The organism is Roseimaritima sediminicola (assembly GCF_009618275.1).
Classification (GTDB): domain Bacteria; phylum Planctomycetota; class Planctomycetia; order Pirellulales; family Pirellulaceae; genus Roseimaritima; species Roseimaritima sediminicola.
The window spans coordinates 1-57,671 of sequence record NZ_WIAD01000026.1 but is presented as its reverse complement, the minus strand read 5'-3'; the positions used below and the strand labels follow the sequence as shown (position 1 = coordinate 57,671).

Here is a 57,671-nt window from a genome sequence, read left to right as displayed (position 1 = left end):
ACTCTCCCAGAGGGAGAGTAAAGCCGAATTATATGTTGCGACGTGCTTAAAAACCCATACCAACCAAACTCTGGCGAGTTCAGCTACGGCAAATGCGGCCACTTTCACAGGCTGGAAGCCTATGCCGCTTTACACCAGGTCCTGTTTGCGTTTTTTGCGGCGGCGGCGAGCGCAAGTCTGGCACACGCCCTTGATGATCAAGCGGTGGCTGCTGACCCGGAAGCCCTGGGCGGCGGCCACCTCGTCGCGCAGCCGCATCAGGTCTTCGCTCTGAAACTCGAACAGTTTCTGGCACTTGGTGCAGTACAGATGGTCGTGCTGGGGATAGCCGTAATCGTGCTCGTAGACCGTGCGGCCGTCGAGCTGAAAACTTTTCAGCAGTCCCGCATCGACGAATTCTTTCAGGGTCCGGTAGACCGTCGGACGGCTGACGTAGTTGTCCTCGCCCTTTCGCGGCAGTTGGTCCATCAGCCCATCGACATCGAAGTGTTGATGGCGGCTGAAGACCTGGTCGACCAGAAAACGACGCTGTTCGGTATTGCGCAGCCGTCGGCTGCGCAGAAACTCGTCGAAACGCTCCTGCGGTGAAAGAGCAACATCGACAGGTTCGAGAGCTTTGTCGAGCATCGTTCGGACAACTGGCAGAGATAGGGAGCGGGGGTGCGTTCCCTATACCATAGTGGCATTATCCGTTTTAGGGAAACCGACCCAGCGGGCGGCCGGGTCTAGGCCAGCCGATCCAGCAGGCGGCTCATCGCGGCGTCCAGTTTCTCGGGCGTTTCGTACGTTCCGTCGGCGATCGCCCGGCGGATCTCCGCGACGCGTTCCAGGCGGATCTCGCCGCCGCCGGCCACCGCTTCGGGCGGGGCGCTGCCGCGGGTTTGCTGGGCGGCCGAGCTCAGATCCAATTGATCCACCGGCGCTGCGGAGCGCTTGGTTTCGGCCGCGTTTGCTTGACCTGGGCTGATCCGGCTGGTGCCTTGAGCCGCTTGGTTGGCGGAGACGCGAATGGGGCCGATAATTTGCATCTTTGGATTGCTCCCTAGGGGATAATGTGGCCCGGTCGCTGCCAACCACCAAACCGGGGGCCGGGCGTGCGAACTGGGCGGCGCAAGGGGAAGGTCACGACAACTCGCCGGGCGAGCTGCCTGGTAATGTGACGGTTTCCGCAGGTCCGGGGCGCCGCAATCCTTGTCCCTTGTGGGATGCAATCCGTAGCAGAAGAGAGACTTCGCTGCGCAATCAAGGCGAAAACCATTACCAGATATCGGCTGGGCCACCTGGCAACCTTAAGCAACTCTCCTGCGACCGGGCAATTTCTTGCGGCAATCCGGACGCCCCGGAAACTATCAAACGGAGCTCTCGCCATGCAAGATCGAAAGCCATGAATCTTTCTAATTCGGCTCAAGATCGCCAAAACGTTTACCGAGACGCTCGCCGGGCCGCCGGCTGGGGGCTGGGCGCAAACTGCCTGCTAGCGGCCCTGAAGCTGGCCGGCGGGGCCCTGACCGGTTCGGCCGCTCTGCTGGCCGATGCGGTCAATTCCCTGGGCGATGTGGCCAGTGCCGGCGCCGTGCGCGGAGCCCTGCACGTGGCCCAGCAGGACGAGGACGAGGAGCATCCCTACGGGCACAGCAAAGCCGAATCGATCGCGGGACTGAGCGTCGCGCTGTTGGTCGCGTTCTCGGCCCTGATGCTGGCCGCCGAAACGATCCGCAGCTGGGGTTCGGCCGCTCACCCGCCGCCGGCCTGGGCCGCCTCGGTGGCCGGACTGTCGGCGCTCATCAAAGAGGGACTGTACCACTACACCTGCCACATCGCTCGGCGGCTGGACGCGGCCTCGCTGCGCGCGATCGCCTGGGACCATCGCAGCGACGCCCTGGCTTCGGCCGCCATCGCGGCCGCCCTCTTCATCGCGCCCTACAGCGGCCCCCTGGCGCCCTTGGTCGACCCGATCGCCGCCTTGGTCGTCTGCGTTTTCTTGATCGCCATCGGCGTGCAGTTGTTCGCTCGCACCGCCGCGGAACTGATGGATCAACAGGCCAGCCCGGCGCTGACGGCCAGCGTCCGCCAGGCGGGCGAGGGCATCGAAGGCGTCTGCGACGTGGAAAAATTGAGGGTACGAAAAAGCGGCCTGGAGTTCTTCGTCGAGATCCACGTGCAGGTCGATGGCCAGATGACCGTCAGCCGCGGTCACCGCATCGGCCACAGCGTCAAAGACGCCATCCTCGCCAAACACCCCCGGATCCGAGATGTCCACGTCCACATCGAACCCCACGACGAGTAACTGACATCGGCTTCGGTGCCACAGCCCCGGCAGGGGCTATGCCGCCCTTCGGGCTGCAACAAAAGCCGATGCCACTGGCTCTCGTACTTAGTTGCGCAGCAGCGGTACTCGTACTCAGCGCAGCGGTACTCGTAATCGGATCGCTGGAGGTTGAAAGAGACGACGGGGTACGGTGTCGGTTTCGAGTACGAGTACGAGCAGGAGTACGAGCACGAGCAGTAAGTCTTCACAGGCTGGAAGCCTATGCCACTAGCTTAGCCCGCAGGGCGGCACAGCCCTTGCCGGCGGTGTCAACCGCCGGGTCAGCACCCCCCAAACAAACAAAAGCCCCGGAGGGGCGACACGGACAGCTGTGATCGCCGCGCCACCCCTCTGGGGTTTCCATTTGTTCGGCCTTTCCATCCCGGGGACTCACGTCCCCGGCAGGGGCTGTGCCGCCCTTCGGGCTGAAACAAAAGCCTATGCCACTGGCTCTCGTACTTAGTTGCGCAGCAGCGGTACTCGTAATCGGATCGCTAGGGGTTGAAAGAGACGACGGGGTACGGTGTCGGTCTCGAGTACGAGTACGGGCAGTAAGTCTTCACAGGCTGGAAGCCTATGCCACTGGCTTAGCCCGCAGGGCGGCACAGCCCTTGCCGGCGGTGTCAACCGCCGGGTCAGCACCCCCAAACAAACAAAAGCCCCGGAGGGGCGACACGGACAGCTGTGATCGCCGCGCCACCCCTCTGGGGTTTCCATTTGTTCGGCCTTTCCATCCCGGGGACTCACAGCCCCGGCAGGGGCTATGCCGCCCTTCGGGCTGAAACAAAAGCCGATGCCACGGTTCACAGGCTGGAAGCCTATGCCACTGGCCTGCCGACTACTTGGCGTTGGCCATGGCGGCTAGCTGAACCGTGGCTCGGGTCTGTTCTTTTTCCAAGAACGCTCGGCCGTATTTGACGTTCACGTGATCCCAGGGCAGCTTGTCCATCAACCCATAGGGCTCGTGTACCTGCTGCTGGGCGTCCAGTCCCGCGTCCTCGATCGCTTGCCACCAGCGCTCGGGGTCGAGGTGCTCGGTCCAGCCGTCCATCCGTGCGCCGCGTTCCCACGCCAGGCGAATCGCCTTGCCGGTACGCCGGTCACCGCGGCTGAGCACGCCTTCGAGCAAACTGGTTTCGATGTCGTGGCACTTGATGTTGATGCTGCGAATCCGCCGGCGGCTCCACAGGTATTTGTGCGCCCATTTGAAGTACTCGCGACGCTGCATGCCGTTCCACTGGTAGGGCGTGTGGGCTTTGGGAACAAAGTTCGACACGCTGGCGGTCACGCGGGCATAGCGGCCGCGGACCTCTTTGCCCACCGTGGCGATCCGCTCGGCCAGGTCGACGATGCCGTCCAGGTCCACCGGCCGTTCGCCCGGCAGGCCGCACATGAAGTACAGTTTGACCGCGTCGAAGCCGTTCTCAAACGCCGCTCGGCAGCCTTCGATCAAATCGTCGTTCTTGATGCGTTTGCGGATCTGTTCCCGCATGTCGTCCCGAGCCACCTCCGGTGCCAAGGTCAACGAACTGCGGCGGCCCGTGCCGATCAACTGGGGCAGCGAACGCAGTTGCTCGTTGACGCGCAAACTGGGCACGCTGATGTTCACGCCCAGTGGCTGGAAAACTTCGTGCAGCCGCCGCACCAAGGGTTCGAAGTGCGGGTAATCGCTGCTGGACAGACTGAGCACACTGATTTCGTTGAAGCCCGTGTTCTCGTAGCTCTCGATCGCGCCCTGCACAATGGTTTCGACCTCGCGAATCCGCAGCGGGCGTTTGATCACCGTGCTCTGACAGAACCGGCACTGATGCGGACAGCCACGCATGATCTCGATGGCGATCCGGTCGTGCACGCATTCGATGTAGGGCACGATGGGTTTGACCGGCAGGGGCAAACCGTCCAGGTCGCGAATCACGCTGGGCGCGATCGTCTCGGGCACGTCGCTGCGGGTGCGATGCAGGGCGACCTGCCGGCCTTCTCGATACTCCGGCGAATAAAACCGCGGCACATAGGCGTATTCCAGTCGGCGGCTGAGCTCTGCGAGGGCCTCTTCGCGTTGCCGCCGACCGGCCTGGCCGCTTAAAAATTCGCCCCGCTCATCGCGAGCCTCCTGCTTCAGCCGCAACCACAGGTCGCACACCTCGGGCAGGGCCGGTTCGCCGTCACCGGTGACCATGACGTCGAAATAATCGGCCATCGGTTCGGGGTTCTGACAGCAGGGCCCGCCGGCCACGACCAGCGGATCGGCCATCGTTCGCTGCTCGGCCTCCAGCGGAATCCCGCCCAGGTCCAGCATCGTCAGCACGTTGGGCGAGCTGATCTCGTACTGCAGCGACAACCCCAGCACGTCGAACTCCGACAGGGCCGTAAAGGTTTCCAGACTGTACAGCGGCACGTCGTGCTTGCGCAGCAGGGCCTCCATATCGGGCCAGGGCGAAAACACCCGTTCGGCCAGCCAGTCCTCGCGACGGTTCATCTGCGAGTACAGTACCTGCAGGCCGTGGTGGCTCATCCCGATCGTGTAGGCATCGGGAAATCCCAGGCACAGTTTGCCGGCGACCGTACGATGATCTTTGACGACGATGTTGCGTTCCCCGCCGACGTACTGGGCCGGCGTTTGCACGTTGGGCCAGACATGGGTTTCGAGAAAACGTTTGCGAGCGTGTTGAATCATCGGTTCACAAAACGGGGTTGAAAGAAGGAAATCGAGGCTTCGCGGCGCGGTCGCCGCCCCACTGGTCTCGTAGCGCCGGTCGGTTAATCTTAACTTTCGCGGATCATAACCAGATTATGCAAGGGAACTAGATTGTGAGCGAGTTCGAAACGGTCGGCAAAGTCAGTGATTTCGAAGAAAATGTCGGCCAGGCCTTCCCCGTAAACGGGCGGATGGTCGCGGTTTTCAAACGCGACGGGGAATTCTTTGCCATCGACGACATGTGCCCTCACATGGGCGCGTCGCTGGCCGAAGGGCACCTGGACGACCACACGGTGACCTGTCCCTGGCACGCTTGGCGATTCTGCATCAAGGACGGCACCTGGGAAGATAACCCCCGCGTCAAGGTCGAGGCCTTTGAGGTGCGAGTCGAGGGCGAGGACGTACAGGTGCGGGTCAATGACTGACCTGGTGATCGCGTTGGCCGTGATGGGGTTGCTATCGGCGGCGCTGGGGCTGGCCTGCGGCTGGACCCGCCTGCCCGAGGGCCAAGGCCGGACCATCTGCCTGACGCTGGCTCTGGTCGGCGGTTTTGCCTTCCTGTGGTACGCCGCGGGTCGGCTGTACTGGGTGCACCTGGTCGATTCCTCGGCCGTGATCGTGTGGTCCAACTGGACGCCGCTGTTCTTTGCCATGGCCGCCGGCCTGGCCTTTCGATTGCCCAAAACCCCGCTCTGGCGTCGCGTTCTGGCTTCGGGACTGTTGGCCGCGGTCGCCGTCCCAGCCTTGCTTTGGCCGCTGCTCGGACCGCTGCTGCGTCCGCCCGCCGTCGGTGACGACCTGGTGTATGGCGGCGTCGTGATGCAGAGTTCGTGGGCGACGTGCAGCCCCGCCGCGGCCGCCACGCTGTTCACCCAAGCCGGCACGCCCACGACCGAAAGCGAAATGATCGGCCCCTGCCTGACCGACGAAGCGGGCACGCCGACGCTGGGGCTGTATCGGGGAATCAAATTAAAAGCCAACGCTACCGGCCGCGACGTCCAACTGCTTTCCGGTGGGATCGACGAGTTGTTGGTCCGAGAGGACTGGCCCGTCCTGCTGTTGGTCCGTCTGCCGGAAACCGGGGTGGACGACCCGCGATACGAGCGACAGTGGGGCTGGATCCCGGGAATGGGCCATTCGGTGGTCGCCGCCGGCGTCACGGCCGACGGACAGATTGAAATCCTGGATCCATCGATCGGCCGCGAGTGGTGGCAGCGGCAGGATCTGGAAGTGCTGTGGCACGGCGACGGCATCCAACTGGACCGCTAGGCAACGCAAACCGCCATCGCGAGGCGGCGTCCTGAGACAAACGGTCCTGAGGCAAGCGGTGGCAGTGCCCCACGGCCAATCCGGCCAGGAAGAACAGGTACATGTGCACCATGGGGATGATCGATACGTCCTGGAACGTGCCGTTGACCAAATAGCCGCAGAGGGCGACCAACAGCAACAGGCCCAGATTACGGTGCACCGACGATTGCTCGGGATCCAGAGGCCGCCCATCGCCCGGGCCCGCACGGCTGGCCAATCGCCAACCGCAGGCCATCCAGTACATCCACAGCACCACCAGCGGTACCACGCCGATCAATCCGGCGTCCACCAGGATCGACAGCAGGACGTTGTGCTGCATGTAGTCCCGCGCGGGTTGCAGGCTGGCGCCGTAGCGGGGCAGGTTGTGATAGGGCTGGGAATGCGCAAAGTAGCGCCCGTATCCCACCCCAGCCAACGGTCGATCCTGAAACATCTCCCAGGCCACGATCGCCAACAGCGGCCGCAGCTGCAAAGATTTTTCGGCTTCGGCCGCCGACAAGTGTTTGTCGCGCTTGAACCGCAGCAATTGATCTTTCAGTCCCAAAGCCGCACCCGCGGTGATCAATAACACGCCGACCAGGCCGGCGACGCGGACCCACCGCGGCACATGCCAGTACGCCAGCACGGCCAGAGCCACCAAACCGCCCAGCCACACGCCGCGGGTCAGCGTCGCGACCATCCCGGCGGTGATCACCACCGCGGCCACCGCATTCAACAGCTTTCCCACTCGGCCGGCTTCGCGCCACAACAGCACCGCCGCGCCCAAGCCGATCGTCATCACGATGCCATTGCCCGCCGGATTCAGCAGCGGTCCGCGAGCGCGTCCGTAGAACTCCCAGATCTGTGGGTCGACGATGTACCGGGGAAACACCAAACCGTGCCAGCCCCGCATCTCGCACCACCCCACCAGCGATAGATAAACGGACAACGCCACCAGCCCACCGAAGACACGTCGCAGCTCGCCCGACTGCAGCGTGACGGCGCGACCGATCCAGTACATCCCCACGGGCAACGCAAAGTAGAACAGCCAACGCGCAACCGGACTGGACTGGTCGGGCAGGGGACCGCCGCGTTGAGTGCTGATCGCCAACCAGGCGGCCAGAAACAACAGGACCCAGTCGCCGCGCGTGAGTCCCTGAAAACGAAACCACCCCAGCCGCCAATGCACCACGGCCATACCGATGACCAGAGCCCACAACACGCGGTCCGCGCTGATCTGAAAAGGCCCGTCGATGGCGAAGAACGCGGGCCCGAAAACGGTCCCCACAATTAATGTTGCTAGAGCCGCCAAGGCGAGACTGCCAACGCGAATCAGGTGGATCACCCACACCACGGAGGCCAGTGCGAACAGGATCGAAAGCAGGTCCATGGCGTTATCGACCTCCTGCCAAAGCCGGAGAACTCGGCGGCACGCGGCCCGGAATCCGTCCGCCGGTCAGCACGGCCACCAGCGTGGGCGTCCAGCGACTGGCCGCTTCCGCCGCCGCGAAACTGAGCAGAATCGCCAGCGGGGCGACCAACCAAAACCGCCAAGCGACCGGCACGACCATCCCGCCGGCTCGCTCGAGCGCTTCACGAAGAGGGAACTCGTGGATCAAGTAAACGAAAAAACTGTCACTCGACAGACGCATCCACCATCCCTGCGGCGCCGCGTGCCGGGCCGCACAACCGCCGGTCGCCAGCACCGCCACGCACCCGATGGCGATGCCCACCTTCTGCAGAATCAATCCGGTCGCCGTATAGTCCTGGACGTACCACAGGTCGAACTCCGGAGCGATCACCATCCGCGCTGCCAACACGCCCATCCATAACCCAACCAGACCGCCGGCAAGCGGGGCCGAGCAACGCGTTAATCGCTCCAAACGCCCCAGCACCGCAGGCTGTCGGGCGAGGCAGGCCCCCAGACAGAAGAACAGCAGGGTTTCGTTGTTGACCAGGTACCAGCCGGCAATGATCGGCGCGGGCTGGGTCTCGGTCATCCACAACAGCGACAGCCCTCCGAGAAAGACCGCGGGCCAACGCGCGACAAAAAAACCCAGCAACGGGGCGATCGAAACCAGCACCATCAGGTCCCGCAGGAACCAAAGCTGCTCGGCCATCGGGTGCAGCAGCAGCCGAGTTGCCAGCTGCGCCGCATCGGCTTCGACCGGCGTGGCCGTCGCATAGCGCAGAGCCAGCCAGCTGAAGACCGCCAGGGTCGACATCAGCAAATAAGGCACGGCCACCGTGCGAACGCGTTTGCTCAGCTTTTGTAGATAGTCCCGCAGCGATCCCGAAAAGGAAACGAAATAAAAACACCCGGCCGCCAAGGCGAACAGGGGCACGGCCACGCGGGCCACGCCATTGACCAACCATTCCTGCCCCCAGCCCTGCAGGCCCCCACCTTGCAGATCATGCCCCAGGGTATCGGCGGAGCGGTAATGGATCAGCACGACCAGAACGGTCGCCATCAGAGCGGCGAGTCGAAAGGTCTTCTGAAGCTGGTCGGAAAGCGGCATCGGGCGAACAGCTGCGTATTTGCGCGGGTCATGACGGTGGTTCGCGAAGCCGCGCCGCACGTTTACCCGCGCCGCACGGTTTTTCCTTCGCACCGCAACTCTAGGTCACCCGTGGCGGCAAGCAAATCGAACGATTCGTCCGGGGCCCCAGCGCAGCGGCGGCCCGGGCTCAGCGCGGCGGCGGCTCGTCCAGCACGTTCGCTTCGTGCTGCAGCCGCTCGAGCAACCCGAGCAGCTGCTGTTCGAGCTCCGTCACGATCGGATCGACCTGGCCGCGTGGCGCCCGTTCGGCGGGGACTTCGATTGGCTCCTCGGCTTCGAGGATCGCTTTCAGGGGATAGGAAGAATCGGGGCGGCCCAAAAAATCTTCCTGCATCCGCTGGATCGTCTCCAGCACCCGCGTGTCGGTCACCGGCGGCACGCTCAGATAGCCCTCCGGATAGGAATCCAGTTTTTGCGCCAGGTCCACCTTCTTCAGCAACCTTCGTAGACGCTCCTTGGCGGGTTCGTCCGCGCTTTCCATCAACAGGGGCAGCAAGCGACTGCGCAGGGTTCGCACGCGGTTCAGCACCGGCGCCCCGGGTTTGGCGGCCCCACGCTCGCGTTCGATCGGCTCCAGCAAGGCTTCGATCAACCCTTCGCGTCGCTCGTGCAAACTGCCGCTTTGTACCTGTCCGATGTGGGCGATCTCCTGCAAGGACAGCAGGGCTTCGGCAACGCGCCGCACGCGCGGCAACAACCGCGACGTATCGACGTCTTCCCAGCCCAGCCGCGTCTCCAGTTTTCTGAGGGCCCGGTCGGCCCACTGATCGATATCGCCCTGGAAGACGTACTTGATACCCACCGGATGAATGACGACTTTGCCGCCGTCGGCTTTCTGCCGCCGCCGGGCTGCGGTGCGAGCGATAAAGGAAACGCCGTCGAGCAACGTTTGCAGGCGGTCGTTGGTGCGGTTGGTGGTGCCTTCGGGAAACAGGATCAAGGGCCGCCGGGCCTTGGCCAGAATATCCATTGCCGCTTCCAGGGACTGCCGATCCTGACCTTCGCGAAACAGACTGAACGCGCCCATCTTCTGGATGGCAAAACTTTCAAACCGATTCTTGTTGAACAGATGCCAGCTGGCCATCGCATACACGTGCTGGTTCAGCTCGCGGGCGGGCCATCCCATGACCAACGGATCGGCATAGCGGCAGTGGTTCGGCGCCAACAGGATGCCATGACCCTGCCGCAGGGATTCCCCCACGCGATCCCAGTGCCGGCATTCGTAATCGATGATCCCTTCTTTGCGACGCAGGTACAGATCGACCAACCGCAGTCTTTGGATCCAGGTCGGCCAACCATTGCCGTGGTGGGGCGGAACAAACCGATACGGTTTCTCAACGATGACGCTCATGAAGGTTTCGGCTGGCAGGCAAGCAAGTGGATCAAGAGGTCAGTTTAGCCAGAGCAAAACCAACCGCCAGCGCGACCAGCAACATCACGGCGAAGACGGCAATCAACAGCCACGGGATCTGCTTCTTGGACTGCAATGCCGGGTGCACCGGCTGGGGCGAAGCGCTGCGGGCGGCCTTGGAACCAGGAATCTTGCTGGGCGAGACGATTTCTTTGGCCGGCGGCAGTTTCACGCCTCGGGGCTGGCTGCTGCGCAGCGGCCGCGGCTCGTAGCCCGATTCCCGTTCCAGATCGATCGTGCTGCCGCTGGAATCCTGCGGTCGGCTTTTCCGCGGCGTCACGGCCACCAAGCGGCCGCTGTCCGAAGGCGACAGCTCCGACAGCGACGTTCCGCTGCCGGTCATCGTATCGCCACCGGTATTGCTGACCGTATCGTGCTTGGAATGCTCGTCCTCGTCGCCGACGCGGGAATCCACCGTGATCGAACCGCTGTCGCTGCCCAATAGCAGCGCCGAGGGCGGTCCGGTTGCGTCGCTGACCAAACGCTTGCTGCTGGCCGGGACGTTGGACGTGGCCAACCACCGCTCGAACGCTTCGGCCACATCGGCGCCCGACTGATATCGATAACGCGGATCCTTCTGGATCATCTTGACCACCATGCCCTCCAGCTCGCCGGGACAGTCGGTGCGGATCTGGCGGATCGACTTGGGCATCTCGGTCTGGTGCTTGGCGATCCGCTGGGCCAGCGAACCTTCGGGGAAGGGCGGTTGGCCGGTCAACATGAAATACAGCGTACAGCCCAGTCCATAGATGTCCGCCCGGTGATCCACATCGTGACTGTTCAAGGCCTGCTCTGGGGCCAGATAGTCGGCCGTTCCCAGCACGTTCTCGTTGTGCTCGATCGTCAACGAAGCCTCTTCGTTGTCGGAAAACAGCGCCAGGCCCATGTCCAACAGGCGGATCGTTCCGTTGCTGTCGATCAACAAATTGGCCGGTTTGATGTCGCGATGGATCAGGCCGCGATCGTGCGCGTGCTGCAATCCGCGAGCGGCTTGGATGACGACCTGGGCCGCGGTGCGGAAATCAAAAGGCCCATCCTTGCGAACGCGAACCTGCAGGTCGTCCCCGTCGACGTACTCCATCACCAGGTAGTGCAGGTCGCCTTCGTTATCGATATCGAAGGCGCGGACGATGTTGGGGTGGTTCAGCGCCGCGATCGCCTTGGCTTCGTTCTGAAAGCGAGCCAGGTAGGAAGCATCCTTGACGCGCCGCCGCGGCAGGACCTTGATCGCCCGCCGGTCGCCCATCTTGATGTGCTGGGCCAAGTACACACTGCTCATCCCCCCCGTACCGAGATGTCCCAACAACTTGTACTTGCCGAGAAAGAAGCCCTTGTACTTGCCGGTCAGCAGTTTTTCGATGTGCCATTCGGTCAGCAGTTTATTGCTGCGAAACAGCGCGGCCAGCTTTTTCGGGTCCTCGGGCAGGTCGCCGTCGTATTTTTCGCGGACTTTGGCGATCAAGCGCTCGCACTTGGCCGGGTCGACCAGTTCGCTCTTGGCGACGAGTTCGACAAATCGTTCCGAGGTGATCTTGGTCATTCGCTCTTATTGGATCGCCACTTGACGAGTGGATCGGGCTGCAGGTGCGTGGAGCGGGCTGCAGGTGCGACGCATACCCAGGCTGTGACAAATCGGTAAACTGCCCACACCGCCATCGTCAAGCTGGTCGGCCGGTTAAAAAAAATACCAAAGTCCCCCCTTCAAGGTAACCCAAAGGTGCCTGCTTTGCCCGAATTCTCTGACTCTCGCCGCCAATCCGGTTGCCTGTCGTGACCAACCCCGAGCCACCCCCGCATGCACAACTTGAGCATCTTCTGTGCCTGTTCGCCAAACACTGGACGCCGGGCACCGTAAAAACGCGTCTGGCTGCGGCTGTGGGCGATGAAACGGCCGCTCAGATCTATCGGACCTTCGTCCAGCACCTGACCGGCGAATTGCGGCCCGCCCTCCGAGAAGGCAACTTCCTTACCCCCATCCTTGCCACCGCTCCCGACGCCGCCGTGGCGACCGTCGCCGCCGCCTTCCCGGACTGGCACGTCGTCGGCCAGGGCGACGGCGACCTCGGCCAGCGGCTAAAGCGGGTGGCGGAACCGGCTTTGCAGCCCGGCCGAACGGTGATCCTGATCGGGGCGGATTGCCCGGACCTGCCGCCGGAGACCATCCACCAGGCTTGCCGGGCTCTGGAGCACCACGACGCCGTGCTCGGGCCCGCCGACGATGGCGGCTACTACCTGCTGGGACTGCGGGGACCCTGGCAGCCGTGGATGGACGGGTTGTTTACGGACATGCCTTGGAGCACCCAGCGGGTCGCCGAAATCACTCGCCAGCGGATCACGGGCGCCGGCCGCAGCTGCGACCTGCTGCCTCCCCGCCACGACGTCGACACCTTGGCCGACCTCCGCCGCCTGCTAGCTCGCCTCCGCACAGCCCAACCCGACCCAGGCGACCAACCCCACGCCGCCGCGTTGGCCCGCCTGCAGAAAGCGTTGCACGACCAGGCTCCCGACATAAAGGGGTCAGGACTCTTTTCCACCGAAACCCAGAAAAAGAGTCCTGACACCTTAATGTCGGAGGTGGTGGTCGTGGGCGGGGGGGTGATCGGTTTGAGCGTCGCTTGGGAAGCCGCCTCGCGGGGACTGAGCGTGACGCTTTTGGAACGCGGCCGGATCGGCGGCGGAACGTCCTGGACCGCCGCCGGTATCCTGCCCCCGGCCAACCCCGACACGGCTCTCGATCCGCTGGACCGCCTGCGCGGGATCAGCCACCGTCTGCACCCTCAGTGGGCCGATCGACTCCGACAGATCACCGGCATCGACAACGGCCTGCGGCGCTGCGGCGGCGTCTACTTGGCGACCAGCCCCGGCGAAGCCGCTGCGTTGCTGGGGCAACAGCAGTACTGGCAGTCCTACCAGATCGACGCGGTGCGGTGGAGCAAGGAAGGGTTGCTGCAGGCCGAACCGCGACTGGCCGGGGGCCGCGCGGCGACGCAACTGCGTACGGCGTTTCTGCTCGAGGACGAGTACCAACTGCGCAGCCCTGATCACCTGCGGGCTCTGCACCGGGCCTGTGAGCTGGCCGGCGTCCGGGTGCTGCCGCACACTCCGGTGCAACGCTTTGCAGAGCAGGGCGGGGCGGTGGAGGTGGAAACCGACCGCGGACGTGTGCGGGGCCAGCACGTCGTGCTGGCCGGTGGAGCCTGGTCGTCGGCGGTAGCCCGAGCTTCGGAACTGGCCTTTGACATCGTCCCGGTCCGTGGCCAAGTGCTGCTGTACCGTTTACCCGCGCCGCCGCTGACCCATGTCATCAACGAAGGCAACCGCTACTTTGTGCCCCGCGAAGACGGGCACCTGTTGGTCGGTTCCTGCGAAGAGGAAGTGGGTTTCAATACCGAGACGACCCGGGCGGCCCTGGGAGAGCTGCGCCGCTGGGCTGAGGGCTTACTGCCGGAACTGGAGGCGCAGGAGCCGGTGCGATCCTGGGCGGGTTTGCGGCCGAGCACGATCGACGGATTCCCTTACATCGGCCGCGTCCCCCGCTCACAGCGACTGTTCGTCGCCACCGGACACTACCGCAGCGGCATGCACCTGTCCTGCGGCACAGCCGTCGCGATCGTCGACCTGATCACCGGCGCCGCCCCACCGCTAGACCTCGACGCCTTCCGCATCGGCCGTGGCTAAACCGTGGCTGAACCGTGGCTGAGCCGTGGCAAAAGCTTCTAGCCTGTGAACGGAATCAGTTCATCGTCGACGCCACCTCGCCGCCTCGTGCGCTGCCCAGCGCCTCCCAGACCTGGCCGTCGACTGTGCCGGGGATCTGGGCGACACTGCCGTCACAGCGGACCACGTTGACCCCGCCGGGATGTGAGCTGCGCGAAGCCATCATCCGGCGCTGCATGGGCCCCAGTTGGTCACTGCAGGGCATCGCCGGCCGCGTTGTGGGAACGCATCCGCCACCGGCCACCACATCGCGCTGGTCGGTGTTGGGCCGGAGCGAGGTCACGATGCCCGAGGCGCCGCCCCACCAGGTCAGCCCCCGTGAGTCGCCTGGCCGTCCCTGCAACACCTCCGCCGCCGCCAACGTATTGCTCGTCCCATCGGTGATCGATGCCAGGGATACATTTCTGCCGAACCGATACGGAAACGCCGTGATCGGTTCCCCAGGTGCCGGTGAATCCACCGTCTCGGAATACGTGTAAGCGCGGAAGGGTGCTCCTAAAAACGGCACACCCTCGAACGCGGTTTGCGAAAAAGTCCATATTGCTGTCGATCAAGTGGAAATGCCCATGGTTCGGTCCACCCGCCAACACGTTGAAATAACACAGACTGTGAGGAAAGGTCCGCAGACTGGCGATCGGCCCCAGTACCAAAGCCGCCGCACCCACCGCCAACCAAACCTTCGAGGCGTGCATACAGAAAACGGAACCAGCCAACAGGAAGGCGAAAGGGAACGCTGGCATGACATAACGGATCCCCGCTCCAAAACCGGTTTGCAAACAGGCCGGTAAAAACAGGGCAACCGCCGGCAGGACGACAAAACATCCCACCTCCAGACGCCCGGGCGTTCGTCCCATGGCCCAGATGGCACTACCGGTGATCACCAACACCCAGGTGCCGATCGGAACCTTGACCGCCACCACATACAGGTAGTACCACCACCAGCTGTGGTCGTACCAACGACCACGAAGATAGGTTCGGATCCGCCCTCTGCTGTTTTCAAAATCGACCTTTTGCAGGTCCATGCCCTCGACCATCGGTGCCGGCAAGGGCACCGGGATAGAGTCCCAGATTGGTCCGTTCAACCGGAACTGGCTGCCCGGCGACGCATCGCCAACAAATGTTTTGCTGTAAAAACGGAAATCGCCCAAACGCGTGAACGATCCGGCGAAACCATAACCCCAATTAATCACATACAACGAAACCAAGAACGCCAATGCCAAATGGCGCAGTCGCAGCAGGAGCTGTCGCTGCGGCTGCGCATATCCGTGTATCACCGAGGCCAACACGATCACCGGAGGCAAGACGATGGCATTGGTCTTGGCCAGCAGTGCCAGGCCCAGCGTCGCACCGGCGGCCAGTGCCAGCGGCAACTGCGGCGCTCGGGACCAGCGCCAAAACAGGTAGCATGTCGCCAGCGACAGGGCGGTCACGCCGACGTCGGCGTTAAGCATCTGGGCGTGAGCGAGAACGCTGGGACTGAAGCACCAGAGGACCAGTGAGGCAAACCCCGCGGCGGCTCCATACAACTGCTTGCCCCAAGAAAAACAAATCCACGCCCCCAGCCAGGCAAATGGCAGGCACGCCCAGCGTCCCATGGTGAACAACCAAAACGCCCGCTCGCTGTTGGCCTTGGCGAACTCGCGACCGGCCAGGTGTTCCATCCGATGGCGGCTATGCAGCGGCACCGCGTCCTGCTCCAGTTCCGCGCCGGCCAAGACGACGGGAATTGCGGCGACCAGTCGCACCAGCGGCGGACTGACTTTGCACAGTTCGAAATGGCCATGTTTCCAGTGACTGACACCGGACGCCAAGTAAGCCGGCTCGTCGGCAATCGGAGAATGGCGGTATGCCGACCAACCGAGCATCAATGTGTAGATGCTGAAAACCATGGCAACCACCCCGCCCAGCAATCTGGGACGACAATCGCGAGTCGGCCCTGCCGGCTGACCATCGGTGGAGGGCGAATCGTTCATCGTAAGCACGTCAGGAACCGTTTGGGAATAATTTCGGCATTTCTCAACGTTCGCCCGAGCGTTGTATGGTCAACGAAATTGCGGCGTGGCAGCCACGGCAGTGGCGACATGTGGTAGCCCTGGGTGCCAACCCAGGGGCCGGACACCCCGCCACCGCGCAAGTCCCGGAGGGACGGCATGAACTACGGTAGCCGCCCCCGCCTGTTGACACGGACTGATTCATGTCGCCCTTCCAGGGCTTGGCGGATGGTGCGGCTACGTTTCCCCAGGCTCGCGCCTGGGGCTACCGCATGCCAGCGCTCCGCGATTCCGAGCAAAGCCTTCTCCGCTCATGGAATCCGTCCAGGGTACAGCATTTCCATCCGTAGCGGTCCATCGCTAGTCGGCCGGTATCGCAGCACGCAACTTGGGCTATTCCGCATACAACGGAGTTATTGCCGAACGGTTCCCCAGCAAAATCGTTTCCGTAGAAGCCTATAACTAAACCCGCCTGCGCAAGAGGAGGGTCGGGATCTCAGGCCCGGGAAGGGCACCGGGCACGGTTTTTTCTTGCACCGTGATCGCCCTTGCCGGAGAATCCCCATCATTCAGAGGGCAGGAATCGGAGGCCCCTCATTTCACGACCATGAAATGCGGCAAGCGAATTGAATCATTACCGAAGCATCGGAGAGGTCGTTGCCATAGCAGCCGATTCGACAACCAACAGCGGCCGGTCCAATCTAACCGTCGCCGTTCCGGTGTACAACGAAGCGGCGACCGTCACCCCGTTGCTCGATCGCTTGTACGCCGAACCGACCAGCAAAGAAATCGTCGTCGTGGACGATGGGTCGACGGATAATTCAGGGGCTTTGATTGCCGAGTGGATGGCGGAGCGAGAAGTTTTAAATTCGCAGACGACGCGGATCGTGCACCTGTCGCACCGGATCAATCGAGGCAAAGGCCGAGCGATTCGCACGGCCCTCGCGGTGGCCGAGGGAGATTATTTTCTAGTGCAGGACGCCGACCTGGAACTCTGTCCATCGGCCTACCAATCGCTCCTGCTGCCGCTGAATGCGAGCGAAGTGGATTGGGTGATCGGGACGCGACAAGCCGACCGGCGACGCTTCCGCACCGGCCACCGCCTGGGACTGGCCCTCGTCAACTCCATGGTCCGGCTCTTGTATGGCTACCGGTTGTCGGACGCGGCCTGCTGTTACAAAGTCGCGCGAACCGAGCGGGTGCGATCGATGCAGCTGCAGTGCGAGGGATTTGAGTTCTGTCCCGAGTTTGTTGCCAAAGCGGCCCGTTTGAACCTCACCGTGCGAGAGGTTCCCGTGCAGTACACACCGCGGCGGACGCAAGAAGGCAAAAAACTGCGGCTGGTATCCGACGGCCTCGAGTGCCTGGGCACGCTGCTGCGGTACCGAAGATGGCAGCCAGAATGCAGCGACGCCTATAATCAGCAGTCACCGACAAAATCGTATGGCGTGCGGGACAGGCGCGGGCGGAGAGCGTGACGCTGCGACAGCGCGATGATTTAAGGGCCAGCCGTGACTGCTGAGAACGCACAGGACATGAGCATCATGGATGAAATGATGACAAATATTTATTTACCATTCTCTAGAGGTGCCTGAATGATCCGTCTCGTTTTGACAATGGCAGCATTACTGCAATTGCAGTGCCTCGCATCGGCGCAAGAGCGGCCGCCGACGTTGTCGCTAGAAGAAATCGCCGAGCGTGCGGAGGCGCAGATCGCGAAGTTGGCGGAGGTGAAGGCGAGCTATGAGGTGAGCTGGCGGCAAATCCCCGACGAACCATTTCCCGTCGAAAGTGAAGCCGATATTTCCCTCGATCCCTATCGCGTGGAAACCGCCGTGGCCGGCGACAAACGCAAATCGAGCATCACAAGAGGGGCCTTCCAAGAGGTGGCCAGTACGACGCGTACGAGTTTCGACGGAGTTTATTCGCTTTGCCTTGAGGGGGACATGGGGAGCCTTGCCGAGGGAAAGGACCGTATGTGCGAGGACGTGTTCTACATTACTGAATTCCTGCACAAGCCGATCACCGATTCCGCTCTTCGAAAAGAGGAGGATTTCTTCCCGAACTATCTCTTCTCGAAGAAATTTCCTTATAGCGTGCTGGATGCTCAGGAGAAGATCGATGGACACTGGTGCCATGTCGTGCAATCGGACCTGTCCAAGCTCTGGATCGACCCGAACATCGGATGCCTGCCAAGGAGGATTGAACGTGTCGCCAACCCAGAAAGCGACCACCGCGTCCTGTTCTCAGTCCACTCGATGGATGATTTCCGGGAGGTTTCTCCAGGGGTTTATTTTCCGTTTGACAACACCCGCGTTTCGTATGCCTCGCTGCGCAACCCGAAAAGCTACTGGGATCAACCTTATTTAGAATTGTCGGTGAAGGTCCTCTCGGCAAACAATGACGTCGACGACTCGGATTTCGCGATGCACGCGCTTCCGGGCACCTTGATAGCAAGTGGAGATACCCAATTCACTGTCCCAGGAGATAAGCCACTCATCCTGAATCAATTCGGCCACCTGGCGGGTGACGAGGCGTCTTACCAACCGGGCTACAGACGATGGCGGGGAACGTTCATCGCTGCCAACGTTGTCGCGATTTTCGTCACGTGCACCTATTTTTTTTGGCAGCGGAGGAAGACGCAAGCCACCTGAGGTGCGTTTAACACCCATTTCTCAGAGGTCTGAACAAATATCCGATCTCACCAAACGGCCCGCTACACGTCCTGATTTGAAATCTTCGCCCACTTGCTCAATCGTCGAGATTTGCTTTATGCAACGTTTGAAACTTCATATTTTGACCATCCTCCTTCTCCTGGCCACCCCCTGCCGTGGGCAAGACGTCTCCGCCGAGCAACTGTCTCGTGTTCACCTCCAGCGTGTGCCACTCTACTTCGGCTGGGAATTCGAGTACGAGTCGTCTCTGGTGACGGACGATGGCGAAACAATCGAGCTCGAAAACGTCTTGGTGCTGGATGCTCCCGTCGCTCGTAGCTCCGCAGTGGTTCGTCGATTATGGATTGCAAAGCGTGAAAATCCAGGTGAGCCTCACCTGGACGATACACAGTTGATGCATCGGTTTGCCGGCTGGAATGGCAGCGAGTATCGGCAGTACGAGCGCAACTATCTATCGAGCAATACAGATGGAATCAAGCTGGGCCGTGGGGCAATATTTGCCAGCGACAGGGCGTCCTACACGGACAACTACTTCGATGCCATGCTCACGTCAGGTCCGCACGGCGTGCCGCAGTACGTGGATGTCAGCGGGAAGGTGTTTGACAAACACCCTCTCCAGTTCCGGGTGATCGGCAGAGGAGAACGCCTAGACGTGGGCACGCTGAAAGTGGAAGCGAGGCAAGGAGCCGAATTGCTCGCCGAAGCGGAGCTTTCCGATACCGCGGAAAAACTTCTGATGTGGCAGGTGACCTACCACAACAACCAACCGGTTATGCAGTGGGAAGTGACTGCCCTCGGCCGCTTTGATGACACACTCTACCCCGCATCCGGGAAAATGGACCGCGAACAAGTCGGCGACATCCGACCGTTGGAGTACCGCTTTGAAGTAAAGAACGTTTCCTGGAATAACCGTTCGGTTGACGAATGGTTTCCGCAATGGCCGCAGGGCACGGCCGTAATCGACCAAACCGACGGAGCGAAACAGGCCGTGATTCCTTATCCGGAAGACGTGTCGAAACGTATCGTTGCCAGCAAGGGAATGGGCGCGGTCTCCAGTTTCCGTTCGGGGCGTGGGCTCGTTTTTTTGCTGGTCAACCTGTGCATCGTGGGAGCGATTGGGTATTTCTTCATCCGCCGTAGGCGCGGGGCCCACTAGCGGCTGCTCCGCGGGGCGGGACCGGGGCGCTGGAGCGTGCGTTGCCGTGCGGGGTTTCGCAGCGATCGAGTTGGCGTACGATTGAGGCGAATAAAGATTACTCCATCGATGCTGCTTATCGCGTGTCGCTAGCTTGCCGCCGTGCCCCTGTGCCCTGGCTTCCTTTCTAATTATTGGAGGTGCATTGCGATGCGCCCAAATGCATCCGAATCCCGCTCCTCGCTCCGCGGCTTGATCGCTGCGACGTATACGCCGCTCGATGCGCAGGGCCGACTTCGACTCGGCGGCATCGATCCGCTGACCGACCACTTGGTCGAGCAGGGCATCGAGGGACTGTACGTGTGCGGCAGCACCGGCGAAGGCATGTCGCTCTCGACGGCCGAACGCAAACAGATTGCCGAGCGGACCGTGGCGGCCGCGGCGGGACGCGTGCCGGTGATCGTGCAGGTGGGACATAACTGTGTGGAGGAAGCCGCCGAGCTGGCCGCCCATGCGGCCCAAGCCGGCGCGGACGTGGTCTCGGCGACGTGCCCCTCGTACTACCCGATCACCTCGCCGGACGCCTTGGTCGAGACGATGGGCCGGATTGCCGAAGCCGGCGGTTCCCTGCCGTTTTACTACTACCACATCCCGGCCCTGACCGGTTCGGCAATCGACATCGTCGAGTTCCTGGAAACCGCGCAAAGCAAGATCGCCAACTTGGCGGGCCTGAAATACACCGACACCAAGCTGCACGAGTTCCAAGCCTGCCAGAACGTCGCCGGCGGCAGCCTGGACATCGTCTTCGGCTGTGACGAGATGCTGCTCGGGGCCTTGGCCACCGGAGCGAAAGGAGCAATCGGCAGCACCTTCAACATCCTGGCGCCGCTGTACCGCGAAGTGATCGCAGCGTTCGAAAAGAGCGATTTCGCGGCCGCTCGCCGCGCCCAACTGCAAGCCGTGCAGATCATCCGCGCCCTGCAGCAGTATCCGTTTCACGCCGCGATGAAGCAGATCCTCTCCTGGCAAGGATTCGACTGTGGCCCGTGCCGCATGCCCCAGCGAAAGCTGACCGACGCCGAGCGGCAGTCGCTGCAAGAGGTGTTGAGCTCGCGGTGGCCGGCTCTGGGGATCCAGTAGTGGACCGGCGTCGAGGACCCTCTGTTCAAGCATCCCGCCACCGGTATCTTGTTGGGCGAACCGTGCACCTCGGCCCTTCCGAAGGCGTCTACCGATGTGCTCACCTTGTTCGCTCGTTCCTCACCAGCCTCCCAGAGGGGAGGACAATTCCTGGAATCCTTGACCATGGCTGCTGACGAAATTCTGGATCCCCCCGGTTCGATCGCGGTCCTTGGCGGCGGCATCTTGGGCCTGGAAGCCGCCCTGTACGCTCGTTTCCTGGGCTACGACGTGACGGTCTTCGAAGCCCTGGACGTGGGCCAGAGCTGGCTGGATTCTGGCGACGCGGACTTGACGTTTCTGCCCGGCCGCGGCATTTCGGCGTTCGCTCTGCAAGCCGTTCGGGCCCAGGACGACGATCCGCAGACGCTGGAAACATTGCCGACCACCGCAGCGGGCTACGCGGAGCAGATTCTGCGGCCGTTGGCCGAAATCGATTTGCTCTCCGGCCGCGTACTCACCCGACACCGGGTGCGCGAAGTCCACCGGCTGCCAAACGCGGAAGACCCTTCGGAGCTGGATTTTCAGATCCGCTGTGCGGACCACGAAACGGCCTGGACGGCTGAAGCGGTGATCGACACCGCTGGCTGGGCGAACCATCAGGCCCCGGCCCAGGATCCCCAGCACCGCTGGGCCGAGACGGCCTACTTTCACATCATCGATGGTCGCGATTCCGCTTCTGCCGGTCAGGAGGGTTCTGCCGGTCAGGAGGGTGAGGACGACTGGGAGCAGCGCAGCGCCCGGGGCCGCGACGCGATCCGCCGGCTGTTCGCCATGTGGGGCGACCGCGAGGGGCTGGACCTGTATCGCCCCACGCGGCTGTAGAGCGGGGCGGGGCTACGTTGTGGCATAGGCTTCTAGCCTGTGAAAAGTAGCACGGCTGTCCCAGCCGCTGAACGCAATGCTCTCGGCTGGGGACAGCCGAGCTACTAAAGCCTATGCCACACCGAAAAAATTGGTGTGTTCTTTTTGCAACGGCCGTCGCGGCCGCGCAACGTGACCTAGAGTTCTCCAGAGACACCGAATCCGGCCCCCGTTCTCGGGGCCCGCTCGGCCACGCGCTTTCTCGTCGCCTCGTCCTGGAACGCCTTTCAATGATCAAACTCTCTCGCCTCGACGGTGAACCGTTCGTCTTGAACGCGGATTTGATTCGGTATGTCGAGTGCCGGCCCGATACGTTCATCACCTTGACCACGGGCGAGCGACTGGTGGTGGGCGAATCGATGGACGAAGTGGTCGACCGAGCGGTTCGCTATCAACAGCAAAAACATTTGATCCCCAGCCGTTAAACGCTCCCGGAGCCACACTTCGATGGATATAGCTTCGCTGATCGGACTCATCCTAGCCATCGGCTTGATCGTCGGATCCATGTTGATGGGCAGCGCGCCGATGACCGCTTTCGTGGACATCCCGTCCCTGTTGGTGGTGGTCGGAGGAGCGATCGCCGCCGCCATGATCTGCTTTCCCCTACGCAGCATTCTGGGTGTTCCCAAGGTGATGCTGAAGGTGATGTTGAACAAGAACGAGGACACGGCAGAGCTGATCAAACAGATCGTGGCCCTGGCCGAAACGGCTCGCCGCGACGGCTTGTTGGCTCTGGAAGCGGAGATCCCGCAGGTGGAAAACCCGCTGGTGCAAACCGGTCTGCAGATGGCCGTCGACGGCAGTCCGCCCGAGACGGTCGAGGAAGTCCTGCGGACCGAAGTCAACGCGATCAGCCTGCGGCACCGCGAGGGCAAGGGCGTGATGGACCAACTGGGTCGTTTCGCGCCGGCCTACGGCATGATCGGCACCTTGATGGGATTGATCATGATGCTGAGCGATATGAGTGACCCGTCGGGGATCGGGGCCGGGATGGCCGTGGCCCTGATCACGACGTTGTACGGGGCGATCGTCGCGAACGTGGTGTTCAGCCCGTTCGCCGAGAAACTGGGGCTGCTCAGCCGCAAAGAGCTGACCGCCATGGAGATCGCGATCCGCGGCGTAATGGCCATCCAGTCGGGCGAGAGCCCGCGGGCGATCGATCAAAAACTGCAGACCTTTCTGCCTCCGAAACAGCGAACCCAGGAATAGCCCGCGATGGATGACGAACCGGAAGATTCGGGTGCCGAAATCCCGGAATGGGTGGTGACCTTCGGCGATATGATGTCCCTGCTGCTGACGTTCTTCATCATGCTGGTATCACTCAGCGAGATCAAAGAAGAAGAAACGTATCAAGCGCTCGTTGATTCGATGCGCCAACAATTCGGTTACACCCGCAGTCTGGAAAGCTTGACGCCGGGCGATGCCAAACCGCGCAGCACCGCTTCGACCGTCCTGGCCACGACCGGCCGCGCCAAACGCGAAGACACAGCCAGGGGCGGGGTTCCCGATCCGGCCCCCAAAGGCGAGAAGCCCATGGTCCGGATCATCCGCCCCGGCAAGCAAACGGCCGTCGGGTCGGTGGTGTTTTTCGAAATCGGTACCGCCCAGATGCAGGCCGACAGTCCCGGCGTCCTGGACGCGATCGCCGGTCAACTGCAAGGCAAACCGCAGAAGATCGAGATCCGCGGCCACACCGCACCGGAAACGGCCGCTCGCACCCACGACACCGCCGAAACGATGGACCTGGCCTATGCCCGAGCTCGAGCCGTGCTGGAGTACCTGGTCCAGAACCACAAACTTGAACCCAACCGCTTCCGTTTGACCAGTGCCGGAGCCAGCGAACCGATGCATGCCGGCAGTGGAGCAGCGGACCGGCAAGCCAACCCCCGCGTCGAGATCTTTTTGCTCGACGAAACCGTCAGCGACCTGCAGGGCACGGCGGACGAACGCGCCAGCCGGGTCATGAGCCTTCCCAGTGAAGAGGAGAATCCTTGATGGCCGACCAACCCGAAAACGTCGACAACCAAGCCGAAGGCGAAGCGGAGGGCAAGAGCAAGCTGGGCGGCAAAGGGATCATGATCGGATTCGTTTCGGTCGTCGTCCTGGTGGAAACCGCCCTGTTCTTCTTCCTCGTCCCCTCGGCCGAGGAAGTCAGTGCCCTGGCCGAAGCGAGGCTGATTCAGTCCGTCCAGGCCGACCAGAAACAGACCGAACAGGAGAACCTGGAGGAGAACAGTGTCGAGGAGTTCGAACTGGGGCGGTTCGGCGAAACCTTCAGCCCCCTGGATACCGAGGATCGTTACCGCGTCGAGCTGACCCTGTTCGGACTGGTCAAGAAGAAGGACCAGGAAAAGATGACCGCCGAATTCGACGCCAAGGATGGACGCATCCGGCACGCGGTCCGGATGAAAATCCGCATGTCCGACCTGTCGGAGCTGGATGAAAATCAATTGGGGTTGCTGCAGCGACGGATTTTGACGACATGTAACCACCTGTTAGAAGACGATCTGTTGCTTTCGGTCGGCTTCTACGATTACCAATTGATCAAGGAATAGGGCCGAGGACCGTGAGCGAATCGCCACTCAAGGATGAGTCCGCCGAAGCGCCAGCCACCGACAAACAGCAGGTTTCGCCGCAGGACATCGAAAACCTGCTCTCGCAAGCCCAAGCCGGTGTGGACCAGGCGGCCGGAGACAATGAATCCGCCGCGGCCCAGCCCTTCCAGCTGAACGATCTGCAGCCCAGCGAATCGGGCGACGCTCCGCACCCGATGGACCTGCTGGGCGACGTGGAACTGGACCTGCGCATCGAACTGGGCCGCACCCAGATGCGGCTCGAAGAGGTCCTTCGCCTGCGCAGTGGCGCCGTCGTGGCCCTGGACAAACTGGCCGGCGACCCGGTCGACATCTACGTCAACGGACGGCTGATCGCACGCGGTGAAGTCTTGGTGATGAACGATAACTTCTGCGTTCGCGTCACCGAATTGCTGGGAGGAGCCGAATGAGCGGAACGCTTCAGAAAACTCGCACGTTCCGAACGCGCGGATGGCTTCCGGCCGCCCTGCTGTTGCTGGCCGGCCTCGCGGCCGACACCTCCAGTGCCCAACCACCCGCCCAAGCCCAACCACCCGCCCAAGCCCAACCACTCGACCAAGCCCAACCACCCGCCGCGAGCCTGGCCACCGCGGCCAGTTCGCGTGGGATGGTGCTGGACGCGAGCGACCGGGCGGCCGCCGCCCCTGCTGAACACGCCGCCCCTGCAGAGAACGCCGCCAAGGGTGAGAACGCCGGCTCGGCGGCTGCGCCGTTTCGCTTCCGCGGCGGCGACGAGGACGACGTTGCCGAAGCGCAACAAACCCTGCCGATCACGACCGTGGTCAGCTCTTTGACGATTGTCCTGGGCCTGTTCGCCGCCTTGGTCTGGATCCTTCGCCGCAGCGGCGCAGCGGCCATGGGAAACGTTTCCAAAGACACCCTGCAGGTGCTCGGCCGCACGCCCTTGGCCCCGCGGCAGAACATCGTATTGGTACGATGCGGCCAGCGGATTCTGGTCCTGGCCGTGGGAGCCAGCAGCTCGACGACGCTGGCCGAAATCAGCGATCCCGATGAGGTTGCGGAGGTGTTGGCCGGTTGCACGGGCAGCGGCCGGCAGCAGTTTTTGCAGACCCTCAGCGCCCTGGGCCAAGAAAAACCCTCGAGCGACCGCTTCGCCGGCCCCGATCACTTTGCCGGCCCCGATCACTTTGCCGGCCCCGATCACTTCGCCGGCGCGGGTCGCACTGCCGGCGCGGATCGCACTGCCGGCGCGGGTCGCACTGCCGGCGCGGGCTTGGGCTCCGCCTCGCGTGCGCCGCACCGCAGCCTTTTTACCACTGCCTGAGCGTGGCCGAACAATCGTCGCCCCACGCTCCGCCTTCTGAAATCGCTTCGGGTGAAGCGTTTTCTATTCGTCGCCGCATCGCGCCGCAAAATCACATCGCGCCGCAAAATCTTGCACAGCGGCAGCAACCAGAGCGGAACCGTCGCTCTCGCGCGAGGTTTAAACCGGCGAAGCTTTCGCGTTTCCCGCGGGTCAGGACAAGCAATTCTTGCAGAATAAACTTGTAGGGCGGGGGGCGAGGCGTCAAAATAGTATCGGGGCTTTTTTTCTCAACCGTCCTTTTTTCCGAGGAAACGTTTTCTCATGTTTGTCCCAAGAACGAAACGGCGCGGGTTTACGCTCGTGGAATTGCTGGTGGTGATCGCCATCATCGGCGTCCTGGTCGGCCTCTTGCTTCCGGCCGTTCAAGCCGCCCGCGAAGCGGCTCGGCGGATGAGCTGCACCAACAATGTCAAGCAGATCGTGCTGGGCATGCACAACTACCACGACACGCTGCTGACGTTCCCGGCCGGCTCGTACAATCTTCGGGAAGCTTGGCCGTCGAACGGTTCCAACTGGCGGGCCTTGATCCTGCCGTACATCGAGCAGAACGCGTTGTACGACCAGCTGCAGTTCATCGACACGGCTCCTTACACGTTCATGGCCGGCGGGGCTGCCGGTTCCAACGCGCTGTATGGCAACGAGGTTTTGAAGGAATTTGAGTTGCCGACGTATCGCTGTCCGTCGTCGGCGATTCCGGTCTTCGACATCGCGCCGGTTTCCAACAATCAAGCCAAAACGATGGTGGTCAGTTACGTCGGCATCCAGGGAGCGGCTCGTCCGGTCCCAGGCCCGGATCCGAATCGAGGCACGGCCGACCTGGGACACGGTTGGTCCAGCAACAACGGTATCTTGGTTCCCAACGAGTCGTTCGGCATGCAAGCCATCACCGACGGCACCAGCAACACGATGATCATCGCCGATCAATCGGGCTTGGTGGCCGGGGTCAACCGGACGGCCAACTACTATGGAGGTTGGTACGGTACGCGGCACGGCAGCCCGGTCAGCTCTGGTCGCCGAGACCTGTGGCAAACGGGCACCACGTGCGTCCGCTTCGCCCCCAACAGCAACATTGTCCAGACCGGAGCCACCGAGCGGATGTACCGCAACAATACGGTGATCAACTCGTTCCACCCCGGCGGGATCACCATCGGCCTGGCCGACGGCAGCGTCCGCTTTTTGCCCGACACGGTCGATTTTATGACGCTGAAGAAGATGTGCTGTCGGTATGATGGCGAAGTCTTCGAGATGCCGTAGACTGCTGTTAAGCACGTCGCAACATTAACTTAGGCATTACCCTCCCGCTGCGCGGGAGGGTGTTGTCGCGGGGTTTCACGCAAAGATTTATGCCGACGTGCTTAACGCCGTAAAAAAATGTCTTTCGCGGATGTCCCACCCGAGCTTGGCTTCGGGTGGGACATCTTTACTGTCTCCAGAAACAAGTACGACGAGAAATGAAGCTAACCAGTATTGAATCGTGTCGGCGGTGTTTAGGTGTATTGGGCGTGATGGCGGCGGGGTTGGCCGTAGCGGTGGTTGCCGGTTGTTCGCCCAGCGTGCCGATGGGAACCGTCTCCGGCACCGTCACGCTCAACGGCCAACCCTACGACGACGCGGCCGTGATGTTGCTAGACTTGGATTCCGGCCAAGCCGCGGGCGCGGACATCCAGCCCGGCGGGTCCTTCAAAATTGCCGACCCATTGCCCGTGGGAACCTACAAGGTCTATCTCGCGCCTCCCTCCCAGACCGAAGAAGAAGCCGAAATGGCCAAGCCGATCACGATCGACACCTCGGTACCGGATAAATACTGGAACGAGGCCTCCACCGATGTCACCATTACGGTTGAGGAAGGCGAGAATACCGCCGTGGTTGAACTCAAGAGCTAACCAGCGCCGCACGGATTCGTCAGAACCCTCCGCTGTGATATCCTGCCTAACGCAGTTTCCCTTCGTTTTAACCGGTGCATTACCAAGATGAGCAATGTTAATCCGTACGCCTCGCATGTGACCTACGACGTGGCGCAGGCCAACGAGGCGGAACGCACCGCCTTTATCCACAAAACCTACCTGCATCTGGGCGGGGCGATCGGCTTGTTCGTCGCTCTCGAAACCCTGCTGTTTACGCTCGTCCCGGCGGCGACGATGCAGTCGTTGGTTGCCCAGATGGTTTCGGGCTACATGTGGCTGGTGGTGCTGGGCGCCTTTATGTTGGTCAGCTGGGTTGCCCGGTCATGGGCCGAGAGCGGTGCCTCGCGCGGGGCACAGTACGCGGGCCTGGGTCTATACGTGGTGGCCCAAGCGGTGATCTTTCTACCGCTGCTGTACATGGCGATGCAGATCAATCCGGAGATCCCGGCGATGGCCGGGCTGTTGACGATGGTCACCTTTGGCGGGCTGACGGCCATGGTGTTTGTGACCCGCGTCGACCTGCACTGGATTGGCAAGTACCTGTTCATGGCCGGTTTGCTGGCGATGGGATTGATCGTCTGTGCAATCCTGTTCGGCTTTAACCTGGGCGTGTTGTTCTCGGGCGTGATGGTCGGTTTGGCCGCCGGGTACATCCTGTACGACACGTCCAACGTCATGCACCACTACCGCACCGACCAGTATGTGGCCGCGTCGCTGGCCCTGTTCGCCTCGGTGGCGCTGTTGTTCTGGTACGTGCTGCGTCTGGTCATGTCGTTCAGCTCCAGCGACTGAGCGAGCGGATGAGCGACTCGCGCCGGATCCTTCGCGAAGCTTTCAATTTTCTGGAAGCGGAAACGATTCGTCTGCGTTTGCAGGAAGCCGGTATCGAAGCGTTCGTCACCGGGACGGACGCCGCGGTGGCCCTCAGCATGGGCGGCGCCGGGACCGACCGGCTGGTCCGTGTCGAGGTGGACGCGGACGATTTCCAGCGAGCCGACCAGTTGCTGGTCGCGGACCAGGCGCGGATGCAGCACGCGCTGCCCTGGATCTGTTCCCGCTGTGGCGAACAGAACGAACCGGCTTTTGAGATCTGCTGGAGCTGCAGCAAACCGCTGCGTGAGGAAGACCAGCGGGGGCGGACCGCCGAGACGGGCCGCGAGGCGGCGAGCCGCGAGGGCATGCTGGCTTCCCAAACGCCCACAGCCTCCATTGCTCCCGACGCAGCAGAGAATCCCTATCGCCCCACCGCTACGGGCGACCCCGTCGCGCAGCGACGAATGGCCTCGCTGCAGCGTCCCGATCGTGCCGAGGAGCTGGAGGACCGCGTGCGGCGAGCTTTCTTATCTAGCATTGTCGGACTGTTGGTGTGCCCTCCGCTGGTGAACCTGTACTCGGTCGGCCTGCTGCTCTCCTTTCCTGCGGCCGCCTACGAAGAGCCCGAATTGCAGCTGCGATTATTCAGTGCGTGGCTTATCAACGTGGCCAGTATCATCGTCTGGCCGCTTCTCTACCTCTCGATGTAGGGCCCAACGAACTCGCGGCAAGGCGACCCAAGTCCAGCGGGTGATCGTTCTCGGACCCCTCATCGGCACCCATCTTTCCAGAAGATTTTATCTGTGTGCAATTAGCGAGGATTGGTGGTCGAATGTTCTGCGGAGTGTCCACCGGCATCCACCGCTTTCCTATTTCCCAAATCTCGGAAAAAATCTCTATTTCGTCTCAAGCCGCTCTTCGCGTACGCTTCGACCTGGTCGTCGAGATGCCAGGAGAGCCGTTTGAACCAGTCGTTTTCCACCGCTGCGAGCCGCTGCCGCCGTATCCTGCTGGGTCTGGTGCTGGGGCTGCTCTGGACCGGTCCGAACGAGGCTCGGCTGTGGGCTCAGGAAGCGGTTCAGCCGGCCAGTGAGGCGGCACAAGCGGAGCCGGCGGGCGAAGCCGACGCGACGCTGTTGACGTCCGACGACTTGGGACAGCCCATCCTGGAATCGCCCCTGGACTTTGTCGGCGGCGGACCGGAGCGTTGGACCAGCCCGGAGGGATTGAGCAGCAGTCTGCAGATCGTATTGCTGTTGACGGTGTTGAGCCTGGCGCCGGCGTTGTTGTTGATGACCACCTGTTACGTGCGGATCATCATCGTGCTGGGCTTGCTGCGTCAGGCGATCGGCCTGCAATCGTTGCCGCCCAGCCAGGTGATGACCAGCGTGGCGTTGTTCATGACGCTGTTCGTGATGACGCCGGTGTGGAAACAGACCTACGACGAAGCGATCGTGCCATACACCGATCCGGAAACATCGATGTCGTCGACCGACGCCTGGGAGCGGGGCGTCCAGCCGATCCGCGACTTCATGGCTCGGCAGATCGACGTCACCGAAAACCACGACGACGTGCTGCTGTTTTATCGCTACGTCGCTCCGGACGGCCAGGAACCGCAGAGCTGGGACGAGATCCCGCTGCGGGCGTTGCTGCCAGCCTACATGCTCAGCGAGCTGAAGACGGCGTTCTTGATGGGGTTTCAGATCTACCTGCCCTTTTTGATCGTCGACCTGGTCGTGGCCAGCGTGACGATCTCGATGGGGATGCTGATGTTGCCGCCGGCGGTGATCTCGTTGCCTTTCAAGCTGCTGCTGTTCGTCCTGGTCGATGGTTGGCATCTGGTGGTCCAAATGTTGATGGACAGTTTTGGCACCTATGGGATGTGATCGAAAATGAATAGTGAAACCGCCGTGGACATGTGCCGCGAAATGTTGATGTCGGCCATTCTGATCGGTTCGCCGATCCTGTTGGTGGGCATGGTGGTCGGTTTGCTGATCGGCCTGATCCAGGCGCTGACCCAGGTCCAGGACCAGACCGTCTCGTTCGTCCCCAAAATCTTTGCCATGGCTGTGGTCATGGTGGCCTGTCTGCCCTGGGTGGTGCAGAAGATGGTCGACCTGACGCGGACTGCGATTGAAAACGCTGGCATGCCGTGATCGCTGCCGCCACGGACCTGTTGCTGTCGCACCTGGTGCTGTTTTTGCTGGTGCTGACGCGTCTGAGCACGCTGTTGATGGCGATGCCGGCCGTGGGCGTGGGCGTTCCCAAACGGGTGCGAGCCCTGCTGGCGATCACGCTGACGTTGCTGCTATTGCCCGCGATCGCCGGCGACGAAGCGGCCGCGTCCGCGCCAAGAATCGAGAACCTGATCGAGCTGGCCATTGCGATCGCCCGCGAAGCGTTGATCGGCATGTTGATCGGGACGGTCATCCAGCTGTTAATCACCGGCATGCAGCTGGGCGGCGAACTGATCAGCAGCACCGGCGGGATGCAGCTGGGCGACGCCCAGGACCCGGCCACGCGGTCCAACATGCCGGCGCTGGCACGCCTGATCGGAATGTTGGTCACGACCGTCTTCCTCAGCCTGGGCGGCCACCGCCTGATGTTGACCGCCCTGATGGACAGTTTCCAGTCGATGGCGCCTGGCCAGGTGGCGATCCACGAAAGTATGTTGTCCCTGGTCGTCGGGCAGTTGGCCGGCGGCGTGGGCGCGGGCGTGCGACTGGCGGCCCCGGTCGTTACGGCTTTGTTGCTGACCAACCTGGTCACGGGCTTTATCAGCCGCACGCTGCCGGGATTGAACGTGTTGGCGATCGGTTTAAACATCAACGCCTTGGCGATGTTGGCGGTGATGGCGATGGCGATCGGCGGAGCCAGCTGGATCTTTGCCGAAGAACTAACCATCGCGATGCAGCGCGTCGCGACCATGTGGTAGGAGCATCATGGCCGATTCCGCAGGAGAAAAGAAACATTCAGCCAGTGAACAGCGACGCCGCAAGGCGCGCGAAGATGGTCAGGTCGTCAAGAGCCAAGACCTGACCAGCGCGGCGATGCTGATGGCCGCCGTGCTGGCTCTGTACTGGTTCGGCCGCGAGACCGTCGACAAACTGGCCGCCAACCTCGTGCAAACCCTCAGCGGCGGTCCGGCCCTGGCGGTAACGCCGCACGAAGCCACCAGTAACCTGACGGCGATCGCCCTGCGGTTGGGCTGGATCGTGATGCCGCTGTTGCTGGTGATGTTCGTCGCCGGGATCGTCATCAACATCACTCAGGTCGGGTTGTTACTGAGCACCAAGAAGCTGATGCCTCAGTTCAGCCACATTAATCCGTTTGCAGGCCTGAAACGGATGTTCTCGCTGCAGGGCGTGATGCGGCTGGGCTTTGGTATTTTCAAGATCCTGGTCATCGCCTGCATCGCGGTGTTCTCGATCATGCGGCAGCAGGATGCGATCCTGGGAATCGCGGCCATGGACATGCCGATGGTGGCCAAGACTCTGTTCGATTGCCTGTTCGATACCAGCTTGTGGATCGCCGCGGCGCTGTTGTTGTTGGCCTTGCTGGAGTACGCCTATCAGTGGTGGAAACACGAAGAGGACCTGAAGATGACCGACCAGGAAGTCCGCGACGAGATGAAGGAGTCCGAGGGCGACCCACAGATGAAAGCTCGCCGGCGTCAGATCCAGCGGCAACTGGCCATGCAACAGGTGGCCTCGGAGGTGCCCGGCGCGGACGTCGTGGTCACCAACCCCACGGAACTGGCCATCGCGATCAAGTACGATCCGGCGGAGATGGCGGCGCCCCAGGTCGTGGCCAAAGGCGCCGGAACGGTGGCCCAAAAGATTCGCCGTTTGGCCTTGGAACACGGCGTGCCGATCGTCGAACGCAAACCCCTGGCGCAGGTTTTGTACAAGACGGTCGACGTGGGCGGATCGATCCCGCTGGAGCAGTACCAGGCGGTGGCCGAAGTCCTACGTTACGTCTATCAGCTGCAGGGCAAGAGCATCCCTCAGGCCACCGCGGCGTAGCGAGGGGTTGTTGGTTGTTGGTTGTTGGTTGTTGGTTGTTGGTTGTTGGTTGTCGCAACTTCGTACTCAGCGCAGCGGTACTCGTACTCAGCGCAGCGGTACTCGTACTCGCCTCGTGCTCAGCGGAGCGGTGCTCGTGCTCGTGCTCGTCATCGAATGACCGCGTAGTTGTCCGGCAGCAACTTCAAGGCAGTCGCGGCTCCTGGTCATCAACCATCAACCATCAACCAATCTCCAGGGCCACCTCGCCGTGGCTGCGGGGCGGAGCAGGGCAGGGCACCGCAATCAGCAACTCCAGTTCGTTATGGTCCTGCAGGTACTGTGATACCTCGATCTCCAGATGCGGCGATGCGGTCTCGTCGCCGGTCCAGATCCCCTGGCCGTTGAGCGTTATCGAGCGCACATAATCCACCTGCCGCAGGACCAGGAACAATCGATCGCCATCCTCTAAACCGGTCGGCGAATTGAAAGTGCGACGCAGAACAAACGCGTCCACCCGCTGCTGGGTAGAAACCCGCGTGGGCGGTGTGGCCAGAGCGGCGGCCCAGTCCACGCGAGTGGCGTGGCGGGGGTCGAAAGAGCGACCGATCGACCGCCACCAGGGGCCGCGAAGGCGAATCCGGTGACGATCGTTTGATTCCTCAACCATGGTGCCGCCGACCTACATCACGTCGTCCGATCCGAGGATCTGATCGATCGCTTTGCGGAAATCGTCGAACTCCTGGTACAGAGCGTCGGACGGGTTCACGGTGAAGTCAAAATCTTCGATGCCGCCAAAGAAGCGAACCGCGACGCCGCCCTCACCATCGTCCACGACCAGGAACTGGGTGTCGTCCAGCCGCGCGGTCAGCACTTCGTTGAGGCTGTTGACGATCGTCAGCAGCGCCGAATCTCGAGCTTCGTTCAGCACGATCTCGGCGTGCTTGACGCCCTCGAAGCCATCGCGCATCTGCAGGAAGTTCAGCGTTCCGTCGGCGTTCAGCGAAGCGGTTCCACCCTGCATGCCGCCGTTGGAATTGTTCGACGTGTCGCTGTGGTGACTCAGATAGGTCGAAGCCAACAGGTCGGTTCGCTCCATCGCCGCCGCGGCGCTGGTGCCGCTGTAGCCGATCAACGAGAACGCGTAATCGGTTGCGTCGAAGCCACCGGGCTGCGGGAAGTTGACCGTGAACTGGTTTTCCACGCTGTCCAGGTCTCCCTGGCTGCCGGCCGTGTCCGGACCATCGATCAGGTCGTCGCCGATCATCGCGTTGACGACGTAGCGTCCCGGCGGCAGGCCTTCGAAGCTGAAGTTGCCTTCCAGGTTCGTGTACGCGGTTTGCGAAATCGCTTCGCCGGTCACATTGTCGGCAGCGGTACTGCTGAGCGTCACCTGGACGTTGGCCAAACCGCTCTCGCCGGCTTCACGCGTGCCGTTACGAACCGGATTGGAAACGCTGGCGATGCTGTCGAAGAAGACCGTGCCGGAGATCGTGCTGGGCTGGAATTCCTGGACGTCGACGTGCACCGTGCCGACGGCCGATTCGATGCCGTCACTGATCGTGTAGGTAAAGCTGGTCTGACCGATGAAGTCGGTTTCGGGGACAAACCGCACGCTGCCGTCGGACTCGAGCGAGACCGTGCCGCGCGTGCCGGCCTGGGCGTTGACGGCCGTGATCGTCAACTGCTGCGACGCCTCACCGGCGCTGTCGTTACCCAACAGTCGCGCGGCCGAGTAGATGGCCGGAACATTCACAAACGCGGTCACTTCGTCGTCGCCGGCGATGGGATCGATGTTGTTCACATTGATCGTCAACGTCGCTTCGCTGCTGGCGACCGGATCTCCATCATCACTGACGGTGTAGGTGATCGTATCGGTGCCTTCGAAGTTCAGCGGCGGGGTGTAGACGATGTTGCCATTGTCCAGGACCGCCGTGCCGCCGTTGGCCGTCGCAGCCGTCACACTGCTGACCGACAACGTCTGATCGTCCTCGTTGACACCGGGCGAGTCATTGGCCAGCAGTTCGCTGACGGCAATCGTCAACGGAACGTTGCTGGTGGTCGTCCGTGCGGGATCGGCACCGATGATCGGCGGATCGTTCACCGGTCCAATCGTCAGGGTCACGGTCCCGGTCGCAGCCGCTTGATCATCGACCACGCCACTGGTATCGGTCACGGTGTAAGTAAATTCGACGACGCCGTTGTAATCATCCGAGGGATCGACGCGAACGCTGTCGCCGACGATCGAGATGGTGGCGTTGCCGGCACCCACGGTGATCGGGCCGAGGCTGTCGATCGACAGCGTCTCACCCACGTTCGCCCGGTCGTTGGCCAACACCGGAATGTCGATCGTGACGCCTTCGTCGCTGGTGGCCGTATCATCGAGCGCCCGCGGACGCGGCCCTTCGGTCACATCGACCGTAACCGTCGCCGTGCTGGTCAGATTACCCGAGTCGGTAATCGTGTAGGTAAAGCTGGTTTGGCCGGGGAACAGTTCTTGCGGATCGTACAGCACCGCCGTGCCGCCGGGAGCGATGCTGACGCCCGTGCCGGTGACCGAGGTGATTGTGATCGAATCGCCGGTTTCGCCCGGTCCCGCATCGTCGTTATCTAGAACCATCAACGTGTGGACGCCCGACAGTTCTTCGACGTTGAAGGTATCGTCGACCGCGTTGGGAGCATCGTTGACGCCCTGCAAGTTGATCGTGACCGTCCCGGTATCGGTGCCTAGGGAATTGCTGACCGTGAAATCAAAGGTTGCGACATTGCCGAAGACGTCGTCGTCGACCGGCGTGTAGCTGTAGGTCCCGTCGCCGTTATCGGTCAGGGTGCCCGCTCCGGAACCGCTGATCAACGAGGTCAGCCCGGAAACACTGTCGACGGTGATCGGCGAAGTGCCCTGGACGTTGGCCAACAGATCGCTGTCGGTGAACGTCAGGGTGGTTCCTTCGGTTCCCGAGAGCGTGAAATCGCCAGCGGTGGGCGGCAGGGGTTGCTCGTCGATATTGACGGTCACCTGGATCGGGTCCGAAGTCGCCCCGTCGCTGTCGCGAACCACATACGTAAACGTCGCCGTCGCACCGCTGGCCGGCGGTGTGAAGGAAACCGTGCCATCGCCGTTGAGCACCACACCGGTACCGGCCACCGAATCGATGACCAGAGTCTGGTCCTCGTTGGCCGGTCCCGCGCTGTCGTTGTTCGTCAATTCGGTGGGCTGGATCACCCGCACCGTGCCGCGAGTCGCACTGATCTGATCGGGCGTTCCGGTGGGTGCATCGTTCTGCGAAACCACCGTCACGTTGACCGTGCCGGTCGAAGTGCTGCTGCCGTTGCTGGCGACATAGGTAAAGGAATCGACGCCGAAGAAGTCGGCCGCGGGCGTGTAGGTGGCGACCGAACCGGTCAGGGACACCGTGCCGTTGGCACCGTTGGTGGCCGAGGTGATCGTGATCGTTGCGTTCGGATCATTCAGGTCCGTCACCAGCGTCGCCAGATCGATCGTATTGCCACCGGCGGGCATCAGATCTTCGTTCACCGTCAGGTTGCCCGTGCCGGCAACCAAGCTGCTCTCGATGACGTTGAAAACCACCAATCCGTACCGGTCATCGCCGGGAATCGAAGGGTCATCGTCGATGTCGATCAGAACGTTGTCGACCCGCAGGCTGTCCCCCTCGTCGATCAGCAACAGCTCGTTACCGGAGCCTACCGGCGGCGTTTCCAGCGGTTGATCGATCTGAACGATGAACTCGTTGTACAGCTGCTTGAAACGAACCGGCAGGCTGAACGCGTCATAGGGCACCGTATTGCCTTGGTCGTCGTAACCGCCGGGCAGGTTGCCGCTGGCGATTCCGCCGACGTCGTCGTAGCCGTCTTCGCCGAACGAGCCCTGGACGCTGTTGTTATAAACTTCTTGTCCGCCGGCACTGCGGCTGTTGAAATTAATATTCAACGGGATGGCGTCGCTGTTGACGCTGCCATCGGGGTTGATCGCGGCCGTCTCCAGGTTCTGGAACGTGACCTGAGCACCGCTCAATTGACTGGTATCGGCGGTCAGGTTCGGCAACTGGATGTTCGACAGATCGTCACCCAGAAAGCGGATCTGGACGTCCAAACCGATGGTGTTGTTCAGCGGCGGCAGGACTTCGACCGAGAACTGGCTGCTGTCATAACCCAGTTGCTCCAGCACGCCACCGATCGCCGCGGTCGGATTGCTGCCGAGTGAAGCGACCGATACCGGCACCGTGGTGCTGCTGGACGTGTCCGAGAAGATGATGTCGCCGCTGGCCGACTGGATCTCTTTGGAGAACAGCAACTCCTGCGTCTCGGTCACCACCGGTTCGACCACGTCGGAGAACGTCGCTCCGGAAATCGGCGTGAAGATATCGACGAACACCGAAAACGCACCGCTGTCCTGACCAAAGCCGCGAAGGTCCAGGTAAGAGACCTCCAGGTCCACGATCTGGCTTCGCTGGGTCGCCTCGTCGAAGACCAGGTTCAGCGTTCGGCTGCCCGGATCCAAGAGGTCCGCATCGGTCTGATGGTCGCGCACTCCCAACCGCAATTCCATCACTTCGCCGTCGATGCCTTGCCCGCGGTTCAGGGCGTTGACGACCTGCAGAGCGTCCATCGGCGTGACTTCGTTGTCGCCGTTGACGTCGACCAAGCCCACCTCCTCGGCATCGCTGTCCGCCATCACGGTTTCCACGCTGCCCGGTCCGCTGCGATTCAGTTGGTTGATCACCAACAACGCGTCGATCGGCTCGACCCGGTAGTCGCGGTTGACATCGACCGGGGCAAAGTCGTTGTGGAAAGCCAGCAGGTCTCCGGCCAGGAGTTCGCGTCGCTCCAACGCTTCGCTACGCAATCGCCGCTTGCCGCTGGCTGGAGCCTGATTACGACGGGCGTCCTGGGATCGCTTAAAAAGGCGGCCAAATGATTTCATCGCCAAATCCAATTTCGTTTTCGACAGCAAGGAATGATTTTGCGAGTGCGAGTGTGCTCAGCAGGCACAGAGTCCCCATATTAACCAGCTTCACCGGGTTATCAAGAAACCATTGTGCTTGAATTCGCGGACCTACGGACTTACTGACAGTTAGAATCCATCGGACCGTAAAGGTTCCAAAAAAAATGCATCCACCGGATCCTCCGGTTTCGTGGTGTCACCGTCCTCAGGACCGCTATAACCGTGCAAGCCACCCGCTGGCGGGCGGTTCATCGACATGTCAGGGGGCGAAAAAACGTTCGCTCCTGGATCGGCCAGAACACGGTCGGTCGCCTCCGCTGCGGATATCGACCGGGTTTCGTCCCGGCGGAACCGGTCGGGGGCCTCCGCCTCGAGCGATGCCGCGACCCACCCGCCGGCTTGCAGGGCCTGATCGGCCGCTTCGCCGCTTGCCGCTTCGCGCTGCACAGCGGATTGACCGCCCTGGCGGGACAGCCGGTTCAGTTCGTTGACGACCAACAAGGCGTCCACCGGCGCGACGATGCCGTCGCCGTCGACGTCGATCAGCGGTGCGCCTGCGGTAAACGCGGGCAACGGTCCGGTGCCGTGACGATTCAAATAATTAATCACCATCAAAGCATCGATCGGTTCCACACCGTCGCTGCGATCGACATCGGTGGCGACCTGCGAGTTCTGCCAGGGGCTGGCCCCGCGTTGGACGCCCCACGTGGCGGTCGGCTGGGAATCGCCAACGGTGATTTCCTGGGTACCCAGCGACTGATGAATGACCAGCGGCAGGTCGAACTGGACCTGGTAGCGACCGGCGGGCAAGTTCTCGAATCGCAACAAACCCGAGGCGTCACTATGGGCGGAGAGCTGGGGGCCGAGGCGAACCCGGTTCACCAAGACTTCGGTGCCCTCGTGTCCGAATAACCGCACGCTGGCGATTTGGTTGCCGGGATCGGCAACGGTCAACGTCGCGGTCGCTCCGCTGGCCAGGGCAGGCGAGGTCTCGCGATCCAGCAGATTGCCGGCCGCATCGTAGGCCTCCAGCCGCCCGCGGGCTCCGGCGGCCGGGGCCACGACGGTCACCTGAACCTGAGTCGTGTTTTCTTCGGGCCGAACCTCCAAATGGTCGTAGGGCGACCAACGATCGTTCCACTCGCCCTGGGTGACGTCGTACCACTTCAAACGCGGCCCCCCGACTTCGCCGCTATCGCCTTCGAAGACGACCCGGCCGTCGCTTTTGGCCGCCGTGCCGCGGATTTGCCATCCGGCCAAATCCTCTAGAACCTGCCCCGAAGCGACCGACTGTGCGTCGACGCTCGCCACCACCGGCAGCTCGCCCGCCGTGGCGGCGACCACTTCCGCCACCACGTCGCCGATCGCCGCTTCGTCCGCGTCCGGCAAACCATCGGTATTTTGATCCAGGTACACGTAACCGGTTGCCGACGCGGGTGCCGTTCCCGGAATCAACGGCGTCACGGTGATCGAGGGACTGGTCACGCCGGTCGCGGCGTCGATGGCGCGGATATCGACCGTGGTGAAGGTGGCCGGAACCGCAACGTCAAAGGCCACCTCGGCAACCTGCCGGTCGGGTGCCACCGCCGTCTGCCAGGGCCCGTCATCGATGCGGTATTCGACGCGGCTGATCCGGTTCAGCGTGATATCATTGCCAGAGCCTTCGGGATTCCGATTGGGCAGGGCCACCGCTCGAGCTTCGCCACGAAATTCCAAGCGTTGGTTTTCCGCATCGAATCGGCCGACGCCCTCGAGGGCTAGCGGGACGTCCAAGACGTCAAAAACCCCGTCGCCATCGCTGTCCTGCCAACCGACCAGGGCCAGCGTCGAGGCCGGACTGACGTGTTGTTGGTAGGCGTAACTGCGATAGGTACCGCCGGCCATGATGCTGATTTCCTGGACAAAATCCGGATCCGGATTGTCCGCGGCGTTCAGGTTCAGCGTGTCGTAGTAGCCGCGATGCTCCGACCAGGAATCGCCACCGGTGTATTCATCCTGCGTCCAGAACAGGTGCCCCATTTCGTGGGTGATCACCGACGCCGGGCGCGTCGAGGGGACCACCATGTAGGCTCCGCCGGCGTAGGCGAAAGCGGTGTTAAACGAACCGCCGGGAGCGAACGCGCCGTCCGGATCGTCCGACGCGTCGACGATCAGCAACGTGACGCCCCAGTCCGCGTCCATCGCCAGGCGTTGTTGGTGGTTGAAGACTCGGACCGCGTCCTGCAGCGACAGCCTGCTGTCCATCTGTCTGGCGGTAAGAAACTCCGCCAGGTAGTTGCCGTGGGCGTTAGAGATCTGATCGATCGGTTCGTACGTCGTCTCGAAGGGCGTCCGGGCGAAGCTCTCGTCGTAGACAAACTCCAGGGTATGGACCGAGCCCAGCCCATCCAAGGTATCGACCCACCACTGCATGGCGTCCCGCACTTTTTGCAGCACGCCGTCGATCTCCTGTTCCGTCCAGTCCTGCGTACTGGCCGCACCGGTGCTTTCAAAGAACACCGGAGTCACCGCCACACGGCCCAGCATGAACTCGGCCGTATCGGTCACCCCCGCACCCAGGGGAGCTGCACCCAGGGGAGCTGCACCCAGGGGAGCCGCCCCCAGCGGGTCGGCCGCCAACAAGCGACGGCCCTCCAGCGATTCCACCTGCAACCGTCGCCGACGCGAGGCGGAGGGGCGGGCGCGAGCAAATTTGTGGCGATCCAGGGGCATAAGCAAACGAAAACAAAGATCCGAAGCGAAAACAGCGGCCAACCGATGCCTCCTTAGAGACATCGGTCGGCCGAATGATTCCGCAAAACTCAGGAAAAACTCCCGAGCAAATCCATTCTAGCCAGTCTCGCCAGCTTGCCAGGCGAATTCCAAGTCGCTGAAGTCGTCAGACTTTGGATGCGTTTCTTTATACCCCGCCCAAACTCCGGCGAGTTCGGCTACGGGCAACCACTACTCTCCCAGTTGCGAGAACACGCGGTCGACGGCCAGATCCCCGTCCTGGGATTGGACGTGATCGTCGGCCAACGAATCCAAGACGTCTTCCAGCGCCATCGCCGCCGGCTGGTCGAACACCGACCCGCTGCGTGCGGCCGCTTCACCCTGGCCGTCGTTGCGGTACAAACGATTCAGTTCGTTGACCACCAACAACGCGTCCCGCGGCTCGACCGCACCATTGCCATCAACATCCGGGAAGGGCGGCAAACTAACGCCGGCAGGCGGTGGGTCCAGCGGGATGCTGTTGCCGGGATAACGGTTCAGGGCGTTGATCACCAACAGAGCATCCAGCGGAGTCACGCCGTTGGTACCGTTGACGTCGAATTGACCCGCGGGATTCTGGTAGGGGTTGTTCTGAATCGTGATCGGATAATCTTCGATCTCGCCCACCGAGACCGACTGGCCGGTCTCCGGATCGGTGCGTTGGCCGGTGACGATCACCCGAGCGTAGGTTTCGCCGAGAACGGCATCACCGGGCACGCTGAGCGCGGTCGAACCGAGGAACGGCGAATTAAACCGCATCGCCTCGTTGGGTCCATCGAAGGCCCCGTCGCCGTTCCAGTCGACCAGGATGTCCAGCACGTAGGCCAAACCGTCGCTTTGCACATCCACGTTGATCGTGGTGTCGAAGCCACGCCGCAGGGCACCGGAGAAGGTGACTCCGTCGTCCTGATCGGCATTGGGTAGTTTGGCATCGGAATCCGCCGTGACGGTCGCTCCCAATCGCAGGCCGTCGTCGACCTTCAATCGCGGTCCGCCGTCGGCCAGTGAGGACTGGTACGGTGCGGGAGCATCACCATAGTCAAACCCGCCACCGACAAAGATCGTCAGTTCGGTCTGGCCGTTGGCTTGATTGCTCTGCAGCAGGTTGCCGACTTCGTCCTGGATCGTTACCAGGTTCAGCACGCTGTCGCCGACCACGTCGGTCGAACCGTCGATGTACACGCGAGAGCCGACGCGCTGGGCGGTGATGCCCGGCAGGTTGGCCGCTTCGATCGTAGCGACGACGGTATCAGCCACGTCTTCGGGCGAAGCATCCGGAGCGATCTGAATCGGCACCGAAGCGGTCTGTCCCGGCGTTCCCAACTGGGTCAGCACCGTGTCGCTCATGTCCAGCGAGTAATTCGTGTCGCCGCCCAGGACGATGCGTCCGCCCCCGACGTTGACCGGCGCCAGTCCCAGCGAAGCGCTACTGATCGCGGAGACCAGTGCGGTGGCCAATTGGTCCATCGTCGGATTGGCTGGCACCTCCACGCGCGCCGCACCCGGGGTGCTGAGCGAGTTATTGGTGTCGATCTCGAAGACCACTTCTTGCACCGCACCACGGCGGATCGTGAAGGTCTGGCCATCTTCGACGCCATCGGGCAGAGCCACATCGGCTGGAATTCCGATCCCGAAACCGACCTGGGTACCGATCGAACCGCGAACCGTCATTCCGCTTTGCAGCGGATCCACGACCGACAGGGTGTCGGTGCCGGTGAAGTTGACCTGGCCGTCGCCTGTGGCCACGGCCGTCAGGTTCAAGGCCGACTGGTTCACAACGCTGGCGATCGCTTCGGCGATTTCGTCCACGGTGGCGTTGACCGGCACCGGAACGGCGACCGAACCTGCGGCGGCGCCGCTGTTGTCGTCGTCCAGTTCGAAGGTGAATCGCAAGCGGCCATCGGTCACGGTAAACCGCGTCCCGTCGACGCCGGTCACATCGACCAGATTCTGCGGAACCGTCAGCGTGATTCCCGATTCGTATTCGAACGGCGTCAGCACGCCGGTGCGATCGACGACGTTGAATATGTGACCATCGATCGTATCGCTGCCGGCCGAGGCCTGGATCACCGAATCGGCCGAATCCAGCATGCGGATCACGTACACCGCATCGGTGCGGAAGACACCGGCCAGGGCGGTCAGCCGAATCGTGTTCGTGCTGGGGTTGTAGCCGAAGCGATAGTCGACCCCATCGACCAGCGGAACGCCGTTTTCCAGCAACAGAATCGCACTGCTGGTGACCGAGCGATCGTCGACACCGACGCCGGGAACCGGGTCGCTGGGCGCGATGCCATCGACCAACTGGATCTCGAAGAACTGCGGGGCGCCAACCACCTCGACCGTACCGGCCAAGGTGCCTTGCTCTTCGGCTCGCGGCGTAACCAGTACGGCTCGCGGACCGGTCGTGTCGCCGCGGTCTTCGGCACCGCGATCCTTGAACACGATTTCCCCGGATCCGAAGGGCGATTCCACGTTCGGATCGTCCACTCGCAATTGTCCGTTGACGTCAAAGCGAGGTGCGATGATGGGCGAGGGCGGCAAGCCCAACGGATTGCGAACCGTGACCAGGCTGGCCCGATCCTGCAGCGAGTCGATCGAGGCATCGATGATCGAAGCCCCGCTGGCCGGCGTGAAGATCAGCTCTCCGGCACTGACGAACAACTCTTCGCTCTCGGGAACGATCTGCGGGAACGTCCCCAGCGAGGTGGTCCCACTGACCGCCGTATCGTTGCGATAGAACGCCGAAGCGCCGGTGACCGAACTGTTGCTCGACGCGTCCACGTCCAAGCCCACGTCGGAGTTGGCGATGACGTTGTTCAGCAGGGTTGGCGAAGCGTTCTGGCGAACCGTGATGCCCGTGCCACCGGGCACGAACAGGTCGACCGAAGCGCTGAAGATCGCTCCCACCGCATCGATGTCCGCGCCGATCGTGCTCGAACCGGGCGTGCCTTGACGCAGGTCGGTCAGGCGTACAAAGGCCAAACGGTCCTGCGGTCCGAAACCGGCCGCGTCGATATCCAGCTGGTTGGTCAGTCCGCCGGCGATGCCGACTTCGGTGTAGGTCACCCCGTCGCGGCTGACCTCGACCAGCACGCTTTCCACGTCGCCGGTTTCAAAGATCGCCAGGTCCGGACGCGAATCGCCGCTGCCGGTCAGGCGGTTGTCGACAAACTGCACCACCAACACACCACCGTTGCCCAGCGACAGCGTGGAGCTGCCATCGACCGGTTCGGCGCCGCGGCCGCTCAGGTCGGGCGGTCCCAGCACGGTCAACGTGTCCTGGAATTCCGCGTCCGGCTCGGGGCCACCGTTGGCGCCGGGCGAGTAACTGACCACGGCATCGGCAAACGAGAGGACCCCTTGCGAAAAGGACGTCCCTTGGATGATCTGTGCCGGGGCGGTCCTGCCGGGCGTGACCGCACCGCCGATGATCGTGTTGTTGACGATCCGGTCGAAGGGTACGGGGTCGCGATCGGAGCCGCCGTTTTCGATGCCCGAGACCCGCAGGCCACCGACATCGTTGTAGGCCAGGACGTTGCTCTGCACGACGACGCCTGGCACCAGGGCTTCGGTATTCAGTTCCACCAGGTTACGCGGGTACCGCACCAGGCTGTCGGTCGTATTGCCGGCCACGTCCGCGGTCACGTCGTGCACCAGATCGATGCCGTACTGCGAATTGAACAGGAAGCGACTGTTTTCGACCAGGATCACGCCCTGGGCGTCACGATCACGGTTGTTGTCCCCGCGGCCACCGGCCCGGGTCACGTTCTGCAAGGCGTTGTCGCTGTTATCTACCAGCGACAGTCCCAGCAGATTCACCTGCGGGTCGCTCAACGAATCGGGGCCGCTGGAAAGCTGGGCCGATACGCCCAGTACCGACTGGACCACTTGGCTGTTGATCGCCGTCACGATCGACGCGGCCACCTCGCTGGGGGTCTGAGGACGAACCAGCCCGGTCAAGGGATCGATCGCCTCGAAGGTGTAGGGGATGGCTACGTTGCCGGGCGCCACACCGGTATTGGATTCGGTCAAATCGAATTCGAACGTCACCGCGGCATTGCCGTCACCGATGGTGAAGATCTGGCCATCGACCAGATCGGCGGCCCCTTTGGCCGTGATCGTCTGCGACTGGGTCAGCCGCGTGTTGGTATCGAGGGCGCGGAACCGCGACTCGAACAACGATGCGACGTACTCGCTGGCGTCGCGGATCTCCAACTGGTACGAACCGGTCACCAGCTCGCTGACCGGCTGTGGCGGGTTGGTCAGGTTGGGCGAGGGATCGACGATGAATCCGGTGTCGACCGTAGCCCCGGTCGCCAGCTCGCCGCGTTCGGCAAAGCCGATGATGATGTCGTCGATGTAGACACCTTCATGCGTGTTGTCGCGAGTCCGCCGCGGACCTTCATCGCCAAAGACGTCGCCATAGCGATTGCCTCCGACACCGAACGGACCGCTGTCGTCGACGCTCAGGCCGGTGAATTCGACCAGCGAACTGCTGTTCCCGAATCCGGTCAATTGGCCTTTGGCAAATCGCCGGGCCGCCGCTTCGCGGATCGCGTCGGCCACTTCGCGAGCGGTCATGCTGCTGTCGACCGCCACCGGCAAGCCGACATCGTTCAGCGATTCTTCGACCGCCAGCGGACTGTCCGCGGGAACCATCACGGGAAACCCGCCGGTCAGTTCGATGCGGTTGTCGTTGGTGATCACACGGTAATCGCGGAGCACGGTGATTTCCGCCGTGTAATTGCCGACGTCGCCGTCGGTTCCCGAGCCGGCAATCGTCGGGTTGTAGTTGCCGTTCTGTTGGCTGCTGATGCCGACGTAGTAGGTCGTATCGACATCGACCTTGCGAATGAAATCCAACACGCGGTTGGGATTGGCCGGATCGAACGGCGGCAGGGCCTGCGTCGATACCGGGTTCCCTTCGCTGTCGAATACCCGCACGCGAGGCGTCAGCGACGAGCCCAGTTCCGGGTTCGCCATCACCTCCAACGTCGCACCGGCCGGCAGGTCGACGCGGAACAGATCCACGTCCTGCGGATCTTCGATGCGGCCCGTGCCGGTGAACGTGGCGTTGGCATCGGGCAGAGGTACCGGCGTGGCCGAACTCAATTCGTCATTCGACTCGGCGGCATAATCAAAGCTGGAATCGACAACCGGTGCCGGAGCATTGGCTTCCAGGATCGGCGCCAACAGCGAGGCGATCTCGTTGGCGGTCAACCGCGCCACCGGCGTCGCACCCGCGACGCTCGGGTCGAACAGCGGGACGTTGACTTCGCCGGCGGCGGTGTCGACGTTGCGGAAGCCGTCGTTCAGGACAAAGGTGATCCCGGCAACGTTCACCGTCACGCGGGTGTCCGGAGCCGAACCCGGCACGCCGGCATCGGCGGCCGCGTAGTAGGCCGCGATGTCGCTGCCGGGCGGGGTGACCACGGTGGGACCGAAGGACAGGTAGAAGTCCTGGCCGGAGATCGTAAAGCCTTGACCATCGCGGAGCTCCGCACCGGGCAGGGCGCGGATCGCCGGATCACCGCCTCCGACCTGACCGGAGGAGCTGAACTCGACCCGCAGCCGCAGGCCTTTGCGGCCGGCGAATTCGCCCAGCGGAACCCGAGCCTGACGCCAGGAATCGCTGTTGTCGAACGTTTCTTGGACATCGACGTCGATGCCGTCGCCGGGCGTCGGTTCGTCGTACTGGTCGTCCCGCAAACCGATGTCGCGGAATGACGCATTGGTCGAAACCAGGTGCTCCGCTCCGTCCTCGGTGACCACGTACACGCGGAACGCATCGAGGCCGTTGTCGCTTTCCAGGAAGTAGTTGAAGTACAGGTAGGGTTGGTCGGCCGAGGAGTAACCGACCAGGCTGAACGGATTGCTCTCGAGCGCCCCATAAGCTCCACCGGGGAAGTTATAGGTGTTGTCGATCGGCTGGCCGTCTTGACGCGGCACGTTCAACGGGTTGCCGCCGATCGCCGAGCGCGGCGCGGTCACGTTGGCGTTGGCAAAGCCGGTGTTGTTGCGTTCGTAGCCGAAGTACAGGCTGGAGCCACCGATTTGGCCCTGACGCGTGCCGTTGAACGTCGGGTTGATGCCGTGGCCCGGATCCAAACGCCGGGTTCCGGTCACGCCCCAGAGGTTGCGGTCCAGCGTGCTGAACGCCACCCCACGCACGGCGCCGTTGCCGTTGGCATCGATGTTGGTCTGGCCACCGACGAAGATCGGCTGCAGTTCCCCGGCCGTATTGAACGCGTAGACGCGTCCATCGGCCGTGGTTCCGAACAACAGATTGCTGTAACGTCCGCCTTCGACGGTCTGCGGACCACGCACCAAACCGGTGAAATTAATTCCCACCAGGTCCGTGGCCGTGTCGACGTAATCGCCGATGTTGCCCTGCGTATACCCGGTCGGGTTGGTCACCCGGTACAGGCCGCCGGCATCGGAGACGCCGTACATGACGTTGCCGACCATGGCGATGCCGCGAATCGTTCCGCCGGGCGAAACATTCACGACTTCGAAGGCGGGATTGACGCTGTTGCGGGTGACCGCTCCGTTATTCAGCGTGACGGTGCGCCCATTGGCCGCCGCGGTGGTCGTGCCCAAACCGGCATTGTTGATGGCCTGAGCGACTCGGATGGCGATGTCCACGTCGCGGTCGGAAACCGAGAACGGGACCGCGATATTGCCGGAACCGGCCGACACGCCACTGCGGCCGGTCTGGGTCTGGAACACATTTGCGATCTGCAGCGAGGTCGCGTCGACGTCGGTGGCACCGCGGAAATTGATCCGGTTGCCTTTGTGACTGACCGTCGTGCCGTTGCCGATGGCCGCGGCCATGGCCTGCGCAAATTCTTCGGCCGTGGCCGTCTCTTCCACCCGGATCTCGGTCATCCCCGGCGTGACGGCGAAGTCGCCTTCGACCGCCAGCCCGCTGCCGCTGACCGTCGGCAGGACGGCCTCGCTGTCGCCGGCCAGACTGATCCGTCCCAGGCTCTCGGTGGCTCGGGCCACGATCCCAAAGTCCGCACGGGTGATCGTGTCGGCCAGCCCCGCGTACAAATCCTCCGGTGCCAGCACGTCACCGTTCTCGTCGCGCATCGCCACGGCGATCGCACCGGCGCTGACGCTGCCGTTCTGATCGAATTCGAACGTCCGCTCGATGCCCGCCGCGTCGGTCAACACGACCTGCGCCCCGTCGACCACCTGAGTGGAATCGACCGCCAGCACCGGTCCGGTATTGAACTCGTAAGTGGTCGCTCCCGAAGACGTGGTCACGGTGATCTGGTCACCATCGCGAATCGAAGCGCCGATCTCGTCATCGTACTGGAACGTGAACGCGGGCCCCGAATCGAACTCGAAGGTGTAGGGCGTCGAATCCGATCCGATGATCGTGAACGTGGTGGGTCCACCGGCCGCGAAATCGTCGACGATCAACGACTGCGTCTGACCGTTCAACCCCACCTCGGTCGCCCCGGTCACGACGAACTGGGTTCGCAGGGCGGTGTTGGGATTCAGCACGTTGCCCGCGGTATCGAGCAAGCGGGTTTCGATGTAGCCGCGTTCGCGGATCTGCGTGCCGGCGCCGCTGGCACGTTCGTCGATTTGGATGTCCTCACCACCAACGGTAATGGTCCGCACGATGCGATCACCGGCCGCACCGCTGAAGGCCTGTCCGGTCTGGGGGTCGAACTGGTAGACGATGTTACGCAGGTATTCCGGCCGCTGGTTGGGGAAGGTACCAACCTGCGGCGTCGCGGTACGATTGCCCACGAAGAAGCCCAGGCCATCGCCGAAGAACGTCATCGCTTCGGGGTGCACGCCGTCGTCGGACCGCACCACCGAAGGACCGTCGGCCGTGACCACGACCTCGTAGGTTTCGATGTTGCTGGCACCGATGGCGGTCAGTCCGGCGTCTTCGCTGCTGATTCGGTAGTAACCCACACCGGTGTCGTTGGGCGGGTTGCCGTTGATCAGGTCGCGGTTGTAGCCGAACAGTTCGCCGTTGGGCAGGAAGGCAAAGTCAGCGATGTCCTGATTGGGCAGCCCGATGCTGCCGTAGTTCTCGCCGGTGAACGGGTTGATCATGTTGACCGTTTGCTGGATTCCCGTGTTGTTACGGCCGATGGTGTACATCACCACGTCGTCCAGCGTGTAATCGATCGCCGCCTCGGCCGGATCGAACAAGACGGGCACCTGCACCTCGCCGGCCGTTCCGCCACCGGAGTGTCCGATGTGGTCCTCGGCGATCCGGGTCACCGAATCGATCGGTTCCAGACGCAGCAGCGGATTGGTCGGCGTTCCGACGTAGAACTGGTCCATCTGCTGGGGGATCCGCGTCTGGTTGCTGATCGCCACATAGTACGTGCCTTCGGACAGCTCGGTGGTTCCCAAATAGGGGTCCAGCGTACCGCCGGAGCCCCGACTGAGGTCCGCGCCATCGACGCCCACTCCGGCCCGCGGCTGGTCGTCGGCGATGTTGCTGTCGCCGGCGGTCATGATCAAGTTGCCGGCCGCGTCGTAGATGTAGAACGCCATGTCGGCGCGAGCAAAGTTGTCGGCGTAATCCAGATCGAAGATCGTCGCCAGGTACAACGCGGCGTTGTCGCGCGTCAGTTTTTCGTACCGGACGTCGAATTGGTACCAGTCGATGTCGTCTTCGCTGTCCAGCATCCCGCCGATGGTCTTGGCCAAACGATCGCTGTTCAGCGGCCCGGCGTTGCCGCTGGTGCCGTCGTTGGCCACCCCGTAGGGGCCCAGCGGCTGGGCCTGCGCAAAGGTGTCGTTCGGTGCGGATTGCTCGTACTCTTCACCCAACAGCGGCGAGTGGAACGGTTGACCGATGATCTGCAGACCGGTCGTCGCGTAACGCACGTCCGCAAACTTCACCTGCGTGCCCGGCGTTTCATCGGTTTCACGCAGTCGCAACTGCAGGTTGTATGCGCCGCTGGTCAGTCCTTTTCGCACCCCCGGATCGGCGGGCGAATCGTTACTGCGAACGCGGATGTGATACAAGTTTCGCGTGCCGTTTTCGCCCGGCAGCACGATCCGCATGCCCGGATCCCGACGGTTGGTCGAGTACAGGTCTTGCAGGACCGAATCGTCGATCTCCTGCCGCGCCGACATCGCCACGGTACCGCCGCCGGGAATGTTCAACAGGCTGTCGTCGACCGCCAGATTCGGGACGTCACTGCCGAGGAACAAGTCGTTGTCGAAGCGGACCTCCAGCTCGTAATCGCCGCCGGGCTCGAGCACGTTGGTCGGATCGGTGGGATCGACCACGCGTTCGACGCGCCGCGCCAGACTGACCGTCACCGGCCCCAGCACGTCGCGGTAGTTGGCGTTGATGGCCGCCTGGATCGAACCGGCGGGATTGGCCAGGAATTCGTCGATTTCCACCGCCACCGTGACGGCCGAACCGAACAGACTGAGGTTCAAAAAGCCTTGAGCATCGGCGACGTTGCCGCCGATGGTCAGGACCTGCGTTTCGGTCCGCGCGCTCACCTCGCTCATCGGACGCACCGAATCGGCGTCCAAACGATCGCTGACAAACAACAGCGACGGATCGGCTTCTTCGGCCAGGGAATCGTTGGAGCGGGCCAGGACCATGCCGTTGGCATCGATCAATTCCAGGACCGCGTCCAGGGAATTGTCCGTTCGATCGATATCGAACCAGACCTGCGTGCCGGATTCGGCGATGAACGAGTAGACGTCGACGTCATCGCGCTGGGACAGGAAGCCATCGACCACGAAGCCGATCCGGCGATTTTCGTCGCCGGCGGTTTCGGACGGGGCCAGTTCGCCCAGGAATTGACTCTGCCCGGGAATGGCGTTGGTGCCGGGCGAGATCGCCGCGACCGATTCATTCTCGGCGATCGCCGCGACGTTGCGGTCACTGGCCGCCTCGCGAATCGTGACGCCGTTCCACAAACCGGGCGTCACGCGTTCCAGCCCGGTGCTCTGCGACGGATCCTCCGGCACCAATTCCAAGAACGAAGTGATCCGGCTGGTCGAAGCGTTGACGTCGGTTCGCCACGCGAACGCCGTGGTCACATCGTTGGGACCATAAGTCGTTCCCAGGCCGGCGTCCACACCCTGCGGCAGGTCCACCGTATCGATGTCGCCGGTCACACTGAAGGTTGCCGTACCGGCGGTGATCGCGGTGACCAGATCATTGAACTGGTCGGCCGCCCAACCTTCGAACTGGGCGCCCGTTTGATTGACGCCGTCGTTGGTGTAGTAACCGCCTTGAGAGAACCCGACCCGCGTGGCATCGTCGATCGTAAAGACGCGGAAATCGGGCTGACCCGGCGTGCCGGTCGTGTACAGGATATCGTCACTGATCGCCAGTACGTCCTCGTCCAGATAACTGATCACCTGCACGTCGCCGATCGCTCCGCCGCCGTCGCTGCTTAGATCCAGCTGGGTCGTCAGCCGCGTGGAACCGTCCTGGAACAGCGAGGTGGCGACCCAGTTGACCGTGCCGTTGGGCCCGGCAAACGTACCGCGACTTTCCACCCGGTCATCGGAAACCAGCGTCGCCGGTTGAGTGATCGTCGTGCCGGACAATTCCGTGACCGTGCCTCCCACAACCACGTAGGTGGTGTAGGCGAACACGTAGTCCTGGTTGATCAACAATTGCTGGTTGGTGGTCAAGGCCGTCACGCCGCTGAGCACGACTTCGTTGCCGTCGCCCATCAGGGCCGAGAAGAACCCGGCCGTGTCCTGAGCCACATCGTTGTCGATCAACAAACCATTGTTGACTTCCGGACCGGTGGGCAAGCGCGAGTCGCCCGTTTGGTCGGTCAGGTTGCCGCCCAACAAACCGTCGTTGTTGGTGTCCAGTTGCGGTTGTCCGTCGGGCCGGAAACCGGCCCCGGCAAAGTCGTCGGCCAGGGTCGTCAGGACCACGGGGAAATCCGGGTGGCCGATCAATTGCAACGAACCGCCGATGCGATCCCGAATCCCGCGCAGTTGATCCTCGGCCGTCAGCAGACTACCGCCGATCACCAGACCGGCCGGTTCGGTGTCGTCTTGGAATTTGACCACCAGACTACCGCGAGCGTCGCTTTCCAACTGCAATCCGCCGTAGACGAATTGGTTGGGAACCTCGATCGTGTCGCGCACCACGTGCACGATGTCGTAATCGTCCCAGACACCGCGCGTGGCCAGTTCACCACCGCGAACGTGCATGCCGTTGACATCGTTGTCGTCCAGGCGGTTGTTGCGGACCAACGGGCCCGAGTTGCCCAGCGATTCGACGCTGTCCAAACGCCCGGTCGAACGGCCCGTGTCGCCGACGCTCTGGTAGGACAGCGAATTGACGTCGACGGTGATCGCGGCGCCTTCGCCGCCGAGGAACACGTTGTCAACGATGACCGGCTGGGAAGCGCGGACGAACACCGTGCCGGCGGCATTGCTGCCTCGGCCCACGCGGTCGCCGTTGTCGCCTTCGCGACCATCGGCGTTGAATTCAAACTTGCTGCTGGCCAGACGCAGGTCGGCCTGATGGACTTCCAAGGCATTGAAATCGGCAAAGCCGCCTTCGATTCGCGTGGTTCCACCGGCGCCGGCGATGACGGCGTTGTCAAAGCTGCCCGAGGCGCCCTGTCCGAGGTAGATGCCACCCCAGTCGCCAGCCTCCATGCCCGAATCGCGGCCCCGCGAATTCGTGTCGAAGGTGCCGCTGCCGCCGTAGCGTGAATCCTGCAGCGACGTAAAGACGACCGGCAAGCCGGGATCGCCTTCGGCCAACAAACTGGCGCCGAAGCGAGCTTCGATCCGAGCGCTGTCGATCTTCAGCACGGTGCCGGGATCGATATCCAAACGGGCGTCCAACCGAGCGCGAAACGCCTGCGGACGATCGACCAACGGCACGCCGGGATCGGCGTTGGTGTCGACGTAGGTGGTCGTGCTGGAGTTCAACTGTGCGACCAACTCGAACGGACCGGTGGGTTGGCCGGTCGCCGGGTCGATCGGGGCCCGGTACAGACGCCGGGCGGTGAACGAACCGTCGGCGGGTACCCGCGGCAACTGCGTCAGGCGAACGCCGCCGGGGGTGGCCAAGGTCACCGGCGCGGTCCGCGTGCTGGCGGCGCTTTCCTGGCCGCCGGCTTCGACGTTGGTGATCCGGTACGCATAGGTGCCGGCCGGAATCGAACTGCTGCCGGTCGCAGGCTCGGCCGTCAGATTGACCAACAGGATCGAGGGGGCGGTGGAGTCGACCAGGGGGCCGCCCGGAGTGCCTTCGATGACCAGGTTCTCGGTCAGGATGTGCGGGATATCGATGTCATCGAAACGAGCTTGAACCGTCAACGGCTGCAGCGTCGATCCGGCCCGCGTGACCACCCGCACGAACAACCCGTTCAGCGAATTGCCCACGATCTGGTTGTTGTGGATGTCCGGTCCGACACGGCTGTAATCGGGCACGAACGCCCCGCCGGCCTGATACAGCGGTTCGTCGAAGCGGGTTTCCGCAAAGGTGTCCGGCGTGGCGGCCATCGCCGCGTCGGCACTGTTGCGGATCTGCGAATGCACGATCGTCGGACGCGTGATCGCCATGTCGATCGGCGAGATCACGACGCTGCGGCCGTCCACCGAAACGCGGCCACCGCCGTAGCGGATGTCGGCGAATTGAACGTGGTTGAGAAACAGACCGGCCTGCTCGGGATTGAACCGCGACTGGTCGGCCGCATCCAGGTCGCCCCGGAAATCCAATCCGCCCCAGTCGCCCGCTTGCGGCACCGGCGTGAAGGTGGGCGAGTTGCCCGCGCCCACCGAATCGTCATTGAAACTGGTGAAGATCACGCTGCCGGGAACCAATTCCCCTTCGTCGTCGGTCACCGGACGGCCCGCCGCATCCAACAGGGTCGGCGTACCCAACAGCTGCAACGCCGCGCCGCTGTAGTCGATCGTCGGCGAGGTGCTGCCGATGCCCACCCGCGAACGCTGCATCTTGAAGACCGCACCGGCGTCGATCACCAACGTGACCCCCTGCGGCACGGTCAGCGAACTGCCGTCCTGCAGCGGGTTGCCGAACGCGTCCACACCGATCTGGTAGGAGAAGTTGTCTTCGAACGTGTGGACCAAGCCGTCGGCGCCGCCGTTGGCCACGACGCGAATCGTCTGCCCGGGCTGGGCCGCGGCGATCGCGTCGTCCAAGTCCCGGTACGGAGTATTGATCGAACCGTTGCCCACACTGCTGGCGGCCTTGTCGACGTACAGCGTCGACGACGGATCGGCCGGCACAAACCAGAAGTTGTGCACGCCGCCCGGGCGCCCATCGGCGTCGCCATCGAGCGATTTGCCGGTGATGTCCTTCAGCGTCAGGTCGTCGCTGGGAACGAAATTCATCCGCAACTCGTAACTGCCTTCGGTGCGGCCCCCGAAACCGGTTCCCTCGATCGCCGGGTCATAGCTGTCGTTGCCACTGGCCGAGACGCCAAACACATAATTGCCGGGCGTCAATTCCAATTCGATCAACGAGTCGCGGCTGAAGTAATCGTCGTTGGCCGCCAACTCCTCGAACGTGCCATCGGCCAGCTCGCGGTACAGACGCAGGCTCGTGTCCAGCAGACTGGCCTCGGGCAAACGCTCGGCAAACGTCTGGATCGAGACCGTCCCCGGACGCGTCAACTCGAACTGATACAGGTCGATGTCCGTGCTGTCGGGCCGGTACATGTACTGGCCGTTGACGATGTCGGCGATGCTGGGAAACGCCGCTTCGTTGTCCGTGCCGGGGTTGAATACCGAGTCGGTGCTCTGCGTGACCGGCTGCGGCAGGTCGTCGGCATAGCCGTAACCCAACAACTGGCCAATAACCAACATCGCCCCGCGGAAGAACTCGCCGCCGAACTGGTCGTCGGTCGATTCGTCAAAGTCCTGAAAATCCATCACGCCCAGGTCGTCGAAACCGTCGCCGTTGCGGTCTCGCGTGACCACGGCCAAACCGCCGTCGCCGCTGGTTGCACTGGGGTCGCCGCCGTACAAGTCACCCACGGCAATCGTGAAGAACGCATCCCCGGCCGGACCACCGTTGGTTTCGACAAACTGGATGCCCAGGTACTGGCTGAACTGGTGCAGGGCTTCGCGAACACGGTCCTTCTGCTGTTCGCTGATGATGTTGAAGTACGTCGTGTCGTTGTCGATCCCGGGACTGTTGGGATCGTCCCCGAGGAAGGAATCCGCAAAGTCGTAGTAGATCGTGCTGATTCCGTCGAAGCGGTCCGCCCCGCGACGCAGATAATCCAGCGGCACCACGCGGTCCAGCCGCGTCGGATCCTCCGGACGAATCGTCTGCACGCCCGGAACGGCCGGACCGGCTGGCAAATCCAAACCATAGGGCGTCGTGTTGACGATCTCGCTCTGGAACGTCACCGTCTGCGGCCCCGGCGCGTTGACGTCGAACTGACCGCCCAGCGCATAGGCCGTGTCGAACGAATCACCGGCATCGCTGACCGTCAGCGCGATGTCCTGCGGAACCAGTGGCGAATTGATGTTCGGACCGGTGTCACGCTGACCAATCCGCAGCCGCGCCCCGTCGGTCAAGAACTGTCCCGGATTGTCCGGATCGGGCACACGCGCCAACGGCTGGGCAAACTGCAGCCGCGCGATATTCGTCACGGCGTTGTAGGTCACCAACTCGGGCGTCACCAAGACGTCGTCGTTGCCCGTGGCCGTACCTCGGCTGTAGAACAGGCGGTAGAACAACGGATCGGTGGCAAGCGTCGCATCCAACCGGTCGTTGTTAAAGTGCACTTCGATCACGCCCACGTCGGGGCTGAGCCTGCCGTCGGCTCCGCGACGCACCGGCTCGGGAACCACGGCCAAGACCTGCGGCCCCAGATCCAGCTCGAACTGCAGCCCAAAGTCCTGGCCGTCCTGGAAGGCCCGGCCTTCGGTATCGAGCAACGCCTCCGCCCCTTGGCCGAAAACATTGATCTGATAACGGTCGTCCGGCAACGGCTCGGCAAACCGAAACACCACTTCACGCGGCGAATCTCCCAAGCCCACATAGCCGGGCGTTACCGACACATCGCTGGCCCCGGTCAGGGTCAGCGGCGAATACGTGGTCGCAACATCGCCGATCGTCGTATCCGGCGAGCCGGCCTGCAGCTCCAAACGCAACAGCTGCGAAGCCTGGGGATTGGTATTGATCGCGTTGATCAACTGCTCGACCGTCGTCTCGTTGCCCAAGTGCGAATTGATCTGAACCCGCACGTCGTTGCCATTGACCAAAACCGCCGGCAGGGCGGGGCCCTGGAAGTTGCGACGCTCGACAATCAACTGCTGACCGCGTCCCTCCGGACCGGTCGTCTGAGACAGGACCCGCACGCGGACCGCGTTATTGGTGCCAAAATCGGTGATCGCCGTCGCCGCGTTCGCGCCGCCCAGCACGACCTGCAGGCCATCCGGAGTGCTGCGTCCGATCCGGGTCGACGAGCCGCCCGTGACCTGCAGCCCCGAAACCAGGGCGCTGGCCTCGGCGTCGCTGCGCAGTGCCGCCAACAGCCCCGCCACGGTGGTCTCCCGCACCGGATTGCTGTTCAACACGACCGAGATCGTCTTGCCATCCACATCGATCGTGGGCAGGGCCGCGGAACTGCTCGAAACGCTGGTAAATTCCAACGTGATTCCGTTGCCCGAAATCCCGCCCTGGGCGGCTCGAAAGTCCACCAAGACCGCACCACCGGTCCCGAAATCCGTGGTCGCTTCGGCCGCTTCGAATTGGTCGTCGCCGCCGGCGCGGGTGATCTGGATCCCGTCGAGGGTGGTCGGATCAATCTGCGCCGTCTCGTCGAACTGGAAGACCAGCTCACGCGGCTGAACGCTCAGCTCGACGCCGTCGAACAACAGCGAGCCCTGGTTGGGCTGGATGCCGATCAGCTCCGGACCCACAGCCATCAACTGCCGCTGCTCGAGCGCCTCGAGCAGCCCTTTGCGGTTCTGCTGACGACGCTTGGCGCGCCGGCGATCCGAAGCAGAAAACAATCCCGAACGACGAGAACCAAAATTACGGGAGGTCATCAACCATCCTCTTTCGAAGCCAGAGTTGGCAAAACGGTTACAAGTTTCGTGCTCAAACCACCCGCAGGCCAACAAAACAGGCAAGCCAGGACAAATGGGCAATCTGAGGCGATAGTCTCGTGAATTCTAATTCACAGCCCCGGATTCGCAACGAAAATCCCTATCAGGACGCGGTTTACGGCACCGTGGTCCGGTCATTTCGATTATGCGAGGGGGAATCTACGCGAGGCCTTGGATACCGCAGGGTGTGCAAAAGTTCCAAACCGCCGCCGAGGATCGTCCAGAACGAGCCAAATGGCCCCAGCGGAACCGATGGCCCGAGCGGAACCGATGCCCCGAGCGGGCTGCGGACTTTAATCAAAGCACCGATTATTTCGATATTGCCGGCCGGCCGGCCCGCTTGCTAGGGTCCGGCAAGCAAGTGGGCTCGACGCGCTGCTTTGGCGAACCGCCCCCTGTTTTGGCGCCCGCCCCACCGAGTACCCGCGTCACCGAGTACCCGCGTCAACGAGTACCCAGGGCCCACCCCGACTCATCCTGTCCCCGAAACCAGCGAAAGCGAACCGGATGCACGCCATGCCCCCTTTTGCCCAACGCTGCCCTCGTCTACTGGCTGCGATCCTCGTGCTGCCTTTGGCCGGCCTGCTGTCCGGGTGCCAGTGGGCATCCAACGGCCAAAACGCCCAGGGCACGCAGCTGTACGAGCAGGGCCAGTACACGGCGGCCATGCAGCACTTCCAGAAGGCGATCGAGACCACCCCGACCGACGCCGACGGCTACTACAACCTGGCGGCCACGACCCATCGGCTGGGCATCCAGCGACAGGATGCGGCTCTGCTGGAACAGGCCGAGGCGCTATATAACCAGTGCCTCGACCACGACGCCAACCACGTCGAATGCCACCGCGGCCTGGCCGTGTTGTTGGCCGACACGAACCGGCCGGACAAAGCGTTCACGCTGATGAAGAACTGGGCCTCGCAGAACCCCACGCTGGCCGACGCCCGCATCGAATTGGCTCGCCTGTACGAGGAATACGGCGACCCGGCCACCGCGCGGCGTTATCTCGAGGACGCCGTCCAGCAGGACCCCAACAGCGCTCGGGCCTGGTTGGCGCTGGGCAAACTGCGCGAGAGCTCGGGCGAACTGGCCCAGGCCCTGGCCAACTACCAACGCAGCTACAGCCTCAACAGCATGCAGCCGATGGTGGTCGAGCGGATCGCGTACTTAAACCGCCAGTTGTCCGACAGCTACAACACGACCCTCTCGACCGGTGGCACTCGCATGGCCCAGCCCGGCACGGCCCCGGCCGTCGGCACCCGCCGCTACTAGTGGCATAGGCTTCCAGCCTGTGAACAGCAGTGGCATAGGCTTCCAGCCTGTGAACAGTGGCATAGGCTTCCAGCCTGTGAAACCAGTGGTCTCGGCTGGGACAGCCGAGCTACTATGCCGCGTCTCGGCTGGGACAGCCGAGC

Annotated in this window: 36 protein-coding genes and 1 pseudogene; 24 read left to right on the top strand and 13 right to left on the bottom strand. The window is 62.7% G+C overall.

Annotation, left to right across the window (positions count from 1 at the left end; translation table 11 throughout):
- Window positions 1-129 precede the first annotated feature (129 nt).
- Together GE027_RS13500 and flgM are read right to left on the bottom strand one after the other, a co-directional pair.
- A complete protein-coding gene (locus GE027_RS13500; protein WP_153557730.1) occupies window positions 130-627 on the bottom strand; it encodes a Fur family transcriptional regulator in 498 nt (165 codons plus the stop codon).
- Window positions 628-725: 98 nt separating this feature from the next.
- On the bottom strand, window positions 726-1,028 hold the full coding sequence (gene flgM / locus GE027_RS13495; RefSeq protein WP_153557729.1) for a flagellar biosynthesis anti-sigma factor FlgM: 303 nt from the start codon (window positions 1,026-1,028) through the stop codon (window positions 726-728).
- A gap of 356 nt (window positions 1,029-1,384) precedes the next feature.
- Between flgM and GE027_RS13490 the strand changes: the two genes are divergently transcribed.
- Entirely contained in the window at window positions 1,385-2,287 is a 903-nt protein-coding gene (locus GE027_RS13490; protein WP_153557728.1) for a cation diffusion facilitator family transporter, read from the top strand.
- A gap of 859 nt (window positions 2,288-3,146) precedes the next feature.
- On the opposite strand, the gene GE027_RS13485 is transcribed toward GE027_RS13490, so the two are convergent.
- Complete coding sequence (locus tag GE027_RS13485) at window positions 3,147-4,982, bottom strand: TIGR03960 family B12-binding radical SAM protein (RefSeq protein ID WP_153557727.1); 1,836 nt, start codon at window positions 4,980-4,982, stop codon at window positions 3,147-3,149.
- Between the two features lie 134 nt (window positions 4,983-5,116).
- On the opposite strand from GE027_RS13485, the gene nirD reads away from it, so the two are divergent.
- Both nirD and GE027_RS13475 read left to right on the top strand, forming a co-directional pair.
- Window positions 5,117-5,428 carry a nitrite reductase small subunit NirD gene (nirD, locus tag GE027_RS13480; RefSeq protein ID WP_153557726.1) on the top strand — a complete coding sequence of 104 codons (312 nt, stop codon included), beginning with the start codon at window positions 5,117-5,119 and terminating at the stop codon, window positions 5,426-5,428.
- Window positions 5,421-6,272: a cysteine peptidase family C39 domain-containing protein gene (locus tag GE027_RS13475; protein ID WP_202617412.1), complete on the top strand. Its 852-nt coding sequence runs from the start codon at window positions 5,421-5,423 to the stop codon at window positions 6,270-6,272. The genes nirD and GE027_RS13475 overlap by 8 nt, the downstream gene beginning before the upstream one ends.
- Here GE027_RS13475 and GE027_RS13470 read toward each other — a convergent pair.
- The 4 genes from GE027_RS13470 to GE027_RS13455 form a co-directional block, all read right to left on the bottom strand.
- Window positions 6,160-7,680, bottom strand: coding sequence for an O-antigen ligase family protein (locus tag GE027_RS13470; RefSeq protein WP_153557725.1), 1,521 nt, complete (start codon window positions 7,678-7,680; stop codon window positions 6,160-6,162). The genes GE027_RS13475 and GE027_RS13470 overlap by 113 nt on opposite strands.
- A gap of 4 nt (window positions 7,681-7,684) precedes the next feature.
- On the bottom strand, window positions 7,685-8,809 hold the full coding sequence (locus tag GE027_RS13465) for an acyltransferase family protein (protein WP_153557724.1): 1,125 nt from the start codon (window positions 8,807-8,809) through the stop codon (window positions 7,685-7,687).
- 169 nt (window positions 8,810-8,978) lie between these two features.
- Complete coding sequence (locus GE027_RS13460) at window positions 8,979-10,202, bottom strand: 1-acyl-sn-glycerol-3-phosphate acyltransferase (protein ID WP_153557723.1); 1,224 nt, start codon at window positions 10,200-10,202, stop codon at window positions 8,979-8,981.
- 31 nt (window positions 10,203-10,233) lie between these two features.
- Window positions 10,234-11,802, bottom strand: coding sequence for a serine/threonine protein kinase (locus GE027_RS13455; protein ID WP_153557722.1), 1,569 nt, complete (start codon window positions 11,800-11,802; stop codon window positions 10,234-10,236).
- Window positions 11,803-12,032: 230 nt separating this feature from the next.
- On the opposite strand from GE027_RS13455, the gene thiO reads away from it, so the two are divergent.
- On the top strand, window positions 12,033-13,940 hold the full coding sequence (thiO, locus tag GE027_RS13450) for a glycine oxidase ThiO (RefSeq protein ID WP_153557721.1): 1,908 nt from the start codon (window positions 12,033-12,035) through the stop codon (window positions 13,938-13,940).
- 55 nt (window positions 13,941-13,995) lie between these two features.
- Here thiO and GE027_RS23430 read toward each other — a convergent pair whose 3' ends face one another.
- Entirely contained in the window at window positions 13,996-14,325 is a 330-nt protein-coding gene (locus GE027_RS23430) for a DUF1559 family PulG-like putative transporter (RefSeq protein ID WP_237607525.1), read from the bottom strand.
- An 853-nt stretch (window positions 14,326-15,178) separates the two neighbouring features.
- Window positions 15,179-15,574: pseudogene (locus tag GE027_RS23425) on the bottom strand (glycosyltransferase family 39 protein); the annotation flags it as partial.
- Window positions 15,575-16,596: 1,022 nt separating this feature from the next.
- Between GE027_RS23425 and GE027_RS13435 the strand changes: the two are divergent.
- The 19 genes from GE027_RS13435 (at window position 16,597) to flhB (ending at window position 32,486) form a co-directional block, all read left to right on the top strand.
- Complete coding sequence (locus tag GE027_RS13435) at window positions 16,597-17,448, top strand: glycosyltransferase family 2 protein (RefSeq protein WP_153557718.1); 852 nt, start codon at window positions 16,597-16,599, stop codon at window positions 17,446-17,448.
- Window positions 17,449-17,565: 117 nt separating this feature from the next.
- Window positions 17,566-18,624, top strand: a complete 1,059-nt coding sequence (locus GE027_RS13430) for a hypothetical protein (RefSeq protein WP_153557717.1) — start codon at window positions 17,566-17,568, stop codon at window positions 18,622-18,624.
- A gap of 118 nt (window positions 18,625-18,742) precedes the next feature.
- On the top strand, window positions 18,743-19,801 hold the full coding sequence (locus GE027_RS13425; RefSeq protein WP_153557716.1) for a hypothetical protein: 1,059 nt from the start codon (window positions 18,743-18,745) through the stop codon (window positions 19,799-19,801).
- Window positions 19,802-19,990: 189 nt separating this feature from the next.
- Window positions 19,991-20,920: a dihydrodipicolinate synthase family protein gene (locus GE027_RS13420; protein ID WP_153557715.1), complete on the top strand. Its 930-nt coding sequence runs from the start codon at window positions 19,991-19,993 to the stop codon at window positions 20,918-20,920.
- Between the two features lie 165 nt (window positions 20,921-21,085).
- A complete protein-coding gene (locus GE027_RS13415; protein WP_153557714.1) occupies window positions 21,086-21,784 on the top strand; it encodes an FAD-dependent oxidoreductase in 699 nt (232 codons plus the stop codon).
- Window positions 21,785-22,053: 269 nt separating this feature from the next.
- Window positions 22,054-22,248, top strand: a complete 195-nt coding sequence (locus GE027_RS13410) for a flagellar FlbD family protein (RefSeq protein ID WP_153557713.1) — start codon at window positions 22,054-22,056, stop codon at window positions 22,246-22,248.
- A 22-nt stretch (window positions 22,249-22,270) separates the two neighbouring features.
- Window positions 22,271-23,032 (top strand): motility protein A, encoded by a 762-nt coding sequence (locus GE027_RS13405; protein ID WP_153557712.1) that lies wholly within the window; start codon window positions 22,271-22,273, stop codon window positions 23,030-23,032.
- 6 nt (window positions 23,033-23,038) lie between these two features.
- A complete protein-coding gene (locus GE027_RS13400) occupies window positions 23,039-23,818 on the top strand; it encodes an OmpA/MotB family protein (protein WP_153557711.1) in 780 nt (259 codons plus the stop codon).
- Complete coding sequence (locus GE027_RS13395) at window positions 23,818-24,378, top strand: dihydrolipoamide acetyltransferase (RefSeq protein ID WP_153557710.1); 561 nt, start codon at window positions 23,818-23,820, stop codon at window positions 24,376-24,378. The genes GE027_RS13400 and GE027_RS13395 overlap by 1 nt, the downstream gene beginning before the upstream one ends.
- Window positions 24,379-24,389: 11 nt before the next feature.
- Window positions 24,390-24,827, top strand: a complete 438-nt coding sequence (gene fliN / locus GE027_RS13390; RefSeq protein WP_153557709.1) for a flagellar motor switch protein FliN — start codon at window positions 24,390-24,392, stop codon at window positions 24,825-24,827.
- Entirely contained in the window at window positions 24,824-25,702 is an 879-nt protein-coding gene (gene fliO, locus GE027_RS13385; protein WP_153557708.1) for a flagellar biosynthetic protein FliO, read from the top strand. Before fliN ends, fliO begins: the two co-directional genes overlap by 4 nt.
- A gap of 303 nt (window positions 25,703-26,005) precedes the next feature.
- Entirely contained in the window at window positions 26,006-26,998 is a 993-nt protein-coding gene (locus tag GE027_RS13380; protein ID WP_153557707.1) for a DUF1559 domain-containing protein, read from the top strand.
- Window positions 26,999-27,195: 197 nt separating this feature from the next.
- Window positions 27,196-27,627 (top strand): carboxypeptidase-like regulatory domain-containing protein, encoded by a 432-nt coding sequence (locus GE027_RS13375; RefSeq protein WP_153557706.1) that lies wholly within the window; start codon window positions 27,196-27,198, stop codon window positions 27,625-27,627.
- A gap of 87 nt (window positions 27,628-27,714) precedes the next feature.
- The gene (locus GE027_RS13370) at window positions 27,715-28,440 is read left to right on the top strand and encodes a Bax inhibitor-1/YccA family protein (RefSeq protein ID WP_153557705.1); all 726 of its coding nucleotides are present in this window, start codon (window positions 27,715-27,717) and stop codon (window positions 28,438-28,440) included.
- Between the two features lie 8 nt (window positions 28,441-28,448).
- On the top strand, window positions 28,449-29,171 hold the full coding sequence (locus tag GE027_RS13365; protein ID WP_153557704.1) for a DUF7577 domain-containing protein: 723 nt from the start codon (window positions 28,449-28,451) through the stop codon (window positions 29,169-29,171).
- 423 nt (window positions 29,172-29,594) lie between these two features.
- The gene (fliP, locus tag GE027_RS13360; protein ID WP_237607527.1) at window positions 29,595-30,347 is read left to right on the top strand and encodes a flagellar type III secretion system pore protein FliP; all 753 of its coding nucleotides are present in this window, start codon (window positions 29,595-29,597) and stop codon (window positions 30,345-30,347) included.
- Window positions 30,348-30,353: 6 nt separating this feature from the next.
- The gene (locus GE027_RS13355; RefSeq protein ID WP_153557702.1) at window positions 30,354-30,617 is read left to right on the top strand and encodes a flagellar biosynthetic protein FliQ; all 264 of its coding nucleotides are present in this window, start codon (window positions 30,354-30,356) and stop codon (window positions 30,615-30,617) included.
- Window positions 30,614-31,396, top strand: a complete 783-nt coding sequence (locus GE027_RS13350; RefSeq protein WP_237607524.1) for a flagellar biosynthetic protein FliR — start codon at window positions 30,614-30,616, stop codon at window positions 31,394-31,396. Before GE027_RS13355 ends, GE027_RS13350 begins: the two co-directional genes overlap by 4 nt.
- A gap of 7 nt (window positions 31,397-31,403) precedes the next feature.
- Window positions 31,404-32,486, top strand: a complete 1,083-nt coding sequence (flhB, locus tag GE027_RS13345) for a flagellar biosynthesis protein FlhB (RefSeq protein WP_153557701.1) — start codon at window positions 31,404-31,406, stop codon at window positions 32,484-32,486.
- 223 nt (window positions 32,487-32,709) lie between these two features.
- Here flhB and GE027_RS13340 read toward each other — a convergent pair whose 3' ends face one another.
- The 4 genes from GE027_RS13340 to GE027_RS13325 form a co-directional block, all read right to left on the bottom strand.
- A complete protein-coding gene (locus GE027_RS13340) occupies window positions 32,710-33,135 on the bottom strand; it encodes a hypothetical protein (RefSeq protein ID WP_153557700.1) in 426 nt (141 codons plus the stop codon).
- Between the two features lie 12 nt (window positions 33,136-33,147).
- Window positions 33,148-37,407 carry an Ig-like domain-containing protein gene (locus tag GE027_RS13335; protein ID WP_153557699.1) on the bottom strand — a complete coding sequence of 1,420 codons (4,260 nt, stop codon included), beginning with the start codon at window positions 37,405-37,407 and terminating at the stop codon, window positions 33,148-33,150.
- A 150-nt stretch (window positions 37,408-37,557) separates the two neighbouring features.
- Entirely contained in the window at window positions 37,558-40,140 is a 2,583-nt protein-coding gene (locus GE027_RS13330) for a dockerin type I domain-containing protein (protein ID WP_153557698.1), read from the bottom strand.
- Between the two features lie 231 nt (window positions 40,141-40,371).
- Window positions 40,372-56,199, bottom strand: a complete 15,828-nt coding sequence (locus GE027_RS13325; RefSeq protein ID WP_153557697.1) for a GEVED domain-containing protein — start codon at window positions 56,197-56,199, stop codon at window positions 40,372-40,374.
- A gap of 576 nt (window positions 56,200-56,775) precedes the next feature.
- Between GE027_RS13325 and GE027_RS13320 the strand changes: the two genes are divergently transcribed.
- Complete coding sequence (locus GE027_RS13320) at window positions 56,776-57,528, top strand: tetratricopeptide repeat protein (protein WP_237607523.1); 753 nt, start codon at window positions 56,776-56,778, stop codon at window positions 57,526-57,528.
- Window positions 57,529-57,671: the final 143 nt, after the last annotated feature.

Excerpts from the sequence above, each read along its gene's own strand:
- GE027_RS13500 (WP_153557730.1), bottom strand. The coding sequence starts at position 627 with ATGCTCGACAAAGCTCTCGAACCTGTCGATGTTGCTCTTTCACCGCAG.
- flgM (WP_153557729.1), bottom strand. The coding sequence starts at position 1,028 with ATGCAAATTATCGGCCCCATTCGCGTCTCCGCCAACCAAGCGGCTCAA.
- GE027_RS13490 (WP_153557728.1), top strand. The coding sequence starts at position 1,385 with ATGAATCTTTCTAATTCGGCTCAAGATCGCCAAAACGTTTACCGAGAC.
- GE027_RS13485 (WP_153557727.1), bottom strand. The coding sequence starts at position 4,982 with ATGATTCAACACGCTCGCAAACGTTTTCTCGAAACCCATGTCTGGCCC.
- GE027_RS13475 (WP_202617412.1), top strand. The coding sequence starts at position 5,421 with ATGACTGACCTGGTGATCGCGTTGGCCGTGATGGGGTTGCTATCGGCG.
- GE027_RS13470 (WP_153557725.1), bottom strand. The coding sequence starts at position 7,680 with ATGGACCTGCTTTCGATCCTGTTCGCACTGGCCTCCGTGGTGTGGGTG.
- GE027_RS13465 (WP_153557724.1), bottom strand. The coding sequence starts at position 8,809 with ATGCCGCTTTCCGACCAGCTTCAGAAGACCTTTCGACTCGCCGCTCTG.
- GE027_RS13460 (WP_153557723.1), bottom strand. The coding sequence starts at position 10,202 with ATGAGCGTCATCGTTGAGAAACCGTATCGGTTTGTTCCGCCCCACCAC.
- GE027_RS13455 (WP_153557722.1), bottom strand. The coding sequence starts at position 11,802 with ATGACCAAGATCACCTCGGAACGATTTGTCGAACTCGTCGCCAAGAGC.
- GE027_RS13430 (WP_153557717.1), top strand. The coding sequence starts at position 17,566 with ATGATCCGTCTCGTTTTGACAATGGCAGCATTACTGCAATTGCAGTGC.
- GE027_RS13425 (WP_153557716.1), top strand. The coding sequence starts at position 18,743 with ATGCAACGTTTGAAACTTCATATTTTGACCATCCTCCTTCTCCTGGCC.
- GE027_RS13420 (WP_153557715.1), top strand. The coding sequence starts at position 19,991 with ATGCGCCCAAATGCATCCGAATCCCGCTCCTCGCTCCGCGGCTTGATC.
- GE027_RS13415 (WP_153557714.1), top strand. The coding sequence starts at position 21,086 with ATGGCTGCTGACGAAATTCTGGATCCCCCCGGTTCGATCGCGGTCCTT.
- GE027_RS13410 (WP_153557713.1), top strand. The coding sequence starts at position 22,054 with ATGATCAAACTCTCTCGCCTCGACGGTGAACCGTTCGTCTTGAACGCG.
- GE027_RS13405 (WP_153557712.1), top strand. The coding sequence starts at position 22,271 with ATGGATATAGCTTCGCTGATCGGACTCATCCTAGCCATCGGCTTGATC.
- GE027_RS13400 (WP_153557711.1), top strand. The coding sequence starts at position 23,039 with ATGGATGACGAACCGGAAGATTCGGGTGCCGAAATCCCGGAATGGGTG.
- GE027_RS13395 (WP_153557710.1), top strand. The coding sequence starts at position 23,818 with ATGGCCGACCAACCCGAAAACGTCGACAACCAAGCCGAAGGCGAAGCG.
- fliO (WP_153557708.1), top strand. The coding sequence starts at position 24,824 with ATGAGCGGAACGCTTCAGAAAACTCGCACGTTCCGAACGCGCGGATGG.
- GE027_RS13380 (WP_153557707.1), top strand. The coding sequence starts at position 26,006 with ATGTTTGTCCCAAGAACGAAACGGCGCGGGTTTACGCTCGTGGAATTG.
- GE027_RS13375 (WP_153557706.1), top strand. The coding sequence starts at position 27,196 with ATGAAGCTAACCAGTATTGAATCGTGTCGGCGGTGTTTAGGTGTATTG.
- GE027_RS13370 (WP_153557705.1), top strand. The coding sequence starts at position 27,715 with ATGAGCAATGTTAATCCGTACGCCTCGCATGTGACCTACGACGTGGCG.
- GE027_RS13365 (WP_153557704.1), top strand. The coding sequence starts at position 28,449 with ATGAGCGACTCGCGCCGGATCCTTCGCGAAGCTTTCAATTTTCTGGAA.
- GE027_RS13355 (WP_153557702.1), top strand. The coding sequence starts at position 30,354 with ATGAATAGTGAAACCGCCGTGGACATGTGCCGCGAAATGTTGATGTCG.
- flhB (WP_153557701.1), top strand. The coding sequence starts at position 31,404 with ATGGCCGATTCCGCAGGAGAAAAGAAACATTCAGCCAGTGAACAGCGA.
- GE027_RS13340 (WP_153557700.1), bottom strand. The coding sequence starts at position 33,135 with ATGGTTGAGGAATCAAACGATCGTCACCGGATTCGCCTTCGCGGCCCC.
- GE027_RS13335 (WP_153557699.1), bottom strand. The coding sequence starts at position 37,407 with ATGAAATCATTTGGCCGCCTTTTTAAGCGATCCCAGGACGCCCGTCGT.
- GE027_RS13330 (WP_153557698.1), bottom strand. The coding sequence starts at position 40,140 with ATGCCCCTGGATCGCCACAAATTTGCTCGCGCCCGCCCCTCCGCCTCG.
- GE027_RS13325 (WP_153557697.1), bottom strand. The coding sequence starts at position 56,199 with ATGACCTCCCGTAATTTTGGTTCTCGTCGTTCGGGATTGTTTTCTGCT.
- GE027_RS13320 (WP_237607523.1), top strand. The coding sequence starts at position 56,776 with ATGCCCCCTTTTGCCCAACGCTGCCCTCGTCTACTGGCTGCGATCCTC.